The following is a 54,921-nucleotide window of genomic DNA, read 5'->3' as shown; positions in this document are numbered from 1 at the left end:
GATTTTGGCAAAGAGCACCGCTTCTCCTGTTCATTCTTCTCATCGCCTGGATCTGAACATGCCTGAAGACGTTGACCGCAACACGCCGCTGCAGACCGTCGAAGGCCTGCGCCTGCAAGGCAGCGACCGCGCGCAGTGGCGTGAATGGGGCCCCTATATCAGTGATCGCCAGTGGGGCACGGTGCGCGAGGATTACAGCGCCGATGGTGATGCGTGGAATTACTTTCCTCATGACCACGCCCGCAGCCGTGCTTACCGCTGGGGCGAAGATGGCCTCGCCGGGTTTTCCGACAAGGCTCAGCATTGGTGTCTGGGGTTGGCGCTGTGGAATGGTCGCGATCCGATCCTCAAGGAACGGTTGTTCGGTCTGAACAACGCCGAGGGTAATCACGGCGAAGACGTGAAGGAGCTGTACTTTCATGTCGACGGCCTGCCGAGCCATGCTTACATGCGCATGCTCTACAAATATCCACACGCCGCTTTTCCCTACGCCGACCTGGTCGCGGAAAACGCCCGCCGTGGTTTGAATGATCCCGAGTACGAAGTGCTCGACACCGGCGTGTTCAACGACAACCACTATTTCGATGTGAGCATCGAATACGCCAAGCACACCCCGGACGACATCTTCATGCGGGTGACGGTGATCAACCGTTCCGAGTGCAGCGCCAGCCTGCATGTGTTGCCACAGCTGTGGGCGCGAGATATCTGGAGTCCGTCTCCATCGATCGAGCGCCCTGCCCTGCTGCTGGAACAGGATCGCGTGCTGGCACGTCATCCGCTGCAAGCTGAACGTCAGGCGACAGCCTGGGGACAACTGCCGTGTGAATGGCTGTTCTGCGAGAACGCCAGCAACACGCCGAAGCTGTTCGGCAAGCCGGGTATCGGTCCGTACAAGGACGGCATCAACGACTGGCTGCTGACGGGTAACCTCGATGCCATTCGCCGCGATGCCGGCACCAAAGTCGCCGCGCACTTTTTCATGACCCTGGAAGGCGGCGCTTCGCAGACGGTGTACCTGCGCTTCGCGCCGGCCGGTTCGCCTCACGTCAACGCGCGTGCGTTGTTCGAGCAGCGCTGCGAAGAAGCCGATGACTATTACCGGGCGCTGCAGCACGGAATAAAAGACGCCGATGCGCGCAACGTCCAGCGCCAGGCACTGGCCGGGTTGCTGTGGTCCAAGCAACTTTATGACTTCGACGTGAAGACCTGGCTCAATGGCGATCCCGGCATGCCGCCGCCTCCCGCCGGGCGCGCGCATATCCGCAACAATCAGTGGCGGCACCTGTGCAACTTCGACATCGTCTCGATGCCGGACAAATGGGAGTACCCGTGGTACGCGTCCTGGGACCTGGCGTTTCAGGCGGTGGCGTTTGCCCTGATCGATATCGACTTCGCCAAGGACCAGCTGCTGCTGTTGGTCAAAGACCGTTTCATGCACCCCAACGGACAGTTGCCGGCTTATGAATGGCGCTTCGACGATGCCAATCCGCCGGTGCATGCCTGGGCGTCGTGGCGGGTCTATCAGATGGAAAAAGCCCAGACTGGCCAAGGTGACGCGGTTTTCCTGGAGCGGGTTTTCCACAAGCTCTTGCTGAATTTTTCATGGTGGGTGAACCGCAAGGATGCCGACGGCCGCAACATCTTCCAGGGCGGCTTCCTTGGCCTCGACAACATAGGTCTGTTCGACCGCTCGGCCGCCCTCTCCCCCGGCTACCGACTCGATCAGGCCGACGGCACGGCGTGGGTCGCCGGCTATGCGCTGGACCTGATGCGTATCGCTCTGGAGCTGGCGCAGCACAACGAGGTGTATGTCGACATCGCGGTGAAGTTCTTCGAGCACTTCCTTTATATTGCCGGCGCCATCAACGAAGTCGACAACGATGAAGTGGAAGGCTTGTGGAATGACCACGACGGTTTTTTCTACGACGTACTGCACCGCCCCGATGGCCTGCGCGAATCAGTGCGGCTCAGGTCGTTTGTCGGGCTGATCCCGTTATTCGCGGTGCGGGTCCTGGAGCAGCGAGAGCACGAAGGGCTCAAGGGCTTGCGCGAACGCCTGTTGGGCTTTCTGCATCACCGTCCGGACCTAGCGGCGCTGATCTCGCGCTGGACCGAACCGGGCAAAGGCAATCGCCTGTTGCTGGCGCTGTTGCGCGGCCAACGGACCAAAGACCTGATCAAGCGCATGCTCGACGAAAGCGAGTTTCTCTCCGACTTCGGCGTACGTTCGCTGTCGCGCTTTTACGGTGATCAGCCGTTCAGCATGCAGGTCGACGGTCATTGTCTGTCGGCGGATTACGAGCCGGCGGAATCGAGTTCACGGCTGTTCGGCGGCAACTCCAACTGGCGCGGGCCGGTGTGGATGCCGCTGAACTACATGCTGATCGAATCGCTGCGCGAGTTTCACCGCTACTACGGGGAAAACTTTTCCGTGGAATACCCCAGCGGCTCCGGTTACCTGGCTTCGCTGGAACAGGTCGCCGATGGCCTGAGCGAGCGCATCACCCGATTGTTTCTGCGTAACGAAGAAGGCTGCCGCCCTTCCATGGCCGGTTATCCACAACTGGAAATCGACCCGCAAAGCCGCGATCTTGTGCTGTTCCACGAATACTTTCACGGCGAGAATGGCCGCGGTCTGGGGGCTTCCCATCAGACCGGCTGGAGCGCGCTGGTGGCTCTGCTGCTGCAACCGAACGCGTAAGCTGCCCGGCCGATCCATCGGCCACCGCACCGAGGAGTTGTACCCGGATGTCGTTGTACAAATACAAGAGAGTGCTGGCGATACCACGGGTGTTGCCAGCGACCCTGTTCACCTTCGTTGCCGGCCTGCCGCTGACGATCATGAGCCTGACCCTCAGCCTGCATGTACTGAACGAGATGAGGCGTGGCTATTTTGAAGCCGGTCTGGTCGGTACCGCCCTCGCCTTGGGGTTTGCCGTCGGCTCGCCACTGCTGGGCCGGATGATCGACCGCCATGGCTTGCGTCCGGTCGTCGTGGTCAGCGGTGGTTTATCCACAATCGCCTGGGGCCTGTTGCCGCTGGTGGACTACCCGCTGTATCTCACCCTCGCCTTCCTGGCAGGTATTTTCACCGTGCCGACGGGCTCACTGGCGCGGCAATTCGTGGCCAGTCTGGTGCCGGAAGATCAGCGGCGCCCTGCTTATTCATTGAATGTGATGCTGATGGAGCTGTCCTTCGTGATCGGCCCGTCGGTAGGCATTCTGATCATCACCACCTGGTCGGCGACGGCTGCGCTGATCGGTATCGGCATCTGGCGCGCGGCTTCCTATGCGTTGCTCTGGCGGCTGAACTGGCCGACCCGCAGTGCTGAAGAGATGCGCAAGGAGCCCAGCGCGGTACGCCTGAAAATGCGCGACTGGATGAGCCGACGCCTGCTCTCGGTATTACTGGTCAGTGCGGGCGGCATCTTTGTGCTGATGGGCACCGAGCTGGCGCTGATCTCGGTCATGCGCGCCAACGGTGATCTGGCCTATACCGGCTATGTCATCGCGGCGATGTCGGTGGCATCCATTACCGGCGGCTTTATCCACGGTGCCGTTCATCGGTCATGGTCGCAGATGCGCCTTGCCCTGAGCATGGCGTTGTTGCTGGTGCCGGTGGCGCTGGTCAGTGGGCCGTGGTGGTGGCTGCTGCTGGCGTTGCTGCCGACCAACCTGCTGTGTACGCCGACCCTGGCGTCGAGTTCGGAAGCGGTCTCGAAACTTGCTCCGCCTTCAGTACGCGGTGAGGTCATGGGGCTGCATGATTCGGCCAATCGTCTCGGTCAGACGCTGTCTACGCCGGTGGTGGGGCTGGCAATCGACACCTTTACCCCGGCGTCCGGATTCGTCGCGGCAGCGCTGGGAGGGCTGGTGTTGTTCGGGATGGCGGCGCTTTGCAATCTGTGGATATCCACGTCGGCAAAGCAGGATCTGGAGGGGGATCGATCTTGAGCCGCGGGTGGCTCAAGACCGCTGTTCTGCGACTGAAAAAACGCTGTTCAGAAAAAACTTATGCACGTTTTCCGCTTGTTAATGAGCTTCCGAAATAAGTAATTAAATTAATAACTTACGGTGATTTGTCGAAAGCTTCACAGAATCCGTGCACAGGTTATCCACAATTCATGCGGGTGATTTTTCCGGGCTCGGCATCGGGATCGCCGGTGAGCCCAGCGCCTTCTGGGTTTCTTCGTTCCAGGCCGCTACGCGGTCGTTCAAGGCGGCAATGGCGCGAGGGCCTGTGCCTTCGGCATACATTGGCGCGCCGATCACCACGTCGATAGTGCCCGGCGTCTTGCCCCAGCCGTTTTTCGGCCAGAACTTGCCAGCGTTGTGGGCAACCGGCAGCACCGGCAATTCCGCATTCACCGCCATGGCCGAGCCGCTGCGGGAGAACTTGCCAATCTGGCCGTAAGGCACGCGGGTGCCTTCCGGGAAGATCAGTACCCAGACCTTGTCCTTGAGCAACTCGTCACCCTTGCTGGCGACAATCTTCAGCGCCGCTTTGGGGTTGTTACGGTCGATGGCGATCGGCCGCAGCATGGCCATGGCCCAGCCGAAAAACGGCACGTACAGCAACTCACGCTTGAGCACCTGGCTCAGTGGCTGGAAATGCGCCGAGAGAAAGAACGTCTCCCAGGTGCTCTGGTGGTTGGACACGATCACGCAGGGCGTGGCCGGCACATTTTCCTGGCCGGTGACGCGCACCTGAATATTCAGAATCGTCTTTGTCAGCCACACCGCGCAACGGCACCAGTACACGTTGATGAAGCGGTAGCGCACCGGAAATGGCATGAACGGCGCGACGAAGAAACTCAGCGAACACCACAACAAGGCCGTGGTGCCCAACAGCAGGTAAAAGATGAAGATCCTGATGGCCTGCACTATCGACATAACTGCCTTTACCGTACGGGCATTGCCCGGATTGAGCGTGCCGCTGGCGACCGGTCAGCCGTCCAGCGAAGCGCTGTTGTGGATAAGTTCTGCGGCAACCGCCGCCAGATCGTCAAAAATCAACGTGCCTGCGGGCAGTGGGTTGCTCCGCGTTTTCTGACCTTTGCCGGTCATGACCAGCACTGGCTGACAGTCGACGGCCACCGCCGCTTCCAGGTCACCCTTGCTGTCACCGACGAACCATACGCCGCGCAGATCCGCGGCGTAATGGCTGGCAATGGTCCTGAGCATGCCCGGCTTCGGCTTGCGGCAGTCGCAGCCGGCGTCCGGGCCATGCGGGCAGTACACAATCAGACCGACCTCGCCGCCCTGCTCCGCCACCAATGCGCGCAAACGAGCGTGCATGGCGTCCAGGGTGGCCAGATCGTAATAACCGCGAGCAATGCCCGACTGGTTGGTGGCGACTGCCACCGTCCAGCCGGCCTTGCTCAATTGCGCGATCGCCTCGATCGAGCCGGGAATCGGAATCCATTCCTGTACCGACTTGATGTAAGCATCGGAGTCTTCGTTGATCACTCCGTCCCGATCGAGAATCAGCAGCTTCAAATCATCTACTCCGGCATCAACCCAGCAGGGAAATGTCGGCAACGCCGAGGAACAGGTTACGCAGACGCGCCAGCAGCGCGTAACGGTTGGCCCGTACGCTGGCGTCTTCGGCGTTGACCATCACCGCTTCGAAGAACGCATCCACCGGCTCACGCAGTGCAGCCAGACGCGCCAGCGACTCGCTGTACTGACGGTTGGCAGCCATCGGCGTCACCGCCTGATCAGCCTGCTGGATCGCCGAGTACAGGGAGAACTCGTTGGCGTTGTCGAAATACTTCGGCTCCACGGTCTGGGCGATGTTGCCTTCGGCCTTGCTCAGCAGGTTCGACACGCGCTTGTTGACGGCGGCCAGTGCAGCGGCCTCCGGCAGTTTGCGGAATGCCTGAACCGCCTGCACACGCTGGTCGAAGTCCAGTGCCGAAGCCGGTTGCAGGGCACGCACCGACAGGTAGACAGAGGCGTCGACGCCTTCGTCTTCATAGCGCGCACGCAGACGGTCGAAGATGAACTCCAGCACCTGGTCGGCCAGACCGGCTGCCTTGACCTTGGCTCCGAACTGGGTGACAGCGAACTGCACGGTCTTGATCAGGTCGAGGTCGAGCTTCTTCTCGATCAGGATGCGCAGGATGCCCAGCGCTGCACGACGCAGTGCATAGGGGTCTTTGCTGCCGGTTGGCAGCATGCCGATACCGAAGATACCGACCAGGGTATCGAGCTTGTCGGCGATGGCGACAGCGGCACCGGTCAGGGTGCCAGGCAGTTCGGCGCCCGCACCACGCGGCATGTACTGCTCGTTCAGCGCCAGCGCGACGTCTTCTGGCTCACCGTCGGCGATGGCGTAGTAGTAACCGGCAACACCCTGCATTTCCGGGAATTCGCCGACCATCTCGGTGGCCAGGTCGCACTTGGACAGCAGACCGGCACGACCGGCGCGCTGAGCGTCGCCGCCGATGCGCGGGGCAATGAACGCGGCCAGTTTCGACACGCGCTCGGCCTTGTCGAACACGGTGCCCAGTTGAGCCTGGAACACCACGTTCTGCAGACGCTGGTTGAAGGTTTCCAGCTTCTGCTTCTTGTCCTGCTTGAAGAAGAACTCGGCGTCGGTCAGGCGCGGGCGCACGACTTTCTCGTTACCCAGCACGATCTGCGACGGATCCTTGCTCTCGACGTTGGCGACGGTGATGAAGCGCGGCAGCAGCTTGCCGTTGGCGTCCAGCAGGCAGAAGTATTTCTGGTTGTCCTGCATGGTGGTGATCAGGGCTTCCTGCGGCACTTCAAGGAAACGTTCCTCGAACGAGCACACCAGCGGCACCGGCCACTCGACCAGCGCGGTCACTTCGTCGAGCAGCGCCGGCGGCACGATGGCCGTACCTTCGTGTTGGGTCGCCAGTTCGTCGACGCGCTTGCTGATCAGCTGACGACGCTCGGCGAAGTTCGCCAGCACCTTGGCTTCACGCAGATCGCTGACGTAGCTGGCCGGCGAGGAGATGCGCACGTTTTCCGGGTGATGGAAACGGTGGCCACGGGATTCACGGCCGGCGCGCTGGGCGAGGATGGTGCAGTCGATCACTTGATCGCCGAACAGCATCACCAGCCACTGGGTCGGACGCACGAACTCTTCCTTGCGCGCGCCCCAGCGCATGCGCTTCGGAATCGGCAGGTCGTTGAGCGAATCCTCGACGATGGTCGGCAGCAGGCTGGTGGTTGGCTTGCCGGCAATGTTCTGGCTGTAACGCAGCTTCGGGCCGCTCTGATCGATTTCGCTCAGATCGACGCCGCATTTCTTGGCGAAGCCCAGGGCCGCCTGAGTCGGATTGCCGTCGGCGTCGAAGGCGGCCTGACGTGGCGGGCCATCGAGGTTGACGCTGCGGTCCGGCTGCTGGGTAGCCAGTTCGGAGATCAGCACGGCCAGACGACGCGGTGCGGCGTAGACCTGCTTGGCGCTGTAGGTCAGACCGGCAGCCTGCAGGCCTTTTTCGATGCCAGCCAGAAAGGCTTCGGCCAGGGTGTTCAGGGCTTTTGGCGGCAGTTCTTCGGTGCCCAGTTCAACCAGAAAATCTTGAGCACTCATTGTGCAGCCTCCAGCTTAGCCAACACTTCATCGCGAATATCAGGTGCGGCCATCGGGAAGCCAAGCTTGGCCCGGGCCATCAGGTACGCCTGCGCCACGGAACGCGCCAGGGTGCGCACGCGCAGGATGTATTGCTGACGCGCGGTCACGGAAATGGCGCGACGGGCGTCCAGCAGGTTGAACGTGTGGGAAGCCTTGAGGACCATCTCGTAGCTCGGCAGTGGCAGCTCGGCTTCGATCAGGCGCATGGCTTCGCTTTCGTAGAAATCGAACAGCTCGAACAGCTTGTCGACGTTGGCGTGTTCGAAGTTGTAGGTCGATTGCTCCACTTCGTTCTGGTGGAACACGTCGCCGTAGGTCACCTTGCCGAACGGGCCGTCGGTCCAGACCAGGTCGTAGACCGAGTCCACGCCCTGCAAGTACATCGCCAGACGCTCCAGGCCGTAGGTGATTTCACCGGTGACCGGGTAGCACTCGATGCCGCCTACTTGCTGGAAGTAGGTGAACTGCGAGACTTCCATGCCGTTGAGCCAGATTTCCCAGCCCAGGCCCCAGGCGCCCAGGGTCGGCGATTCCCAGTTGTCTTCGACGAAACGCACGTCGTGGACCAGCGGGTCGAGGCCGACATGCTTCAGCGAGCCCAGGTACAGTTCCTGGAAATTGTCCGGGTTTGGCTTCAGAACCACCTGGAACTGGTAGTAGTGCTGCAGACGGTTCGGGTTTTCGCCATAACGGCCATCGGTAGGACGACGGCTCGGTTGTACGTAGGCGGCGTTCCAGGTTTCCGGGCCTACGGCGCGCAGAAACGTGGCGGTGTGGAAAGTGCCGGCGCCCACTTCCATATCGTAGGGCTGAAGTACCACACAACCTTGCTCGGCCCAGTATTGCTGGAGGGCGAGGATCAAGTCTTGGAAGGTACGCACGGCTGGCGTAGGCTGGCTCACGAAATTCACCTGTACTGGGGGGCTGCGATTTAAAGAGCGGGAGTATACCCGATTCGGCAGCGCCTCCACCCTTGGGAGCCCTATGCCACGCTGCTTTTGGTGCAACGAAGATCCGCTTTACATGGACTACCACGATCAGGAGTGGGGCGTGCCGTTGCGCGACGCGCAGAAGCTGTTCGAGTTTCTTCTGCTCGAAGGGTTCCAGGCCGGCCTGTCGTGGATCACGATTCTCAAGAAGCGCCAGCGCTACCGCGAAGTGATGTTCGATTTCGACGTGCGCCGTGTCGCCGCCATGACCGATGCCGAGATAGAGGCGCTGATGCTGGAACCCGGCATCGTGCGTAACCGCCTCAAGCTCAACGCCGCACGCAAGAACGCCCAGGCCTGGTTGAAGCTGGAAGACCCGGTCGGCTTCGTCTGGTCGTTCGTCGGTGGTCAGCCGAAGATCAACCACTTCAAGGACCGCAGTGAAGTCCCGGCGATCACGCCGGAGGCCGAAGCCATGAGCAAGGCCTTGAAGAAGGCCGGGTTCACCTTCGTCGGCCCGACCATCTGCTACGCCTACATGCAGGCCACCGGCATGGTCATGGACCACACCACCGATTGCGATCGGTATGGGCAGCTGGCGGGGTGATCACGACGCACGACTGTAGGAGCCGGCTTGCTGGCGAAAGCGGTGTGTCAGCCGGCACATGTGTCACTGACATACCGCATTCGCCAGAAAGCCGGCTCCCACAGGTCCGCGTTGGTTACGGGGAATGGTTACAATGCACGCCTCATGCATTCAGGAGTGATCTGTGGATAAGTTCAAAGGCGCCATGATGGTCGGGGCGTTGCGTTTGTTTGCCCTGCTGCCGTGGCGGGCCGTGCAATGGGTGGGCGCCGGCATCGGCTGGTTGATGTGGAAACTGCCGAACCGGTCCCGTGAAGTGGCGCGGATCAACCTGTCCAAGTGCTTCCCGGAACTGAGCCCGAGCGAGCTTGAGGCGCTGGTCGGCCGCAGCCTGATGGACATCGGCAAGACCCTGACCGAAAGCGCCTGCGCGTGGATCTGGCCGGCGCAGAAGTCCATCGGTCTGGTGCGCGAAGTCGAAGGCCTGCAGATCCTCAAGGACGCGCTGGCCTCGGGCAAGGGCGTGGTCGGCATCACCAGCCACCTGGGTAACTGGGAAGTACTCAACCATTTCTACTGCAGCCAGTGCAAACCGATCATTTTCTACCGTCCGCCCAAACTTAAGGCGGTGGATGAACTGCTGCGCAAACAGCGCGTGCAGTTGGGCAACCGCGTGGCGGCGTCGACCAAGGAAGGCATCCTCAGTGTCATCAAGGAAGTACGCAAAGGTGGTCAGGTCGGCATTCCGGCAGACCCGGAGCCGGCGGAATCGGCCGGTATCTTCGTACCGTTCTGCGGCACCACGGCGCTGACCAGCAAATTCGTGCCGAACATGCTGGCCGGCGGCAAGGCGGTAGGTGTGTTCCTTCACGCCATGCGCCTGGAGGACGGTTCGGGTTACAAGGTAGTGCTGGAAGCGGCGCCGGAAGACATGTACAGCACCGACACCGAAACCTCGGCGGCTGCCATGAGCAGGGTGGTGGAAAAATACGTGCGGGCCTACCCGAGCCAGTACATGTGGACCATGAAGCGCTTCAAGAAACGGCCTGAAGGCGAGACGCGCTGGTATTGATCTTCAGGACATGTGCTGAACCTGTGGGAGCGAATTCATTCGCGAGAGGCCGGTGCAGGCGATACATATTCGTTGCCTGTCACATCGCATCGCGAATGAATTCGCTCCAACAGTGATCCGGGGCGCTCTCGAATTCGTCGAACGCTTCCGGTCGCGTTACTCGGCCTTGCGATCCAGCTTCTTCAGAAACACCGTCATTTCCTTCTCCGCCTGCTTGTCGCCATGGGCCACGGCCGCCTGAATCCCCTGCTCCCACGCCGCCCGCGCCTGTGCCGCATCCCCGGCTGCCAGCCACGCCTTGCCCAGCAGCTTCCACGCGGCTGAATACTTCGGGTCGAATTCGACGCAGCGCTGAAAGTGTTCGATGGCCCTGACGTGGTCGCCGGCATCCAGATAACCCTTGCCCAGACCGAAGCGCAGCAGGGCGTTGTCCATGCCCTTGGCGAGCATCTTTTCCAGTGATTCGAGCACGCCGATCCTCCTTTAGAAAAAGCTGAGCCCCACCTGAAACAGGCGCTCCACGTCGCGGATATGTTTTTTATCCACAAGGAACATGATCACGTGGTCGCCGGATTCGATCACCGTGCTGTCGTGAGCGATCAGCACCTGATCGTCACGAGTGATGGCGCCGATGGTCGCGCCCGGCGGCAGATTGATGTGCATGATCGCCTTGCCGATGACCTTGCTGGAACGGGCATCGCCGTGGGCGACGATTTCGATGGCTTCCGCCGCGCCCCGCCGCAGCGAATGCACGCTGACGATATCGCCACGGCGCACGTGGGCCAGCAGCGTGCCGATGGTTGCCAGCTGCGGGCTGACCGCGATATCGATCTCGCCGCCCTGGACCAGATCCACGTAGGCCGGGTTGTTGATGATGGTCATGACCTTTTTCGCGCCAAGGCGCTTGGCCAGCAGCGACGACATGATGTTGGCCTCGTCGTCGTTGGTCAGCGCCAGAAACAGGTCGGCGTTGTCGATGTTCTCTTCCATCAACAGATCGCGGTCCGATGCACTGCCCTGCAGGATCACCGTGCTGTCGAGGTTGTCGGACAGATACCGGCAGCGTGCCGGATTCATCTCGACGATCTTCACCTGATAGCGGCTTTCGATGGCCTCGGCCAGACGCTCGCCAATCTGCCCGCCACCGGCGATGACGATGCGTTTGTAGCTCTCGTCGAGGCGACGCATTTCGCCCATCACCGCACGAATGTCGGCCTTGGCGGCGATGAAGAACACTTCGTCGTCGGCTTCGATGGTGGTGTCGCCTTGCGGAATGATCGGCCGGTCACGGCGGAAAATCGCGGCCACCCGGGTATCGACATTCGGCATGTGGGTGCGCAGCTGGCGCAGCTGCTGGCCCACCAGCGGCCCACCGTAGTAGGCGCGCACCGCCACCAGTTGCACCTTGCCTTCGGCGAAGTCGATCACCTGCAGGGCGCTGGGATATTCGATCAGGCGCTTGAGGTAGTTGGTCACCACCTGTTCGGGGCTGATCAGCACGTCCACCGGAATCGCGTCGTTGTCGAACAGACCGGCGCGGGTCAGGTAGGCCGACTCGCGCACGCGGGCGATCTTGGTCGGGGTGTGGAACAGGGTGTAGGCGACCTGACAGGCGATCATGTTGGTTTCGTCGCTGCTGGTGACGGCGACCAGCATGTCGGCATCGTCGGCACCGGCTTGGCGCAGCACCGTCGGAAATGAGCCGCGACCCTGCACCGTGCGGATGTCCAGCCGGTCACCCAGCGCACGCAGGCGGTCCGGGTCGGTGTCGACCACGGTGATGTCGTTGGCTTCGCTGGCCAGATGCTCGGCCAGCGTACCGCCCACCTGCCCTGCGCCGAGAATGATGATCTTCAATCAGTCTCTCCTTGAAAATTTCCGCACCACCAATGCCTGTAGGAGTGAGCTTGCTCGCGATAGCGTCGTGTCAGACAAATGATCTGTCACTGATATATAGCAATCGCGAGCAAGCTCACTCCTACAGGGTCGATGTCAGGACTGTGCAGCGATCTTGATCAGTTTGGCGTAGTAAAACCCGTCATGGCCGCCTTCCTGCGCCAGAAGCTGCCGGCCATGGGGCTGTTTGATGCCCGGTGGCGGGTTGCCTTGCTGGCCGGCGATGTCGAGCTCGCGAGCGCCCGGCGTGCGGGCGAGGAACGCTTCGATCACGTCGGTGTTTTCAGTCGGCAGCGTCGAGCAAGTGGCGTACAGCAGAATCCCGCCGACCTGCAGCGTCGGCCACAGCGCGTCGAGCAGTTCGCCCTGCAACGTCGCCAGGGCCGGAATGTCGTCAGCCTGACGGGTCAGCTTGATGTCCGGGTGACGACGGATCACCCCGGTGGCCGAGCACGGTGCGTCGAGCAGAATGCGCTGGAACGGCTTGCCGTCCCACCACTCGCCGGTGGCGCGGGCGTCGGCAGCGATCAGTTCGGCGCTCAGGCCCAGACGATCAAGGTTCTCCTTGACCCGCACCATGCGTTTGGCTTCCAGATCCACCGCCACCACGTGCTCCAGTGCAGGCTGCACTTCCAACAGATGACAGGTCTTGCCACCCGGCGCGCAGCAGGCGTCCAGCACCCGTTGGCCCGGCGCCAGCTCCAGCAGCTCGGCAGACAGTTGCGCGGCTTCGTCCTGCACGCTGATCCAGCCTTCGGCAAAACCCGGCAGCGCGCGAACGTCGCCCGGCTCGACAAGGACGATACCGTCCTGGCTGAACGTGCTGGCACTGGCGGCGATACCGGCCTCGGTCAGCAATTGCAGATAGTGGTCACGGGTGTTGTGGCGACGGTTGACCCGCAGAATCATCGGTGGGTGGGCGTTGTTGGCGGCGCAAATCGCTTCCCAGTGTTCCGGCCACGCGGCCTTCAGCGCCTTTTGCAGCCAGCGCGGGTGCGAAGTGCGCACCACCGGGTCGTGTTCCAGCTCGGTCAGCAGCGCTTCGCCTTCCCGCTGCGCGCGGCGCAACACGGCGTTGAGCAGACCTTTGGCCCACGGCTTCTTCAATTTGTCGGCACAGCCCACGGTTTCGCCGATGGCGGCGTGGGTGGGAATGCGCGAATAGAACAGCTGATAAAGGCCGACCAACAACAGCGCCTGCACATCGGCGTCGGCTGCCTTGAATGGTTTCTGCAACAGTTTGGCCGCCAGCGCCGCCAGACGCGGCTCCCAGCGAGCCGTGCCGAATGCCAGATCCTGAGTCAGGCCGCGATCACGGTCATCGACCTTGTCCAGTTGCGCCGGCAGCGAACTGTTCAGCGATGCCTTGCCATTGAGCACGGCGGCCAGGGCCTTGGCGGCGGCCAGACGCGGGTTCATTGGGCTGGCTCTTGTTGGCCGAGCACGGTGCCGACGGCGAATTTCTCGCGGCGGCTGTTGAACAGGTCAGCGAAGCTCAGCGGTTTGCCCCCCGGCAATTGCAGGCGAGTCAGGCGCAGGGCAGCTTGTCCACAGGCGACGATCAGGCCGTCCTTGCTGGCGCCGAGAATGGTGCCCGGTTCGCCGTTGCCGTCGGCCACCTGCGCGGCCAGCACTTTCAATGCTTCGCCGTTCAGTGTGCTGTGGCAGATCGGCCACGGGTTGAAGGCGCGCACCAGACGCTCAAGCTCGTCCGCCGGGCGGGTCCAGTCGAGGCGTGCCTCGTCCTTGTTCAGCTTGTGCGCGTAGGTGGCGAGACTGTCATCCTGCACCTCGCCGACCAGCGTGGCTTCGGCCAGACCGGCGATGGCCTGCACCACGGCAGGTGGGCCCAGTTCGGCCAGGCGGTCATGCAGGGTGCCGCCGGTGTCTTCAGCGCTGATCGGCGTGCTGACCTTGAGCAACATCGGGCCGGTGTCCAGACCCGCCTCCATGCGCATCACGGTCACGCCGCTTTTCGCGTCGCCCGCCTGCACCGCGCGCTGGATCGGCGCGGCGCCGCGCCAGCGTGGCAGCAGCGAGGCATGGCTGTTGATGCAGCCCAGACGTGGGATATCCAGCACCACCTGCGGCAGGATCAGGCCGTAGGCGACCACCACCATCAGGTCCGGCTTGAGCGCGGCCAGTTCGGCCTGGGCTTCCGGCGCGCGCAGCGTCTGCGGTTGCAGCACCGGGATGTCGTGTTGCAGGGCGAGTTGCTTGACCGGGCTTGGCATCAGCTTCTGGCCACGGCCGGCGGGACGATCGGGCTGGGTGTAGACCGCGATCACCTGATAGGGGCTGGCGAGCAGGGCTTTGAGGTGTTCGGCGGCGAATTCCGGAGTGCCGGCGAAAACGATGCGCAGTGGCTCAGTCATGGGCTTCTCGTTTCAGTAAAAAAGAAAAGGCCTCCAGGAGGCCTTTTGGGTGAGGGATCAAGCGTTCTGCTTGTGCAGTTTTTCCAGCTTTTTCTTGATCCGGTCACGCTTGAGCGTAGACAGGTAGTCGACGAACAGCTTGCCGTTGAGGTGGTCGCATTCGTGCTGGATGCACACCGCGAGCAGGCCTTCGGCGATCAGTTCGTAAGGCTTGCCGTCACGGTCCAGGGCCTTGACCCGAACCTTTTGCGGGCGGTCGACGTTCTCGTAGAAGCCGGGCACCGACAGGCAGCCTTCCTGGTACTGATCCATATCGTCGGTCAGCGGTTCCAGCTCCGGGTTGATGAAAACCCGTGGCTCGCTGCGGTCTTCGGAAAGATCCATTACGACGACGCGCTTGTGTACGTTAACCTGCGTCGCCGCCAGACCGATGCCAGGCGCCTCGTACATGGTTTCAAACATGTCGTCGACCAGCTGGCGAATGCCGTCGTCTACCTCGACCACCGGTTTGGCGATGGTGCGAAGGCGCGCATCGGGAAATTCGAGAATGTTTAAAATGGCCATATACGTAAGCGCTGCACTTGTAGGGTAAAGTCAAAATCGGCTGCTAGGCTTGGGGACGTCACAAGCGGGCAACCCTTGGTAAAACCGAAGTCTCGCAAGACTCCACGTTTCACGCGAAGCCAACATGATAAAGGGATTCACCGCATGAGGAAATCACTACTCGCCCTGCTGCTGTTGGCCGCGAGCGGCCTTGTTCAGGCGCAAGTACAGCTCAAGGAAGGTCATCCACAGAGCTACACCGTCGTTTCCGGTGACACGCTCTGGGGCATTTCCGGCAAGTTTCTCGCCCAACCGTGGAAGTGGCCGCAGATCTGGCACGCCAACCCACAGATCCACGACCCGGACCTGATCTACCCTGGCGATACCCTGAACCTCATTTACGTCGACGGCCAGCCGCAGATCGTGCTCAATCGCGGTGAGTCGCGCGGCACCATCAAGCTGTCGCCGCGTATTCGCAGCACGCCGATTGCCGACGCCATTCCGACCATTCCGCTGGGTGCGATCAACGCGTTCCTGCTGAACAACCGGATCATGGACACCGCCGAACAGTTCGACGACGCGCCTTATATCGTGGCCGGCAACGGCGAGCGCGTGCTCAGCGGCGCCGGTGACCGCATCTACGCCCGAGGCAGTTTCAGCCCGGCGCACACCTCCTACGGCATCTTCCGCAAGGGCAAGACCTACTTCGACCCTGACACCGATGAACCGCTGGGCATCAACGCCGACGACATCGGCAGTGGCGAGCTGGTCGCCAATGAACGTGACGTCGGCACCTTGCAGATGCAGCGCTCGACCCAGGAAGTGCGCCTCGGCGACCGCCTGTTCGTCAGCGAAGAGCGTGCGATCAACTCCACCTTCGTGCCTAGCGAACCGACGCGGCCGGTCGACGGTGTGATCATCGACGTACCCCGTGGCGTGACCCAGATCGGCGAGTTCGACGTGGTCACGCTGGACCGTGGACGCCGTGACGGCCTGGCCGAAGGCAACGTGCTGGCGATCTACAAGAACGGCGAAACCGTGCGTGACCGCATCACCGGCGAAAACGTGAAGGTGCCGGACGAGCGCTCCGGCCTGTTGATGGTGTTCCGCACCTACGAACGCCTCAGCTACGCCATGGTTCTGCACGCCAGCCGTTCCTTGGCGGTGCAGGACAGGGTGCGCAATCCGTAATCCTATGTATCAGCTGTAAAACACTTTTTTCCACCGACCTGCTTCACTTGTCTAACTGTTGTCAACAGAGTTATCCACAGGTTTGCCCACTGCTTGCGGTGGGCATCGGGACAAGGAAGCGTTCATGCCGTTGTTCGAAACAGCCGGTCAATCGCCGGCTGAGCTGGAGGCGCGTCTGCGCCTTCACCGTCTGCCCGAGATAGGGCCCAAGCGTTTTCAGACCCTCATCAATGCCTTTGGCAGTGCCTCGGCGGCACTCAGCGCACCGGCGTCGGCGTGGCGTTCGCTGCGTCTGCCGGCGGCCAGTGCCGAAGCCCGTCGCAGCCCTGAAGTGCGCGATGGCGCCAGCGCTGCACTGGCCTGGCTTGAGCGTCCGGGCCAGCATTTACTGATGTGGGACGACCCCGACTACCCCGCGTTGCTGGCGGAAATTGCCGATCCGCCACCCCTGCTTTTCGTCGCCGGCAACCGTGATCTGCTCGACCGTCCGCAGCTGGGCATGGTCGGCAGCCGACGCGCTTCGCGACCTGCAATGGACACCGCCGCGGCGTTTGCCCGCAGCCTGGGCGGTGCCGGTTTTGTCATCACCAGCGGCCTGGCGTTGGGCATTGATGGTGCGGCGCATCAAGGCGCACTGGATGTCGGCGCGGGGACGATTGGTGTGCTCGGCACCGGAATCGAAAAACTTTATCCACAGGCACACCGCAAACTCGCGGCGACGATGCTGGCGCAAAACGGTGCGATTGTTTCCGAGTTGCCGCTGGACGCTCCGCCCACCGCCAGCAACTTTCCCAAGCGCAATCGCATCATCAGCGGCCTGTCGCTGGGCGTGCTGGTGGTGGAAGCCAGCGTCGCCAGCGGCTCGCTGATCACCGCCAGGCTGGCGGCTGAACAAGGCCGCGAAGTGTATGCAATTCCCGGCTCGATCCATCATCCCGGCGCCAAGGGGTGTCATCAGTTGATTCGTGAAGGCGCGGTGCTGGTGGAAACCGTCGACCATATCCTTGAGGCGCTGCAGGGCTGGAAGAACCTGGCGCCGCACGACGACAGCGCGCCGGCGCAACCGAAAATCGATCATCCGTTGTTGGCTTTGCTGCATGCCGCGCCACAAAGCAGCGAAGCGCTGGCGACGAACAGTGGCTGGCCGCTGCCCAAAGTGCTGGCGACGATGACCGAGCTTGAACTGGACGGCAGCGTCACCTGTGACGCCGGGCGATGGTTTGCCCGGGCGCCGTGAGGTTAAACTGCGGGCCAGCGTACATTCGGAGAACGAACGATGGTCAGCAGTTGGCGTGTGCAACAAGCCGCACGAGAGATCCGGGCCGGAGCGGTGATTGCCTATCCAACCGAAGCGGTGTGGGGACTGGGGTGTGATCCGTGGGATGCCGAGGCGGTGTTTCGCCTGCTGGCCATCAAGGCGCGTCCTGTGGAAAAGGGCCTGATCCTGATCGCCGACAACATTCGTCAGTTCGATTTTCTCTTCGAGGATTTCCCCGAGCTGTGGATCGACCGCATGTCCAGCACCTGGCCAGGGCCGAACACCTGGCTGGTGCCGCATCAGGGCCTGTTGCCCGAATGGATTACCGGCAAGCACGACACCGTGGCGTTGCGGGTCAGCGATCACCCGCAGGTGCGCGAACTGTGTGCCCTGACCGGCCCGCTGGTTTCTACGTCCGCCAATCCCGCCGGCCGCCCTGCTGCGCGCTCGCGCTTGCGGGTCGAGCAGTATTTCCACGATCAGGTCGATCTGGTACTGGGTGGCAGCCTGGGCGGACGCCGCAACCCGAGCGTGATTCGTGATCTGGTGACGGCGGAAGTGGTGCGCGCGGGCTAAGCCATTACCGTTACTGTTGCTTTTGTAGGAGTGAGCTTGCTCGCGATCGCCTTCTATCCGTCAGCATCTCAGTAATGGATATACCGCAATCGCGAGCAAGCTCACTCCTACAAAGGCCGTGACCAGCATGTTTGCCTGGCTCCAGTCCGTAGGAGCCGGCTTGCTGGCGAACCGTGTTTTGCCCGCCATACCCATATGACGAGTAAGCCGCATTCGCCAGCAAGCCGGCTCCCACAAGGTAATGCGGTGAGCCAATAGCGGCGGTTTACGGCAGCAGAATCATCGAGCCGGTGGTGCGCCGTGCCGACAGTTCGGTCTGCGCCTTGGCCGCGTCTTTCAACGCGTACTTCTGCAAATCGTCGACCTTGACCTTGCCGCTGGCGACCATGGCGAAGACTTCATCGGCCATCGCCTGCAGGGCTTCCGGGCTGTTGGCGTAGGAACCCAGAGTCGGACGGGTCACGTACAGCGAGCCCTTCTGCGCCAGAATCCCCAGGTTTACCCCGGACACCGGGCCGGACGCATTGCCGAAGCTGACCAGCAAGCCGCGCAGCTCCAGGCAGTTCAGCGAGGTTTCCCAGGTGTCCTTGCCGACGCCGTCGTACACCACCGGCACTTTTTTGCCGTCGGTGAGTTCCAGCACGCGTTTTGCCACGTCTTCCTTGCTGTAATCGATCACTTCCCAAGCGCCGTTGGCCTTGGCATGAGCGGCTTTCTCCGCCGAACTGACGGTACCGATCAGCTTGACCCCCAGCGCCTTGGCCCATTGGCAGGCGATGGAACCGACACCGCCGGCGGCAGCGTGGAACAGAATGGTTTCTTCAGGACGGATTTCGTAGGTCTGGCGGAACAGGTACTGCACGGTCAGACCCTTGAGCATCACGGCCGCGCCCTGTTCGAAGCTGATCGCGTCAGGCAGTTTGGCGATGTTCGCCGCCGGCGTGACATGCAGTTCGGCGTAACTGCCCAGCGGGCCGGTGCCGTACACCACGCGGTCGCCGACCTTGACGTGGGTCACTTCGCTGCCGACTGCTTCGACGATGCCCGCGCCTTCGTTGCCCAGTCCGGACGGCAGGGAGGGCGCCGGATACAGGCCGGTGCGGAAATAGGTTTCGATGAAATTGACGCCAATCGCTTTGTTGCGCACGAGCACTTCTTTCGGACCCGGAGCGGCCGGTTCGAAATCAACGTACTCGAGAACTTCCGGGCCGCCGTAGGTGCGGAACTGGATACGCTTTGCCATTTGCTTTCTCCGTCATGGATCGAAACAAGAACTGCGAAAGGTCTCTATCGGACTCCTTCGCCTGATCTACGTCAACTGCGGCGCGCCGCGAGCCGGTGATATGCTGTGCGGCACATTTTGCTGACCCTGTTTTGGGTTGCACGGGTTTCAGTTTCTTCAAGGTACTGCCATGTCCTTTCGCACCGACGTCGTCAAAGCCTACCTGCTCGATCTGCAAGACCGGATCTGCGCCGCCCTCGAACACGAGGACGGCAGCGGCCGTTTCGTCGAAGACGCCTGGGAGCGGCCGGCCGGTGGCGGTGGCAGAACACGGGTGATCGAGAACGGCGACGTCATCGAAAAAGGCGGCGTGAACTTCTCCCACGTCTTCGGTGCCGGCCTGCCGCCTTCGGCCAGCGCCCACCGTCCCGAGCTGGCCGGCCGTGGCTTCGAGGCCCTCGGCGTGTCGCTGGTCATGCACCCGCACAACCCACATGTTCCGACCTCCCACGCCAACGTGCGTTTCTTCATCGCCGAAAAAGAAGGTGAGGAACCGGTCTGGTGGTTCGGTGGCGGCTTCGACCTGACGCCCTATTACGGCGTCGAGGAAGACTGCATTCACTGGCATCGCGTTGCCGAGCAGGCCTGCGCGCCGTTCGGGGCCGATGTCTATCCGCGCTACAAGGCCTGGTGCGACAAGTACTTTCATATCAAGCACCGCGACGAGCCACGGGGTGTCGGCGGCCTGTTCTTTGATGACCTGAACGAATGGGATTTCGACACCAGCTTCGCCTTCCTGCGCGCCATCGGTGATGCTTTCATCGACGCCTACCTGCCCATCGTCCAGCGCCGCAAGGCGACGCCGTACACGCCGCAGCAGCGTGAGTTCCAGGAGTTCCGCCGTGGCCGCTACGTCGAGTTCAACCTGGTCTATGACCGCGGCACCCTGTTCGGCCTGCAGTCCGGTGGTCGTACCGAATCGATCCTGATGTCGCTGCCGCCGCACGTGCGTTGGGGTTACGACTGGAAAGCCGCGCCGGGCAGTGAAGAAGCGCGTTTGACCGAGTATTTCCTGCAGGACCGCGACTGGCTGGCAGAGGGCAAGCAGTGATGACCGATCACTACGTCGTTTTTGGCAACCCTATCGCCCACAGCAAATCGCCGCTGATTCACCGCCTGTTTGCCGAGCAGACCGGGCAGTCCCTCGACTACCAGACCGCGCTGGCGCCGCTGGAGGGCTTCACGGCGTTCGCCAAAGCGTTCTTCGAGAACGGGCTGGGCGCCAACGTCACCGTGCCGTTCAAGGAAGAAGCCTATCGGCTGGCCGATCAACTGACCGATCGTGGTCGTCGCGCTGGTGCGGTGAACACCCTCGCCCGTCAGGCCGATGGCAGCCTGCTTGGCGACAACACTGACGGTGCCGGGCTGGTGCGGGACTTGAAGGTCAACCACGGTGTGACCCTGAAGGACAAACGCATCCTGCTGCTGGGTGCGGGTGGTGCGGTGCGCGGTGCGCTGGCGCCGTTGCTGGCCGAGGAACCGTATGTGCTGGTGGTCGCCAACCGCACGGTGGAAAAAGCCGAGCAACTGGCGAAGGAGTTCGCTGAGCTGGGGCCGGTATTGCCGGCAGGCTACGACTGGCTGGAAGAGCCGGTGGACATCATCATCAATGCCACTTCGGCGAGTCTGTCGGGCGAGTTGCCACCGATTGCGCCAAGCCTGATCCAGGCCGGTGAAACCTTCTGCTACGACATGATGTACGCCAAGGAGCCGACCGCATTCTGCCGCTGGGCCACGGAACACAAGGCCGGGCAGGCGGTGGATGGTCTGGGGATGCTGGTGGAACAGGCCGCCGAAGCGTTTTACCTGTGGCGCGGCGTGCGCCCGGATTCGGCGCCGGTGCTGGCGGAATTGCGGCGGTTGATGGCAGAGGCCTGATCGCCGCCGCCAAGCCTGTAGGAGCCGGCTTGCTGGCGAACCCGACGACGCGGTGCAACAGGTACACCGCATCATCGTTCTTCGCCGGCAAGCCGGCTCCCACGGCCTTCGGCCAGAAGCAGGCACAGGTTCAGCGGCTTACAACTTCGCTTTCACCGCCGGCAACGCGTCCTTGTCGTCGATGGTTTTCACGCCGCTCAGCCACTTCTCCAGCACCGCCGGGTTGGCCTTGATCCACGCTTTCACCGCGTCGGCGTTGCTGATCTTCTGATCCACCACGTTTTTCATGATGGTGTTTTCCATGTCCTGGGTGAACGTCAGGTTGGAGAACAGCTTGGCCACGTTCGGGCAGGCGTCGGCGTAGCCCTTGCGGGTCACGGTGTAGACGCTGCCGGTGTCACCGAAGTATTTCTCGCCGCCCTTCAGATAGTGCATGCCCTTGATCTGCACGTTCATCGGGTGCGGTGTCCAGCCGAGGAACACCACGAAGTCCTTCTTCTTCACGTTACGCTGCACTTCGGCGAGCATCGCCTGCTCGCTGGACTCCACCAGCTTCCAGTCGCCCAGGTCGAATTCGTTCTTCTTGATGATCTCCTGAATCGACGCGTTGGCCGGAGCCCCCGAGCCGATGCCGTAGATCTTCTTGTGGAACTTGTCGGCGTACTTGTTCAGGTCGGCGAAGTTATGCACGCCCGCGTCATAGACATAGTCCGGGACCGCGAGGGTGAATTCGGTGCCTTCCAGGTTCTTCGCGTGTTGGGTGACATCGCCGGTGGCGATGAACTTGTCATAGAAACCCTGCTGCGCCGGCATCCAGTTGCCCAGAAAAACGTCCATTTGACCGTCTTTGAGACCACCATAGGCAATCGGCACTGCCAGCGTATCGACCTTGGTCTTGTACCCCATGCCATCGAGCAGGAAGCTCGCCGTGGCATTGGTGGCGGCGATGTCGCTCCAACCTGGATCGGCCATCTTCACCGTACCGCAGCTTGCGTCAGCGGCGTATGCAACGACGCTGCTCAAGCTCATGACCCCTACCGCCAGCGTTGTGAACAACTTCTTCATGGTGTGCCCCTTTTTGGTTTTCTAGGTGTGGCAGGGTTCAAGGTTGTGGATAACGGGCCTTGCGCTCCAGATCGTCGAGATCGATATGGTTGCGCATGTATTGCTGACTGGCGTCGACCAGCGGCTGGTGATCCCAACTCTTCAGCTTGCCGAGTGTCAGCGCCTGGGCGACGAAGCGCCGGCGACGCTGGCTGGCGAGCACCTGGTGGTGTATCGCCGGGATGTTCCATTTGGCCCGTGCTTCGGCCAGGAACGTGTCGAACAGGTCGCGATGGGCCTCTGACTGGCTCAGCTCTTCCTGTTCCTTCGGATCGTTATACACGTCGTACAGCAGACATGGGTCCTGTTCCGAATAGATGAATTTGTAGTGGCCGCGACGGATCATCATCAGCGGGCTGGTGGTGCCTTCGGCCATGTATTCGCCGAACACTTCGTCATGTCCTGCCCCGCCTTGCAGATGCGGTAGCAACGAGCGGCCGTCGAGTGGCAGACCGTCTTCCAGTTCGCCTTCGGCCAATGCCACGAAGGTCGGCAGCAGATCGGCGGTCGATACCGACGCCTTGACCCGCGCGGCCTTGAACTGACCCGGTGCATAGACCAGCAGCGGCACCCGGGCGGACATCTCGAACCAGTGCATCTTGTACCAGAGGCCACGCTCGCCAAGCATGTCGCCGTGGTCGCCGGAGAAGACGATGATGGTGTCGTCGGCCAGGCCGGTTTCTTCCAGGGTCTGCAGCAATTTGCCGATGTTGTCGTCGATGTAGCTGCAGGCACCGAAGTAGGCACGACGGGCGTCGCGGATCTTGTGCTCCGGCAGCGGCTTGTCCCACAGGTCGTAGACCTTGAGCAGGCGCTGGGAGTGCGGGTCCTGATCGGCCTGGGCCGAAGGCGCCGGTGGCAGCGGGATTTCTTCGTCGTTGTACAGGTCCCAGAATTTCTTCGGAATGGTGTACGGGTCGTGGGGGTGGGTCATCGACACGGTCAGGCAGAACGGCTGGTTGCCGTCTTCGCGCACATGGTCGAACAGGTATTGCTGGGCCTTGAACACCACCTCCTCGTCGAAGTCGAGCTGGTTGGTGCGCACGCACGGGCCGGCCTGCAGCACCGACGACATGTTGTGGTACCAGGTCGGGCGCACGTCCGGCTCGTCCCAGTTCACCGCCCAGCCGTAGTCGGCCGGGTAGATGTCGCTGGTCAGGCGTTCTTCGTAGCCGTGCAACTGGTCCGGGCCGCAGAAGTGCATCTTGCCCGACAGCGCAGTGCGGTAGCCGAGGCGGCGCAGGTAATGGGCGTAAGTCGGAACGTCGGCAGGGAAATCGGCGGCGTTGTCATAGGCGCCGATCTGGCTCGGCAGCTGGCCGCTGACCAGGGTGAAACGTGATGGCGCACACAGCGGGCTGTTGCAGTAAGCGGAGTCAAACACCACGCCATCGGCGGCGAGGCGGCTCAAATTCGGCATCTTGATGGGCGATGAGGCGTAAATCGGCAAGATCGGCGCGGCCATCTGATCGGCCATGATGAAAAGAATGTTCTTGCGCTTCATGTCTTCGCGGCATTCCATAGTGAATATTTATGCGAAATTGCTGTTTCAGAGAATGAGATCCATGGAACCTGCGGTAAAGCCCATAAAACGCAATGCCTAGGATAAGCCACCGTTATGTTTGATGCCCTCGGCGACCTGTCACTCGATCTGCTGCGCGGCTTTGAAGCCGCCGCCCGTTTGCGCAGCTTTACTGCAGCGGCGGTCGAACTCGGCACCACCCAGCCGGCCATTAGCCAGCAAATCAAAAGGTTAGAAGAACAACTGGCGACGCGCCTGTTCGATCGCATCTACCGTGGCATCGAATTGACCGACGCCGGCGAGATTCTGTTGAACCATGTGCAGGCCGGATTGCAGTCGATGGATGCCGGTCTTGCCGCCATCACCGAGCAGCATCAGCACGAGGTATTGCAGGTGGCGACCGACTTCGCTTTCGCCGCCTATTGGCTGATGCCGCGTCTGCACCGCTTTCACAAGGACAACCCCGACGTTGATGTCAGCCTGGTCACCAGCGAGCGCAGCCACAGCATGCTACGCGCCGATATCGACGTCGCCGTGCTGTTCGGCGACGGGCGTTTTCGTCAGGGCGAAAGCCACTGGCTGTTCAGTGAAGAAGTGTTTCCGGTGTGCAGCCCGCAACTGCTGAAAGGGCGTGGGCTTCCAATGCCGGTCGAGGCGCTGAAAGAGTTTCCGTTGCTGCACCTGCGCGGTGAGGCCAGCAGCAGCTGGTTCGACTGGGCCGGCGTGTTCCGCGCCCTCGACATCGCCCAGGCGCCGGCGCCGGGGCAGTTGCGTTTCGACAACTACACCCTGCTGATTCAGGCGGCGATTGGTGGCCAAGGCGTGGCGATCGGCTGGCGACATCTGGTCGATGACCTGCTGGAGCAAGGGCTGCTGTGCCGCCCGATCGATGCCACGGCGATTTCGCAGTTCGGCTATTACATCGTTCTGCCGCAACGCAAACGGCGGGTGCAGATCGTTCAGCGTTTCGTCGACTGGCTGAAAAGTGAACAGGCCTTGAGTGGTGATTCCCTGGTGGGCAAGCCGTTGCCGTCGATTGCGGTGTAGGGGGATGCATGATCCTGTGTGGGAGGGAGCCCTGCTCGCGAAAGCGTCATTCCCGTCGACGCTATGTTGACTGTTCCATGGTCTTCGCGAGCAGGGTTCCCTCCCACAGGTTCTGCATCATGTTTGAAATTTGAACAAATCCTCACATGTGCAGAACGCAGCTCCTTCACACCACAAAATTCACATACTGGCGCACATGCAGGTTGAGCCTCATCTCCTCGGCAATACCGTTAGCCACTCGCTCCAGCACGGCCTGCGAGACCACCTGCGTGTGCCCGGTCGGGCTGTAATGCAGGATGCCCACACCCGCGATACCTTCCGGTGCGCTGACCAGCGTCCATTCGGCAGCGCTCTTGCGCAGCGCATCGACGATCAACGCCGAGGCCTGAAACTGATCGAGGTCAGGGTCTTGGTAATCCGGCAGGGGCTGACCGTGCAGAAGATGGATGTCGGCGACCAGAATCAGTCGTTTCAGATGCGTGCGGTCCATGCAGGTCAACAGCGTATGGGTGGCAATCAGTTGCGCCTCGGGGGTAAGGCCGACCAGTGCGGCAGGCGTCGCTTTGGGCTCAAGCAGGCAGATCACCACTGAACAACCGGCGATGCCTTCGCAGACGCGTTCGGTGTCGAACAGGTTGCCGCGTTTGATCCGCAGCCTGCGACGCGGCTTGAGGGTGTCAGGATCGTCGACGATGGCGATCACTTCATGCTGGCGCCGCAACAACTCGGCCATCAGCGCACTGCCAAAGCTGCTGAGGGCACCAAACAACGCCACCTTGATCGCCGGAGTTTCAGCATTTTTCATGGCAATGCGTCCGGCACTGTGGATAACTCTTACCTGATTGAGATTAGCAGGGCTTCCACCTGTTCCACATTTGCCGAGGACCGGACATGTCACCTGTCGAGGGCTATCACACCCATGTTTACTTCGATGCGCAGACCATCGATCAGGCCCGCGCGCTGTGTGAAAGCGCAGCGGCCACTTTCGGTATTCGCATGGGGCGCATGCACGAACGCCCGGTCGGCCCGCACCCGGACTGGAGTTGCCAGCTGGCGTTCAGTCACGAGCAGTTTGCCGATGTGATGTTCTATCTGGCGCTGAACCGCAACGGGCTGGTGGTGTTCACTCATCCGCAGACCGGCGATGACCTGGCGGATCACACCGACCATGCGATCTGGATGGGGGCCGTGCGACCGTTGAATGTGGAGATGTTCAGGCGTTGATGCGGACGTGGAAATGCGCCTGATCACCGTCCTGTAGGAGCTGGCTTGTCCTGCGACCTGCCGGGAACCGGCGGCAAGCCCGACGAATGCGGTGTGTCAGGATTGCAAGTTCGCCAGATTTTACGGCGGGTTCCCCGCCGGTCGCAGGGCAAGCCAGCTCCTACAGTGAGGTGGTTGGATCAGTTCAAAACACCGTCCAGAATCTCGTAAACGATCCCGCTACCCACGGCGATCAGCACGATGTCCGGACCCAGGCGGCGCCATTCGTAACCTTCGTAACGCGGCAGGTATTGCAGCGAGCGGTCGTCCAGACGGCGGCCGTAACCCCGAGGCAGCGGATGGCCTTTGACGATGTGGACACCAGGCGGCAGAGGTTGACCGCGACCGATGACCTCGCGGTGTTCCTGAATGGTGCGGCGCACATCGCCGAAGTCGGCCGGTGGGCGCCCGCCGCGATGGTCGTTGCCACGGTTGTCATTGCGGTGATCGTCACCCCGCGGCCCTTGCTGCCCGTGGTCCTGATGCTGACCGGGTCCGTGGTCATCGTAGCCGCCACGCTGATCCGGCGGTGCCGCCTGGACCAGCGCGCTGGCGCTGAGCATCAACACGCCCAACCCGGCGATCAAACGATTCGAGACTTTCATGTACCGCGCTCCTGAGCAGAAAAATGTCAGCAAAGAGGGGCTCAGAACCTGGTCCTGAACCCCTGTGCTGTATTGCTTAGTCTGCTAATGACGCTGCAGATTCCTCTGTATCAGGAACTTTACCTTCAGGATACAGAGCGTTTACCTGGTAGATAGGCCTTGCTGCACCTGTCGTCCAATAGCTGCCTGTATGTGGGAAGCCATGGACGTCAGGTCGTGCGAGTGCATCCTGGCGAATTGGCCGTAAACAAAGTTTTTAATTTTGCAGCCTAAGTTCTGCTTTGGCTGCAGTAATCCTGTTATCAAACTCAGCCAGTAACTTAGTCATATCCGCGACCTTTTTTTCCACAACCTTAAGTAGATAGTCTTTGTTAACAGGTTGTCCGGGTCCGGGAACGCTATGCTTTCCGAACATATTACCAAAGACGTTGGCGGCTTTGGCGTACTCCTTACCAGGTATTCCCAAGACAGCCCAAAGACCCCTGCGGTGAGAGAGTTTAACGCGGCCGTTCTTCATGCGAAGATATAAAGGATTTGTTTCTTTATTTGCCATTTGGTTATAGACGCATATTGTTTCGATTCGAAGAGAAAAAGTCTTATCGTGTTCTTCTTCCAGCTTGTTTAAATCGCGTTTTATTATGCTCAGCGTGCGATATTTTTCTTCTGGTTTTGTACTTGTACTTTGGAGGGGGTACGACGTTTTGGAACGGACGAGGCTGATTAGATCATCATGCTGGGATTGTGAACGCTCAGCTGTGGGTGTCTTGAAGTCGGAAGTGATGAGTGCTCGACATTTTTTGGCGGCATCTGTCCAGTTGCGTTTTGCAATACGCGCTTCTCGATTGATATCCGAAAGAGATTTTTCGGCACCGCTAGAAGCCTTGATCAATAACTTACGAAGTTCGATGACGCGGATTGCCTGGCCTGCTTTTATTTGCTCACCACCTGTTAAGTTTGCGTTAATCGCATCCAGCTCTTTGTTTGGGTAACGTTTGAAAGGGTCTTTACTTTTTGAAAAATGGATATATTTATCGCGTCGATCTACGTAGACAGATTCATTATCTCGATCGAGATGGTTCAATTGTCCAATGGTTTTATCGATAAGATCACAGTGTTGACGCGCTAGCTCTTGCTTGGCGTTTAGGTGGCCGAGTACGTTACGAGCCACAAGGAGATCAGTTTCAAGCCGAGGGCCAACGCGTTTTATGGCGCCCAGATACAAGCTTGATTGCTGAGGAGGTAAATAAGCTAATGAAGGTGCTGATACGTTGCTCATGAGTATTCCTTGGCGAATAAAAGCAGGAACAGTGCAGCATTCTCTCAATAATAACTTTCAAGAACCGCGCACGCGGACAGTGAGTTTGAATAGTCGATTTCACTGCCCGGTTTGCCGATCTCTCTGAGAGTCCATTTTCTGCCTAAACTGTCGGCGCGTTGCCAAGCAGGCAGTGATGGAGATAGCTCTGCGATACGGCTAGATCTTTATGACGTGTGACCGACTACCACTTTTCTCAACCAGGTCGGCAATTTCGGGAATGCAAAGGGCTTGCTGGGTTTCTGATCCTCAGGCGGCAGAGCTTGTTGAATTTCTGGCAATATTCTTTCTTGAAGAGCCTTGGGGGAGGATATTTCTTTCAGTCTGGAAGCACCAGTGGCGGCTTCTTCACGGTAGTGACGTTGTGCAAGATCCAAGGCGTCATCCAGCAGGTTGGGATCGATATAGCCTCTGGCTGCAAGGGTATACTTACTGCCATTGGCTTCATAGCTTATATAGATACGACCTGCTGTATTACTTGCGAGAGCTCTTACCTGGATGAGCTGATTTCGGAGGTCAATGATATTTGCGCGACGCTTTATATGCTCGCTTACTTTTTTGGCGAGATATGATATTTCTACTGCTTCTGGATTTTTGGTTGTTATGAGCGTTTCAGCGATGATGGGGGAGTCAGTGGGATCCTCATATTCCCACAATGAAATATAGAAATGAGATGCACTGGTAGGCAGAGACAGGTTGGGCATGGGATTACCTCAAAAAATGAAGCCGGCTTAATGCCATCTGCGCGTAACCAAAGCTTTCAAGGACCGCCCATAAAAAAGGCGAAGCCGATATACGGCTTCGCCTTTTCAATCAACCCGCCGAAGATCAGCCGCGAGCAGCGCGAACGCCTTCGGACAGTTGTGCGCACAGTTCCAGCACGCCGCTCACCGCTTTTTCCGGCGATTCGGCGTTGGCGATGCGGTCGATCAGGGCCGAGCCCACGACCACGCCGTCGGCTTCACGGGCGATAGCGGCGGCTTGTTCCGGGGTGCGGATGCCGAAGCCGACGCTGATCGGCAGATCGGTGTGGCGACGCAGGCGGGAAACCGCTTCCTTGACCTGATCTACGGTGGCTGAGCCGGCACCGGTCACGCCCGCGACGGAGACGTAGTAGACGAAGCCCGAGCTGCCGTTGAGCACGGTAGGCAGGCGTTTGTCGTCGGTGGTCGGGGTGGTCAGGCGGATGAAATCCAGACCGGCGTCCTGAGCCGGGTCGCACAATTCGGCGTTGTGCTCCGGTGGCAAATCGACCACGATCAGGCCGTCGACGCCGGATTCATGGGCTTCGGCGATGAATTTCTCTACGCCGTAGTTGTGGATCGGGTTGTAGTAACCCATCAGCACCAACGGTGTATGGCTGTCTTCAACGCGGAACTCGCGCACCATCTGCAGGGTTTTCGCCAGGTTCTGCTTGGCGCCCAGCGCACGGATGTTGGCCAGCTGGATCGCCGGGCCGTCGGCCATCGGGTCGGTGAACGGCATGCCCAGTTCGATCACGTCGGCACCGGCTTTCGGCAGGCCCTTGAGGATCGCCAGCGAGGTGTCGTAACCGGGGTCGCCGGCGGTGATGAAGGTCACCAGGGCGGCGCGGTTTTGTTGCTTCAGCTCGGCAAAACGGGTTTGCAGGCGGCTCATCAGTGTTTCTCCTGCTGGGACAGATCCAGGTGGTGCATGACGGTTTGCATGTCCTTGTCGCCACGACCGGACAGGTTGACCACCATCAGGTGATCCTTGGGCAGCGTCGGTGCGCGCTTGAACACTTCGGACAGCGCGTGGGCGCTTTCCAGAGCCGGGATGATGCCTTCCAGGCGGCAGCACTGGTGGAATGCGGCCAGGGCTTCGTCGTCGGTCACCGAGGTGTATTCGACGCGGCCGATGTCATGCAACCAGGCGTGTTCAGGGCCGATGCCCGGGTAGTCCAGACCGGCGGAAATCGAGTGGGCGTCGATGATCTGGCCGTCGTCGTCCTGCAGCAGGAACGTACGGTTGCCGTGCAGCACGCCCGGTACGCCGCCGTTGAGGCTGGCCGCATGTTTGCCGGTTTCGATGCCGTGGCCGGCCGCTTCGACGCCGATGATGCGCACACTGGTGTCATCGAGGAACGGGTGGAACAGGCCCATGGCGTTGGAGCCGCCGCCGATGCAGGCAACCAGGCTGTCGGGCAGGCGGCCTTCCTGTGCTTGCAGCTGTTCGCGGGTTTCCTTGCCGATCACGGCCTGGAAGTCGCGGACCATCGCCGGATACGGGTGCGGGCCGGCCACGGTGCCAATCAGGTAGAAGGTGGTGTCGACGTTGGTCACCCAGTCACGCAACGCTTCGTTCATCGCGTCTTTCAGGGTGCCGGTGCCGGCGACCACTGGAATCACGGTGGCGCCCAGCAGCTTCATGCGGAACACGTTGGCCTGCTGGCGCTCGATGTCGGTGGTGCCCATGTAGATCACGCATTCCAGACCGAAACGGGCGGCCACGGTGGCCGTCGCCACGCCGTGCATGCCGGCGCCGGTCTCGGCGATGATGCGTTTCTTACCCATGCGCCGCGCCAGCAGGATCTGGCCGATGCAGTTGTTGATCTTGTGCGCGCCGGTGTGGTTCAGCTCTTCGCGCTTGAGGTAGATCTTCGCGCCGCCGCAGTGCTCGGTCAGACGCTCGGCGAAATACAGCGGGCTTGGACGGCCGACGTAATCGCGCTGGAAGTAGGCCAGTTCCTTGATGAATTCAGGGTCGGTCTTAGCCGCTTCGTATTCGCGGTTCAGGTCGAGAATCAGGGGCATCAGGGTTTCGGCGACGTAACGACCGCCGAAGGCGCCGAACATGCCGCGATCATCCGGGCCGTTGCGGTATTGAGCTTGGGTCATCGGGAGACCTCCGAGGGAGAAAGGGGGAGCCACTTGGGCAGTGAACACACTTTAACCAGCGCCACGGGCGATGAAAACCGATAAGATCGCCGCAACCTGTCAGAAAAACTCACAGATGCCATGAGCCGAGAACTGCCCCCGCTGAACGCCTTGCGCGCCTTCGAAGCCACTGCCCGTCTGAACAGCGTCAGTCAGGCTGCCGAACAGCTGCACGTTACCCACGGCGCGGTCAGCCGCCAGTTGAAGGTGCTGGAAGAGCACTTGGGTGTGAGCCTGTTCGCGAAAGACGGTCGCGGCCTGAAACTCACAGATGCCGGTATTCGTCTGCGCGACGCCAGCGGCGAAGCCTTCGACCGTCTGCGCAGCGTTTGTGCGGAATTGAGCCAAGGCAGCGCCGATGCGCCGTTCGTGCTGGGGTGCTCCGGCAGCCTGCTGGCGCGCTGGTTCATTCCCCGCCTGGGACGGCTGAATGCCGATCTGCCAGACCTGCGCCTGCATTTGTCGGCCGGCGAAGGCGACCTCGATCCACGGCGTCCGGGGCTGGATGCATTGCTGGTGTTCGCCGAGCCACCGTGGCCGGCGGACATGCAAGTGTTCGAGCTGGCGAGCGAGCGTATCGGCCCGGTTATGAGCCCGCACTTTGCCCGCTTCGAAGCGCTGCGCAAGGCACCTGCGAAGGCGTTGCTGGAAGAGTCGCTGTTGCAGACCGGCTCGCGACCGCAGGCCTGGCCGAGTTGGGCGAAACATCACGGCATCGCCGCCGACGCGCTGCGCTACGGCCAGCGTTTCGAGCACCTGTATTACTTGCTGGAGGCAGCGGTGGCCGGGCTTGGGATTGCCATCGCACCGGAACCGTTGGTGGCCGACGACCTCAAGGCCGGGCGCCTGGTTGCGCCGTGGGGCTTCAGTGAAACCCCGGCGCAACTGGCGCTATGGGTGCCGCGGCGTGGTGCCGACGGGCGTGCCCAGCAACTGGCCCAATGGCTCAGGCAAGAGCTGGAGCGCTCCGGTCAGGCGTGATCAGTTGCCGCGCTTGAACAGCAGGTAAGCGGCCAACAGGCCAATGGCACCGACAGCGACACCGGCGGTCGTCCATGGGTGTTCCTGCGCGTAGTCACGGGTGGCGACACCGGTTTCACGGGTCTTCACCTTGACGTCTTCATAGACATCGCTGAGCAGGCTGCGCGAGTGGCTCAGCGCGTTCTCAGCGTTGGCCTTGAGGCTTTTCAGGGTTTTGCGCGACTCGTCAGAAGCATCCGATTTCAGGCTCTCAAGCGACTTGAGCAGACTTTCGATCTCGGCTTCCATGCTTTGCAAAGACGCTTTACGGGATGACGTGAATGCCATGGTTGACTCTCCTGCATTGATGAGTGGCGTGTGTCTGATTCCGACTACAGGGCTTTGAGAAAGTGCAGTGCGGATTGCAGCGAGCGTTTTTTCTGAACTTTCCACTGGCCGTTCGCGCCAGACGAAGGACGCAGATTTCACTGCTACGCTGCAATCGAAGACCACTTGAGGAGTTCTGCCATGTCTGATCACCACACCTACAAGATGCTCGAACTGGTCGGCTCGTCGACCACCAGTACCGATGAAGCGATCCAGAACGCCATCGCCCAGGCCGGCAAGAGTGTGAAATTCATGGAATGGTTCGAGGTGCTGGAAACCCGCGGCCACATCCGCGACGGCAAGGTCGCGCATTTTCAGGTGACCCTCAAGGTGGGTTTCCGCATCGACAACAGCTGAACTTTTAAACTGGCTGAGTGCCACAACCTTCGCTATACATACCGCGCTGTTCGTGAATTCGGACGCGTGTTTCATGTATCGGGCCGCCGCTTTCAGGCGGCCTCTTTCGCTTGAAAAGCGCCTGACGAGGGAGTGTGACCGATGAAGAAGTTTCTTTTGGCGGTAGGGCTGTTGAGTATTGCGGGCACGACCCTGGCGGCAGGTAAATCCTGTGACGAAGTCATCGCCGGGATCGATGCGAAGATCAAGGCCAAGGGCGTGACGTCCTTCACGCTGGAAGCCGTGGACAAAGGTGCAGGCGGCGGCAAGGTCGTCGGCAGCTGCGATGGAGGCAGCAAGGACATCATCTACAAACGCGGCTGATCGAGCCGGTTGTACAAAAAAACCGACGCATGAGGCGTCGGTTTTTTATTGGGCGACCGATGATCCTGTGGGAGCGAATTCATTCGCGATGCGCCGGTACATTCGATATCCGTCTACCAGATGTACACGGTCCATGTGGGAGGGAGCCCTGCTCGCGAAGGCGTTCTTTCAGACACAGAGACAGCGCCTGACCCAGCGCTTTCGCGAGCAGGGCTCCCTCCCACGGAAATTCGGATCGATCAGCCCCTCGCGATCTGCGCCAGAATCTCGTACGAACGCAGCCGGTCGGCGTGCTCATACATGTCGCAGGTGAAGATCAGCTCATCGGCATCGGTCTGCTCCAGCAGCACATCCAGCTTGGCGCGGATCTTCTCCGGGCCGCCGACCATCGCCAGCCCGAGGAAATCCATCACCGCTTCCCGTTCGTGCGGCAGCCACAGGCCGTTCATGCTTTCCACCGGCGGCTTCTGTTTCAGGCTCTGTCCGCGCATCAGGTTGAGGATGCGCTGGTACACCGAGGTCACCAGGTAGTTGGCCTGCTCGTCGGTATCGGCAGCGGCCAGCGGCACACCGAGCATCACGTAAGGCTTGTCGAGTACGGCGGACGGCTGGAAGTGGTCGCGGTAGACGCGAATGGCTTCGTGCATCAGGCGCGGCGCGAAGTGCGAGGCGAAGGCGTACGGCAAACCGCGCTGGCCGGCCAGTTGTGCGCTGAACAGGCTCGAACCCAGCAGCCAGATCGGCACGTTGGTGTCGGTGCCCGGCACGGCGATCACCCGCTGATGCGGCTGGCGCGGGCCGAGGTAGGCCATCAGTTCGGCGACGTCATCCGGGAAATCATCCGCGCTGCCGGAGCGCTCGCGGCGCAGGGCGCGGGCGGTTAACTGATCGGAGCCCGGCGCACGGCCCAGACCCAGGTCGATCCGGCCCGGATACAGGCTGGCGAGGGTGCCGAACTGCTCGGCGATCACCAGTGGCGCGTGGTTGGGCAGCATGATCCCGCCGGAACCGACGCGAATGGTCGAAGTGCCGCCCGCCAGATAGGCCAGCAACACTGACGTGGCCGAGCTGGCGATGCCGTCCATGTTGTGGTGTTCGGCCACCCAGAAGCGGTTGTAGCCCCATTTTTCGGCATGCTGCGCCAGATCCAGCGAATTGCGCAGCGACACCGCGGGGCCTTTGTCTTCGCGAACGGGCACCAGATCGAGGGCGGAAATCTTCACATCAGTCAGTCGTTTCATGGGCTGCTGTCGTTCCTCTTGGGGGCTTGGTCAGGCACGGTGGCGGACAACACACAAAAGCCACGCCTGCTAAAGCCTAAAAAATTGCGTTAAGGCCCCTAGGATAAGCCTGTAATTTTTCGTTGCAATGGCCGTCGGGTAAATTCCTACTGATTTGGTCGGATTATTTCCGATGCACCCAAACGAAAAAGCACGCATGTCATAACCGTTGAACTAACTCCCGCCTACACTCCTCCCACCTTTGGTTCGCGTGCGAGCTTTTCGCACGTTCATTCAGCAAGGAGACACCATGAGCATCGTCAAGAAAGCATCCGCACACTGGGAAGGCGACCTGAAGTCCGGTATTGGTCATATCTCCACCGAAACCGGCGTGCTGCGTGAAGCGCCGTACGGCTTCAAGGCCCGTTTCGAAGGCGGCAAGGGCACCAACCCGGAAGAGCTGATCGGCGCTGCCCATGCCGGCTGCTTCTCGATGGCCCTGTCGATGATCCTCGGCGGTGAAAACCTCAAGGCCGACAGCATCGACACCAGCGCCGACGTGACCCTGGACCAGGTTGACGGCGGTTTCTCTATCACCGCCGTACACCTGACCCTGAAAGCCAAGGTGCCGGGCGCGACTCAAGAGCAGTTCGACCGCCTGACCAAAATGGCCAAGGAAGGTTGCCCGGTGTCCAAGGTGCTGAATGCCAAGATCACTCTGGACGCGACTCTGGTGAGCTGATTGCTCTCACGTTCGCTACCGATGGCCCGCTTTTGCGGGTCATTTTCATTGCGCAGCGTGTAGAACCCGTTCGGGGTGTTGAAGGTCAGATGCAGTGCCGCTGCATTGGAGCGGCAGCAAGGAGTCGAGCATGAAACGCATTGTGTTATCCCTGATCGCCAGCGCACTGATCGTCCAGACGGCAGGTGTCTTCGCCGCACCCAAGCCGTGCGAAGAACTCAAGGCGGAAATCGAAGCCAAGATCCAGGCGCAGAATGTCAGTTCCTACACCCTGGAGATTGTCCGCAATGACGAAGTTCACGATCAGAACATGGTCGTGGGTTCGTGTGAAAACGGCACGAAAAAGATCATTTATCAGAAGAATGATCGGTAGGGCATGGCCTGCTTCTGCCAACGGCGTGGGAGCCGGCTTGCTGGCGAATACAGTGTGTCATTCAACGCTGCAACGTCTGACCTGACGCATTCGCCAGCAAGCCGGCTCCCACGGCCTTTGGCCAGAATCAAAAGCCGGACCGCGCAAGCCCGACGTTCAAGTCATCACTGAATACAGAAAATCTCGCCCTCTTCCGCCAGCACCTTGCGCTGTTCGTCACGCAGCTGCGCATCGATGCTGTTGGCGATGTGGCGCACGTCCAGGCGGTAGCGGTGGCCGGCCTCGAAGTGGTCGTAGTTGATGGTGACGTAGCAGGTCAGTTCGCTGTAGATGTCCATCGACAGGCCGATGCCGCCGGAGGCGTATTCATAGTCGTAGCGCACTTCCAGCTTGTGCTTGCCCGGCGTCACCTGAAAATAGCGGCCGTCTTCGGTGCGCTTGCCGTCGAGTTTGTCGGCCATCAGCGTCTTGCCGGTGAAGGTGTGCAGGTCGACCCAGGCTTGTTGCGGATCGACCGCCGGCAACGGTCCGGCGCATCCGGCCAGCAGGCTCAGGGCTATGATCGACAGGGGCAGGCGCATGACAGACTCCGCATTCGGACAGGGGTGGTTGCGTCAGGGGCCGGCTCTGCGGCATAACGCTGGGGCTTTATACCCTTCATGTATTTCGACGTTAAGGCCGCTGCATGATTCGATTGACGATGTGGTGGTTCCAGCGTGCCGCGCCGATGCTGGCCATTTTACTCCTCGGCGGATGCTCCAGTCTTACCTATTACACGCAACTGGCTGACGGGCAGTTGGCGCTGCTGCGTGCCCGCGAGCCGGTGGACAAGGTGATCGCCGACCCGTCCCGCGATGGGAAGCTGCGCGAACATTTGCGCAAGGCTCAGGCAGCCCGCGAGTTTGCCAGCCAACATCTGCACCTGCCGGATAACCAGAGTTATCGCCTGTTCGCCGACATTCACCGGCCTTACGTGGTATGGAACGTGTTCGCCACTGGCGAATTTTCCCTCGACCCGGTGACCCACTGCTTCCCCATCGCCGGCTGCGTGGCTTATCGCGGCTATTACAACCAGAACGCGGCGCGGGGCGAGGCGGCGCTCCAGAAGCTCGACGGCAAGGACGTGTACGTCAGCGGCGTGGAGGCTTACTCGACCCTGGGCTGGTTCAATGACCCGATCATCAGTTCGATGATGAACTGGGGCGATGAGCGTCTGGCGACGCTGATCTTCCACGAACTGGCGCACCAGCGCTTTTATGTGAAGGACGACAGCGAGTTCAACGAGTCCTACGCCACCTTCGTCGAGCAGGAAGGCACCCGGCAATGGCGCGAGGCCCGTGGCTTGCCGGCGGAAGGCGTGACCTCGGAAACGCAACGCCGCGACCAGTTGACCGGGCTGGTGCTCGCCACCCGTGGGCGCCTGAAAACCTTGTACGCCGAACCGCTGAGCGCCGAGGTCATGCGCCAGCGCAAGGCCGCCGAGTTCGATCGTCTGCGGCGTGATTACCAGCAGATGCGCGACAGCCAGTGGGGTGGCGACAAGCGCTTCGATGCTTGGGTGTACGCGCCGATGAACAACGCGCGGTTGTTGCCGATCGGTTTGTACGACCAATGGACGCCAGCGTTTGCGGCGTTGTTCAAGCAGGTGAACGGCGATTGGCCGGCGTTTTTTACCGCCGTCGAAAAGCTCGGCAAATTGCCGAAGGATCAGCGCAAGGTTGCGTTGGAGCGGTTGAACACGTACCAAGAATTGTAGGAGTGAGCTTGCTCGCGATTGCGTCGTGTCGGACGCATTTGCAGCGCCTGGAAAAACGAATCGCGAGCAAGCTCACTCCTACAGGGGATGGTGGGGTCATTGTGGGAGTGGATTTACCCGCGAAGGGACCCGGATCTCAAAAACGCCTGATGCAATTCCTTCACAGTATCGAAGTGATACGTCGGCGCCTCCGCTTCCAGCTCTTCCCGACTGCCAAAGCCATAGCCCACCGCCACTGTGTCCAGCCCGTTGCGCTTGCCGCCGATCAGGTCGTGTTTGCGGTCGCCGATCATCAGGGTCTGTTTCGGATCGAGCTTTTCCTCGTCCAGCAGATGACGGATCAGCTCAACCTTGTCGGTACGGGTGCCGTCCAGTTCGCTGCCGTAGATCAGCTTGAAGTGCCGGGCAAAGTCGAAATGCCGGGCGATTTCATGGGCGAACACCCAAGGCTTGGACGTGGCGATGAACAGCGTACGGCCTTGATCCGACAGCAAATCCAGCAATTCGAAAACGCCGTCGAACACCAGGTTCTCGTAGAGGCCGGTGACCTTGAAGCGCTCGCGGTAGAAGCCCACCGCTTCCCAGGCTTTGGCTTCGTCGAAGTCGTAGGCGCGCATGAACTGCTGCAACAGCGGCGGGCCGATGAAGTGCTCCAGGCGGGTGATGTCCGGTTCGTCGATACCCAGTTTGCTCAGGGCGAACTGAATGGAGCGGGTGATGCCTTCGCGCGGGTCGGTCAGGGTGCCGTCCAGGTCGAAGAGGATGTTCTGGTAATGCATGTTTTTCAGCCGAATTGAGTGGGAATCGGATGACCTGTGGGAGCGAATTCATTCGCGATGCTGAGGTGCAGCCGATAGAGATGTGTCGGATGTACCGTCCTCTCGCGAATGAATTCGCTCCCACAAGTGCTGGTCAGGCACAAATAGTCGTGTTCAGCAGGGTTTGTCGAAACCTTCGGCCAGATGCTGGTCCTTGAGCTTCACGTAATTGCTCGCGCTGTAAGGGAAGAAGGCGATTTCCTTCTCGGTCAGCGGGCGCACCTGTTTCACCGGCCGGCCAACGTAGAGAAAGCCGCTCTCCAGGCGTTTGCCCGGGGGAACGAGGCTGCCGGCGCCGATGATCACTTCGTCTTCGACCACGGCGCCGTCCATGATCGTGCTGCCCATGCCGATCAGGATGCGGCTGCCGATGGTGCAACCGTGCAGCATGACTTTATGGCCGATGGTCACTTCGTCGCCGATCAGCAGCGGAAAACCGTCCGGGTTGAAAGGGCCGGCGTGGGTGATGTGCAACACGCTGCCATCCTGCACGCTGGTGCGCGCGCCGATGCGGATGCGGTGCATGTCGCCGCGAATCACCGTCAGCGGCCACACCGAACTGTCGGCGCCGATCTCGACATCGCCGATAACCACCGCCGAATGGTCGACAAAGGCCCGCTCGCCGAGGGCGGGGGTGTGATTCTGGAACGTGCGAATAGCCACAATAGGCTCCTTCTCTGGTGCTGATAGCTGCGGTCAGCGCCGATTGTAATTAAGATGCTCAGGTGTTTCTTCCAGCCAAGGTGCCAAACCGTGAGCGCGAACAACCCTCTTTTGCAATCCTACGACCTGCCACCTTTCTCGGCGATCCGCGCCGAGCACGTAAAACCTGCCATTGACCAGATTCTTGCCGACAACCGCGCCGCGATTGCCGACATCCTCGCCAAGCAAGGTTCGCAGCCCACCTGGGCCGGCCTGGTGCTGGCGATGGACGAGCTGAACGACCGCCTGGGCGCTGCCTGGAGCCCGGTCAGCCACCTCAACGCCGTGTGCAACAGCGCCGAGCTGCGCGAAGCCTATGAGTCGTGCCTGCCGGGCCTGAGCGCCTACTCCACGGAAATGGGCCAGAACCGCGAGCTGTTCCAGGCCTATGAAGCCCTGGCCAACAGCCCGGAAGCCACCGGTTTCGACGTGGCGCAGAAAACCATTCTGGAACACGCCCTGCGTGACTTCCGTCTGTCGGGCATCGACCTGCCGCCAGAGCAGCAAAAGCGTTACGCCGAGGTGCAGAGCAAACTGTCCGAGCTGGGCAGCCAGTTCTCCAACCAGTTGCTCGACGCCACGCAAGCCTGGACCAAGCACGTCACCGACGAAGCCGCCCTCGCCGGCCTGACCGATTCGGCCAAGGCGCAAATGGCTGCCGCCGCCCAGGCCAAAGACCTGGACGGCTACCTGATCACCCTGGAATTCCCGAGCTACTACGCGGTGATGACCTACGCCCAGGACCGTGCGCTGCGTGAAGAAGTCTACGCCGCCTACTGCACCCGCGCCTCGGACCAAGGCCCGAACGCCGGCAAGAACGACAACGGCCCGGTGATGGAGCAGATCCTCGATCTGCGTCAGGAACTGGCGAAACTGTTGGGCTTTGCCAGCTTCTCCGAGCTGAGCCTGGCGACCAAGATGGCCGAGTCCAGCGACCAGGTGCTGAGCTTCCTGCGCGACCTGGCCAAGCGCAGCAAGCCGTTTGCCACCCAGGATCTGCAACAGCTCAAGGCCTACGCCGCCGAACAGGGCTGCCCGGACCTGCAGAGCTGGGACAGCGGTTTCTACGGCGAGAAGCTGCGCGAACAGCGCTACAGCGTGTCGCAGGAAGCCCTGCGCGCGTACTTCCCGATCGACAAAGTGTTGAGCGGCCTGTTTGCCATTGTGCAAAAACTGTACGGCATTGAAATCGCCGAGCAGAAAGGCTTCGACACTTGGCACCCGGATGTCCGCCTGTTCGAAATCAAGGAAAACGGCGAGCACGTCGGCCGTTTCTTCTTCGACCTCTATGCCCGCGCCAACAAGCGTGGCGGTGCGTGGATGGACGGCGCCCGCGACCGTCGCCGCACCTCGGCCGGTTCGCTGCAAAGCCCGGTGGCCAATCTGGTGTGCAACTTCACCCCGGCGGTCGGCGGCAAGCCTGCCCTGCTGACCCACGATGAAGTGACCACCCTGTTCCACGAGTTCGGCCATGGCCTGCACCACCTGCTGACCCGCGTCGAACATGCCGGTGCCTCGGGCATCAACGGCGTGGCGTGGGACGCGGTCGAGCTGCCGAGCCAGTTCATGGAAAACTGGTGCTGGGAGCCGGAAGGTCTGGCGCTGATTTCCGGCCATTATGAAACCGGCGAGCCACTGCCACAGGATCTGCTGGAGAAAATGCTGGCGGCGAAAAACTTCCAGTCCGGCCTGATGATGGTCCGTCAGCTGGAGTTCTCGCTGTTCGACTTCGAACTGCACGCCACCCACGGCGACGGCCGTACCACCCTGCAAGTGCTCGAAGGCGTGCGCGACGAGGTGTCGGTCATGCGTCCTCCGGCGTACAACCGCTTCCCCAACAGCTTTGCGCACATCTTCGCCGGCGGTTACGCGGCGGGTTATTACAGCTACAAATGGGCGGAAGTGCTGTCGGCTGACGCCTTCTCGCGTTTTGAGGAAGACGGCGTGCTCAATGCCGAAACCGGCCGCGCCTTCCGTGAAGCGATTCTGGCCCGTGGCGGTTCGCAGGCGCCGATGGTGCTGTTCGTCGACTTCCGCGGACGCGAGCCTTCGATTGACGCACTCTTGCGCCATTCCGGCCTGAGCGAGGAAGCGGCAGCATGACCGATACACCGCACGTGATCACCAAGAAACGCTTTATCGCCGGGGCGGTCTGCCCGGCGTGCAGCGAGCCCGACAAGTTGATGATGTGGAGCGAAGACGACGTGCCGCACCGCGAGTGCGTGCACTGCGGCTACGTGGACACGCTCAATGCCCAGGGTCAGTCGGTTCCGAAAGAACTGGGCACGCGGGTCAACCAGGAAAAAGCCAAGCCGGCCAATCCGAAGGTGCAGGGGGTGCAGTTCTTCCCCAATCCGAAATTGAAGAAGCCGGTGGATCCGCAGTAATTTGATCCCCAACCCTGTAGGAGTGAGCTTGCTCGCGATTGCAATTTGTCAGACACACATGTGATGTCTGGACGAATGAATCGCGAGCAAGCTCACTCCTACAAGGGATCGCATTCAAATACCCAATCGCGGGCAAGCGCGCTCTTACAGGTCTCTGCGCATCAAAGCCGCCACAAAATCGTCGGCACCCCCACCACATCGGTTTTCTGAAACCAGCCCTTTAGCGAGCACGCCGCGAATTTGCTGGTGCTGCACGCGCCACTGTCCAATGCCGCTTTCAGCGCGGCGACATCGGCCTTCTCGATGTAGTCGATGCCGTGCTTGAGGTTGTCCTGGTCGCCGAAGCCGCCGTGCTCCATCTCATCCAGCGCCGCCTCCTTGCTCCAGCCCTGCACGACGATCCGGTACATCGCCGAGACCAGCCCGGTGCGGTCCAGGCCGTGCTTGCAGTGGATCAACACCGGCCCGTTCGCCTGGGCCGCCTGAATCGCCCGCAGGCTTTGCAGCATGTCGGCATCGTCGACGTGGACGGTCTGCAGCGGAATCTGCACCTGCACCACGGACGGGTCGCTCAGCCATTTGCTGTCGCTCTCCTTGATGAAATTCACCACCGTGTGTACGCCCAGTTGCTGCAACAGCGGTTGCGCGCTGGCGTCCGGCTGACGGCTGCGGTACAGCGTCGGGGTGATGCGGTACAGGTTGTAATGCGGGTCGACCGGCTGCGCCCATTGCGCTGGCCGGGATGGCGTCGCGGCGAGTGAGTCGTCGGCGTGGGACAACGTGGGAACGGCCAGCAGCATGGCCAGCAACGGAGCGTACAGGCGAAGGCGCATCGGACTTACCGTAGGGGGCGGGTTTGACGGAAGCGGCGAGTCTCGGCTGGGCGGGGTCAAGGCGATGTCAGGCCAATGTCAAAACTTCGTTGAATGCCATTGATCGGCCCTCGAAGGCTTTTTCCATGACGGGCGTAGAGGTCTTGCAGGTTTCGCGATACTGTATGAATGAACAGTAATCGAGAGGCGCGCATGTCCACTTCCCTGCCCCCGCGCGGCCGCGGCACCGCGACCAACCCGCACAATCGCTTCGCCCCGCACCGTTCGGTGGTCGAGGACGACGGCTGGTATCAGGAAGTGCCGCTGACCCAGGGCACCACGGTCACCCTGGAAACCGCCAAGAGCATCATTGCGCGCAATTCATCGCCGGACATTCCCTTCGACCGCTCGATCAATCCCTATCGCGGCTGCGAACATGGCTGCATCTATTGCTACGCAAGGCCCAGCCACGCCTATTGGGATATGTCGCCGGGGCTGGATTTCGAAACCAAGCTGATTGCCAAGACCAACGCTGCCGCGCTGCTCGAACAGCAACTGTCGAAACCCGGCTACACCGTCGCGCCGATCACCCTGGGCGCCAACACCGATCCCTATCAACCCATCGAGCGCGAGCACAAGCTGACCCGCGCCACGCTGGAGGTGCTGCTGCGTTATCGCCATCCGGTGACCATCATCACCAAGGGCTCGCTGATCCTGCGGGATTTGGACCTGCTGGCCGAACTGGCGAAGCAGCGGCTGGTGTCGGTGTTCATCAGCCTGACCTCGCTGGACGACGAACTCAAGCGCATCCTTGAACCCCGGGCGGCAGCACCGAAAGCCCGGCTGCGAGCGATCCGGGTGCTACGCGATGCCGGCGTACCGGTGGGCGTGCTGCTGGCGCCGATCATTCCGATGATCAACGACATGGAGCTGGAAAAACTCATGGCCGAAGCCAAGGCCGCCGGTGCTCTGAGCGCCAGCTACGTGATGTTGCGCCTGCCATTGGAAGTGGCGCCGCTGTTCGAGGAGTGGTTGCAGGCGCACTATCCGCAGCGCGCCGAGCATGTGATGAGCCTGGTGCGGCAGAGCCGTGGTGGTCAGGTGTACGACAGCCGTTTTGGTTCGAGGATGCGCGGTGAAGGTGTATTCGCCGAGTTGCTGGCACAGCGCTACAGTATTGCGGTGAGGAAACTGGGACTGAACCGGCGGGACAGCCTGCAACTCGATTGCACGGCGTTCTGCCCGCCTGGCGGGCAGATGTCGCTGTTGTGACTCGGGTGCCGTCTTAACATGCAGGAATTGGCTGACGCGGACCTGTAGGAGCGTGGCTTGTCCCGCGACCGGCTGCGCAGCAGTCGTAAATTCTGTATGCACGGTTTATCAGATAAATCGCGTTCACCGGTTTTACGACGGGTTCCCCGTCGGTCGCAGGACGAGCCAGCTCCTACAAGAGATTGCGTTTGGGCTTGAGATTAAGATTTTCTTAAGCCAGACCCCCGAGCTAGAGCGATGCATTCAGTTTCAATTAAGTTTTCGCCGTTAGGGTACTTACCAAGTGACCGGCTGGTCGCGTACAGATGGAATTGTCCGTCATGCCAGAAAAAAGTGGGTCGTCCACGGCAATCACTGGAAAATCCACTTCAATCCGTCAAAGAGGATGAGACATGAGCAACAGGGATAAACAACCTCGGGCAACGACGACAGAGGCTTCCACCGGAAACGAAGCGGCCGACGTGGCGCTGCAGCACATCGTCGATGGCTTCAAGCACTTCCGTCATGACGTTTTCCCGGAACAGGAAGAACTGTTCAAGAAACTCGCCACCGCGCAGCACCCGCGGGCGATGTTCATTACCTGCGCGGACTCCCGCATCGTCCCGGAACTCATTACTCAAAGTTCACCGGGCGACCTGTTCGTCACCCGTAACGTCGGCAACGTGGTGCCACCTTATGGCCCGATGAACGGCGGCGTCTCCACCGCCATCGAATACGCGGTCATGGCGCTGGGCGTTCACCACATCATCGTCTGCGGTCACTCCGACTGCGGCGCGATGCGTGCCGTACTCAACCCGCACACCCTGGAAAAGATGCCGACGGTTAAGGCCTGGCTGCGTCATGCCGAAGTGGCGCGGACCGTGGTACAGGACAACTGCAGCTGCAGCGGCGAACACGAAACCATGCACGTGCTCACCGAAGAGAACGTCATCGCCCAGTTGCAACACCTGCGCACTCACCCGTCGGTGGCCTCGAAGCTAGCGGCCGGTCAACTGTTCATCCATGGCTGGGTCTACAACATCGAGACCAGCGAAATTCGCGCTTACGACGCCGAGCAGGACCGTTTCCTGCCGCTGGACGGCGATCACCCTATCCCGATGGCAACCCTGCCTCGCGCGCGTTACTGACCGCCGATTGAACGCAGGCTCACACGCTTGAGCCTGCGTCGGCACTGACGCTTCCAACCCCATTCAAGCACCTGGCGGCCGCGTTTTGCGCGGGTCGTCGGGCGTTGTCACGTCTGAAGAATTTGCGGAGAGTCGTCATGGCTGTTTCAGATCTTAAAGCTGTATTACCACGGGAGCTGCTGGCTTCCGTGGTGGTGTTTCTGGTGGCGCTGCCGCTGTGCATGGGGATTGCCATCGCCTCCGGCATGCCGCCGGCCAAGGGCCTGATCACCGGGATCGTTGGCGGCATCGTGGTCGGCTGGCTGGCCGGTTCGCCGCTGCAGGTCAGCGGCCCCGCGGCGGGGCTGGCGGTATTGGTGTTCGAGCTGGTGCGCGAACACGGCATGGCCATGCTCGGGCCGATTCTGTTGCTCGCCGGTGCTCTGCAATTGCTGGCCGGGCGCCTCAAGCTGGGTTGCTGGTTCCGCGTGACGGCACCGGCAGTGGTCTACGGCATGCTCGCCGGTATCGGCGTGCTGATCGTGCTGTCCCAGGCCCATGTGATGTTCGACAGCGGACCGAAACCGTCCGGGCTGGATAACCTGATCGCCTTCCCGGAAACCCTGTTCGGCGCCGTCGGCCCGGGTAGCGGCATGCAGGCCGGCCTGCTCGGGCTGGGCACCATCGCGGTGATGTGGCTGTGGGAAAAACGCCGGCCACAGGCGCTGCGTTTCGTGCCAGGGGCGTTGTTGGGCGTGGGGATCGCCACGGCGGTGAGCCTGTTCATGAACCTCGACGTCAATCGGGTCGAGGTGCCGGCGAACCTTGCCGAGGCCATCGACTGGCTGCGCCCTGCCGACCTGATGAATCTGGCCAATCCGGCGATTCTGATCGCGGCCATTGCGGTGGCTTTCATTGCCAGCGCCGAAACCCTGCTGTCGGCAGCGGCGGTGGACCGCATGCATGACGGCCAGCGGTCGGATTTCGACAAGGAACTGAGTGCTCAAGGCGTCGGCAACATGCTCTGTGGCGTGCTTGGCGCGCTGCCGATGACCGGCGTGATCGTGCGCAGCTCGGCCAACGTGCAGGCCGGTGCCAAGACCCGAATGTCTTCGATCTTCCATGGCCTGTGGCTGCTGGCGTTCGTGCTGTTGCTGTCCAGCGTGCTGCAAAGCATTCCGGTGGCGAGTCTGGCAGGCGTGCTGGTGTATACCGGCGTCAAGCTGGTGGACCTCAAGGCGCTGCGCGGCCTGGGCCGTTATGGGCGCATGCCGATGTTCATCTACGCCGCGACGGCGGGGGCGATCATCTTCACCGACCTGCTGACTGGCGTACTGATCGGTTTCGGCCTGACCCTGGTGAAACTGGCGCTGAACGCTTCGCGGCTGAAGATCAACCTGGTCGACCTGCCTGCCGAGGGCGAGATGGAACTGCGGCTGACCGGTGCGGCAACCTTCCTCAAGGTGCCGGCCCTGACCCAGGCGCTGGCCAACGTGCCGCCAGGCACGACCTTGCATGTGCCGCTGAGCAACCTCAGCTACATCGACCATTCCTGTCTGGAACTGCTGGAAGAATGGGGCCGAGCCAATGCGGCGCAGGGTTCACGGCTGATCGTTGAGCAAAGATTGCTCAAACGCAGGGTCGAAGGACGGATTCGCACCTCGATTGGTGGGGCGGCGATGCATTGAAATGCACATAACCCTGTAGGAGTGAGCTTGCTCGCGATAGGTTCTTCCTGTCACCGCCAAGGTGTCTGAAGAAACCAATCGCGAGCAAGCTCACTCCTACAAATGGTGGCGTCCGTGAGACAGTAATCGCGGGCAAGCGCGCTCCTACAGAGGGTGCGTGGCAAGCCATGGCAAGGGTGCGAATATCAGTCTCTCGGGCATTCCATCTCAAGCCCCACGCCCAGCTGGCGCGACAGGCTTGGCCAGCGTTTCCACGCGGCTTCGGTTTCGGCGCTGGCGAGTTTCTCGCGGTAGGCTTCCACCGACTCCAGCGAGAAGCTGTCTTCGTCCAGCAGCTCGTCGATGGCGTGGTGCACCACTTCATCGAGCTGGTTGGCGAAATCTTCGCCAATCAGTTGGTGAGCGATCACGCTGGCGACGGTGGTGTTCACCGGAATCAGCGGCTGGCCGAAGTGCTTGATGTACAAGTCGTTCACTTCTTCCACCAGACGATGGGCCAGATAGGCCTCGTCCAGCAGGCTGTCCAGGCCCTCGTGGCCTTCCATGATGGCCGGTGGCGCGCTGAAGAACTGCTCGGCGATTTTCAGCACCGGCTGGATCTGGTTTTCGATACCGGCCTGCTGTGCCACTTCATGAGCGGCGTCCAACAAATCCGGGACCTGATCGATGTAGGCCGTGACGAAACGTGCCAGCACGCCTCGGGCGTCGACATCGGGCAGGTGAATGGCAGGGTGCAGATGGGGAAGTTGCAACTCGAGTTGACGCAGTAGCTGGCCGGTCTTTGTCTCGTGTTCCTGTGCCTGGGTAATCTGCTCGCGCAATGCGGCGGTGTTCATGAATGCTCCATGGGGCAATAAAACCTGGCTGTCATTATAGGGGAAGTCATACGTTAGCTTGCTTGGCAAAGGCGCTAAGACGTAATTGTCATAACAACTTCATGGTTATGTGCATCGGCTATTAAAAGGCCGGTTTTCCCCTTCACACGTCGATTTTTCTCAGTAACCGCGCGTGCGTATAGCTAATTTTTGGCGTTTCTCCACCGCGTTGCGGACCGTTTGGCCGTGTCTATACTCGGCTTTGTGTGAAGTAGGCTGATGAATGTCTCCACTGGAAGTGCAGGCCTGGCCCCGGTCCCCGAGCTGATTGTCGACCGCTCCCTCGCCCGCAAGTGACTGCTGGCAATAAGAAGAACAAGAGGGGAACCCGCAATGATGCGACATCCACACGTCTGGATGGGCCTCCTGTTGTCGTCGATATTCGGTCAGGCACACGCTGCCTGGACCACGAATATGGCACCTGGAGCGACCGAGGTAAGTCACGAAGTCTTCGACCTGCACATGACCATCTTCTGGATCTGTGTGGTGATCGGGATCATCGTGTTCGGTGTGATGTTCTGGTCGATGATCATTCATCGCCGCTCGACCGGGCAGGTTGCCGCCAAATTCCACGAAAGCACCACGGTCGAGATCCTCTGGACGGTCGTGCCGCTGGTGATTCTGGTGGTCATGGCGATCCCCGCTACGAAAACCCTGATCCGCATGTATGACAGCACCGAGTCGGGGCTGGACATTCAGGTGACCGGGTATCAGTGGAAGTGGAATTACAAATACCTGGGCCAGGACGTCGAGTTCTTCAGCAACCTGGCCACCCCCGCCGATCAGATCCATAACAAGGAAGCCAAGGGCGAACACTACCTGCTGGAAGTGGATCAGCCGCTGGTGGTGCCGGTGGGCGTGAAAATCCGCTTTCTGGTGACCTCCGCTGACGTCATCCACTCCTGGTGGGTGCCGGCGTTCGCGGTCAAGCGCGACGCCATCCCCGGTTTCGTCAACGAAGCGTGGACGCGCATCGAGAAGCCCGGCATCTATCGCGGCCAGTGCGCCGAACTGTGCGGCAAGGACCACGGCTTCATGCCGATCGTGGTCGAGGCCAAGACCCAGGCCGACTACGACACCTGGCTGACGGCGCGCAAGCAGGAAGCGGCCAAGCTCAAGGAGCTGACCAGCAAGGACTGGACGCTTGAGGAACTGGTGGCCCAGGGCGACAAGGTCTACCACACCACCTGTGCGGCCTGTCACCAGGCCGAAGGTCAGGGTCTGCCGCCGATGTTCCCGGCGCTCAAGGGCTCGAAAACCGTGCTCGGGCCGAAAGAAGAACACCTCTCCACCGTCTATCACGGCCGCCCCGGCACGGCCATGGCCGCCTTCGGCAAGCAACTGTCGGAAGTCGACATCGCCGCCGTCGTCACCTACGAACGCAACGCGTGGGGCAACAACAAGGGCGACATGGTCACGCCCAAAGACGTGCTGGCGATCAAACAGGCGGAAAGCAAATGAGCCAGATCGTCGAAATCCGGTCGCCTTTATGTGGGAGTGAATTCATTCGCGAAGCGGTGGCACGGGCGATAGAAATGCGCTGGATGTACCGGCCTATCGCGAATGAATTCGCTCCCACAGGGGCAAGCGGCGTGGTGACAAATGAATTCGCTCCCACAGGGATAGGCCGCGCGGCAGCAAATGAATTCAACGACGTGGCAACAGCGGTGAATACCCGTCAGTGTTTCGCAGGAGACAGGACATGAGTGCAGTGATTGACGACCATGGCCACGAAGGCCATGCCCACGGCCCGGCCAAGGGCCTGATGCGCTGGGTGCTGACCACCAACCACAAGGACATCGGCACGCTGTACCTGTGGTTCAGCTTCTGCATGTTCCTGCTCGGCGGCTCCTTCGCCATGGTGATCCGCGCCGAGCTGTTCCAGCCGGGGCTGCAGATTGTCGAGCCGGCGTTCTTCAACCAGATGACCACCATGCACGGGCTGGTGATGGTGTTCGGTGCGGTGATGCCGGCCTTCGTCGGCCTGGCCAACTGGATGATTCCGCTGATGGTCGGCGCGCCGGACATGGCCCTGCCACGGATGAACAACTTCAGTTTCTGGTTGCTGCCAGCGGCCTTTCTACTGCTGGTGTCGACGCTGTTCATGCCCGGCGGCGGCCCCAACTTCGGCTGGACCTTCTACGCGCCACTGTCGACCACCTTCGCCCCGGAAAGCGTGACCTTCTTCATCTTTGCCATTCACCTGATGGGCATCAGCTCGATCATGGGCGCGATCAACGTGATCGCCACCATCCTCAACCTGCGCGCCCCCGGCATGACCCTGATGAAAATGCCGCTGTTCGTCTGGACCTGGCTGATCACCGCCTTCCTGCTGATCGCGGTGATGCCGGTGCTGGCAGGCTGCGTGACCATGATGCTGATGGACATCCACTTCCACACCAGCTTCTTCAGCGCGGCCGGTGGCGGTGACCCGGTGTTGTTCCAGCATGTGTTCTGGTTCTTCGGCCACCCCGAGGTGTATATCATGATCCTGCCGGCGTTCGGCGCGGTCAGTTCGATCATCCCGGCGTTCTCGCGCAAGCCGCTGTTCGGCTACACCTCGATGGTCTACGCCACGGCGAGCATCGCCTTCCTGTCGTTCATCGTCTGGGCGCACCACATGTTCGTGGTCGGCATCCCGCTGGTGGGCGAACTGTTCTTCATGTACGCGACCATGCTCATTGCCGTGCCGACCGGGGTGAAGGTGTTCAACTGGGTCAGCACCATGTGGCAGGGCGAACTGACCTTCGAGACGCCGATGCTGTTTGCCGTGGCCTTCGTCATCCTGTTCACCATCGGCGGCTTCTCCGGGTTGATGCTGGCCATCGCGCCCGCCGACTTCCAGTACCAGGACACCTATTTTGTGGTGGCGCACTTCCACTACGTGCTGGTGCCGGGGGCGATTTTCGGCATCTTCGCCTCGGCCTATTACTGGCTGCCCAAATGGACCGGCCACATGTACGACGAAACCTTGGGCAAGCTGCATTTCTGGCTGTCCTTCATCGGCATGAACATGGCCTTTTTCCCGATGCACTTCGTTGGGCTGGCCGGCATGCCGCGCCGGGTGCCGGACTACAACCTGCAGTTCGCCGACTTCAACATGGTGTCGTCGATCGGCGCCTTTACCTTCGGCGCCACGCAGATCTTCTTCCTCTTTATCGTGATCAAGACCATTCGCGGCGGCCCGCCTGCTCCGGCCAAACCCTGGGACGGTGCTGATGGTCTGGAGTGGACCGTGCCTTCGCCGGCGCCGTATCACACCTTCGTGACACCACCGGAAGTGAAATGACATGAGCGACGCGCTGCGCCCCACCCGGCGTCTGGTGATCCGCCTGCTGTTTATGGTGGCGGTGATGTTCGCCTTCGGTTTTGCCCTGGTGCCGCTGTACGACGTGATGTGCAAGGCGCTGGGCATCAACGGCAAGACCGGCGGGCAATATACCCAGACCCAGCAGGTCGACGACAGCCGCGAGGTGCGCGTGCAGTTCCTCTCCACCAACGCATCGGACATGGTCTGGGGCTTCTATCCCAAGGCGCAGGAGCTGAACGTTCATCCCGGCGCGGTCAACGAAATGCTGTTCGTGGCGCAGAACCCGACCAACAAGCCGATGACCGCCCAGGCGATTCCCAGCATCTCGCCGAGCACCGCTGCGGTGTATTTCCACAAGACCGAATGCTTCTGCTTCACCCAGCAAATGCTGCAACCGGGGGAGCGTATCGAAATGCCGGTGCGCTTCATTGTCGACCGCGATCTGCCCAGGGACGTGAAACACCTGACGCTCGCTTACACGCTGTTTGATATCACCGCTCGCATGCCGCCCGTGGCGCACGCTGTCGCGCCCGACGCTTCCAAAAATGGTGGCGGCTAGGGACGAAGGCTGAAAGGCCGAGGAGATTCACAAGATGGCAACGCATGAGCATTACTACGTTCCGGCGCAGAGCAAGTGGCCGATCATTGCCACCCTCGGCATGTTCGTCACCATGTATGGCCTGGGCACCTGGCTGGTGGCCCTGAAAGCCGGGCGCGACTCCCATGGCCCATGGATCTTCTGCGTGGGCGCGCTGATGGTCGCCTACATGATGTTCGGCTGGTTCGGCACGGTCGTCAGGGAAGGCCGCGCGGGTTTGTACAGCCCGCAGATGGACCGTTCGTTCCGCTGGGGCATGAGCTGGTTCATCTTCTCGGAAGTGATGTTCTTCGTCGCTTTCTTCGGCGCGCTGTTCTATGTCCGCCACATCACCCTGCCGGCGCTGGGCGGTGAAGGCAGCAAGGGCGTCGCGCACATGCTCTGGCCGAACTTCCAGAACGTCTGGCCGTTGCTGCACACGCCCGATCCCAAGCTGTTCCCGCCGCCGAAGGAAGTGATCGACCCGTGGCACCTGCCGCTGATCAACACCATTTTTCTGGTCAGCTCCAGCGTGACCGTGACCATCGCCCACCACGCCCTGAAAAAAGGTCATCGTGGCGCGCTGAAACTGTGGCTGGCGCTGACCATCCTGCTGGGCCTCGCCTTCCTGACCCTGCAAGCCATCGAGTACCACGAGGCCTACACCGAACTGGGCCTGACCCTGGGCTCGGGCATCTACGGTGCGACCTTCTTCATGCTCACGGGCTTCCACGGCGCCCACGTGACCATCGGCACGATCATCCTGTTCGTCATGTTGATGCGCATCCTGCGCGGGCACTTCAACGCCGAACAGCAATTCGGTTTCGAGGCGGCCAGTTGGTATTGGCACTTCGTGGACGTGGTGTGGGTGGGGTTGTTTGTTTTTGTGTACGTGCTTTGAAGGAATGAACACCCTTTGTCACGCATACGCATCTTTGTAGGAGTGAGCTTGCTCGCGATTGCAGAGTGTCAGTCGCCACATGGGGCACAGACATACCGCCATCGCGAGCAAGCTCACTCCTACAAAGGTTGTTGGCAGGGGCTTACCAAGGCGTGTGATACACCAACTGCCCGCTGAAATAGCCATAGGCAATCAACGCCAGGGTGATGGCGGCGAAGGTCACGCGCAGGGTCAGGGCCTTGAGCAGGCGGGTCGATGAGGCGTCGTCCTTGACCAGAAAGAACAGGCCGCTGAACAGACTCACGATCGTGGCGATGAGCATTACAACAATGGCCGCTTTGAGCATGGAGTCTCTCCGGGAGCAAACGCGATGCAAGCCAGTATAGGTGCGGCAGGTCGGCAGGAGCGCGGAGCGTGAACAGACGTTTCCGGCCCGGCATCGTGCCGACGCTGGTGGTGCTGGCGTTGTTGCCGGTGCTGGTATCGCTGGGCTTCTGGCAACTGGGCCGGGGCGAAGAGAAGCGCGTCATGCTCGCTACCTGGGCCGAGCGCCGTGCTGCGCCGCCAATGTCTGCCGAACTGCTGCCGAGTACGGTCGACCCGGCGTATCGCCGCGTGCAGTTGCGCGGCAGTTTCGATGCAGAGCACAGCCTGCTGCTGGACAACAGCACCCGCGAAGGCAAGGTTGGCGTCGAACTGATCCAGCCCTTTCATGATCAGGCCAGCGGCCTGTGGCTGCTGATCAACCGTGGCTGGCTGCCATGGCCGGACCGGCGCACGCCACCGGTGTTCGACACGCCTGCGCAGCCGCTGAATCTGGACGCCTGGGTCTACGTCGCCCCCGGCGCCACCTTCCAGTTGCACCCCGACGCGCAGAGCGGCACCTGGCCGAAGCTGGTCACGGCGGTCGATCCGGTCAAGGTCTGGCCCGAATTGAACCGCGAGGGTTTCGCCCACGAACTGCGGCTGGAACCCGGCCCCGCTGCCTATGGCACCGACTGGCCGGTGGTCGCCATGGGCCCGGAAAAACACCTCGGCTACGCCGTGCAGTGGTTCGCCATGGCAACGGCGCTGGTCGGGCTTTACCTGTACCTGGGATGGACGAACGCCAAGAACAATAAAAAGAAGGAGAAACCGCATGGGAACAGCCATGAATCCAGCCAGCATGTCTGAGGACAGGCCTGTCCGCAGCCGGCGCCGCGGGCGGATGCAGTTGTTGCTGGTGCTGCTGGTGTCGGTCGGGCCGATGGTACTCGCCACGGCGATGTACAAGCTCAACTTCTGGGTGCCGGACAGCCGCAGCTATCACGGCGAAATGATCGCCACCGGCGAAACCCGCACCGAGCTGGGCGTGGACACCGACGACAGCCGCTGGCAGTTGCTGGTCACCGCGCCGCAAGGCTGCGAGGCCGATTGCCGGCAGCTGGTGTACCTGGCCCGACAGATCCAGATCGGCCTGGGCCGCGATGCCTCCCGCGCCAGCCATGCGCTGAGCGCCGTGCTGCCGCTGAACCCCGATTACGACGCTCGTCTGGCCCGCGAATACCCGCAACTGCAACGTTATCCACTGGACCTCAAGCGCTATCGGCGTACCGCGCCAGGGGTCGAGTTGCCGCAACTGTGGATCGTCGATCCCCACGGCAATCTGGTGCTGCGCTACGGCGCCGAGGTCAATGGCAAGGACTTGCTCAACGACCTGCGGCAACTGCTGAAACTGTCGAACATCGGTTGAGGGAGGTCATGATGACCCAGCCCGGATTTCGTCTCGCATTGCTTGCAACCCTGCTGGCGCTGGTGGTGGTGCTGCTCGGCGCCTACACCCGCCTGACCCACGCCGGCCTTGGCTGCCCGGACTGGCCCGGCTGCTACGGCTTCATCAGCGTGCCCAAGACCGAAGCGCAACTGGCCCACGCCGAGCTTCACTTTCCCTATTCGCCGGTGGAAGAGCACAAGGGCCGTAACGAGATGGTCCATCGCTACTTTGCCGGTGGCCTGGCGCTGCTGATCATGATGCTCGGCGTTCAGGCCTGGCACCGTCGCCATATCAATGGCCAACCGCTCGGCCTGCCGCTGGCGCTAGTCGGGGTGGTTGCTGCACAGGCCGCGTTCGGCATGTGGACGGTGACGCTCAAATTGTGGCCGCAGGTGGTCACCGCGCATTTGCTGGGTGGCATCACCACCTTGAGCCTGCTGTTTTTGCTGACGGCGCGGCTGAGCGGGGTGTTCGCGCCGCTGCCGACGATTCCTTCGCGCTTGCGCCGACTGGCAGCGGCCGGGCTGGTGCTGGTGGGCTTGCAGATCGCGCTGGGTGGCTGGGTCAGCTCCAACTACGCGGCCATGGCCTGTATCGATCTGCCGACATGCCATGGCGAGTGGTGGCCGGACACTGATTTTGCCAATGGCTTCCACCTGACCCAGCACATCGGCCCCAATTATCTGGGCGGGCAACTGGACAGCGATGCGCGCACGGCGATTCACCTGACCCACCGCATTGGCGCGCTGCTGGTGACCTTCTCGTTGCTGGCGCTGGCCTGGCAACTGCGCCGTGCCGGGCTCAAGGGCATGGCCGGTCTGCTGGTGCTGGCGCTGGGCGTGCAGATTGGCCTGGGCATCAGCAACGTGGTGTTTCACCTGCCGCTGGCGGTGGCTGTCGCGCACAACGCGGGTGGCGCTGCGCTGATGCTGAGCATGGTGCTCATCAACTACCGCGTCCGCCCGGTCTTCGCCGTGGCCCGTCGCCGAGCGCCGAGCTTCTGGCAGCATGCGCATGTGCTGCTGCATCTGGGGCCGCATCGTTAGTGTTCTGTACACCGCTAAACCCTGTAGGAGCTGGCTTGTCCTGCGACCGGCGGGGAATCCGTCGTAAACCCTGCAAATGCGGTCTGTCTGTCACACCGTGTTTGCTGAATTTACGACGACTGCGTCGCCGGTCGCAGGGCAAGCCAGCTCCTACAGGTGGGGGCGCAGGGCAGGCAAGTTCCTGCATGAATTTTCAGAGGGGGTTCACATGACAACCACCACCGGCGAACGGAGTCGCCAGGCGCTGTGGCGGGACTATCTGGAGCTGACCAAGCCCCGCGTGCTGGTGCTGATGCTGATCACCTCGCTGGTCGGCATGTTCCTCGCCACCCGTGCGGGTGTGCCGTGGACGGTGCTGCTGTTCGGCAATCTGGGCATCACCCTGTGTGCCGGCGGCGCGGCGGTGGTGAATCATGTGGTCGACCGTCGCATCGATGCGCTGATGGCGCGCACCCACAAACGCCCGATTGCCGAAGGCCGGCTCACGCCGGTCGCTGCGCTGAGTTTCGCCGCCTTGCTGGCGCTGAGCGGCCAGGCCCTGCTGCTGATCTTCACCAACGCCCTC

The 54,921-nt window shown here is 61.2% G+C and carries 57 protein-coding genes (1 of these 57 running past the window's edge); 31 read left to right on the top strand and 26 right to left on the bottom strand.

The features are described from left to right. Positions 1–58 precede the first annotated feature (58 nt). A complete protein-coding gene (locus ACIPL0_RS25925; protein WP_400600809.1) occupies positions 59–2,701 on the top strand; it encodes an MGH1-like glycoside hydrolase domain-containing protein in 2,643 nt (880 codons plus the stop codon). Positions 2,702–2,748: 47 nt separating this feature from the next. Next, the gene (locus ACIPL0_RS25920) at positions 2,749–3,954 is read left to right on the top strand and encodes an MFS transporter (RefSeq protein WP_400600810.1); all 1,206 of its coding nucleotides are present in this window, start codon (positions 2,749–2,751) and stop codon (positions 3,952–3,954) included. 168 nt (positions 3,955–4,122) lie between these two features. On the opposite strand, the gene ACIPL0_RS25915 is transcribed toward ACIPL0_RS25920, so the two are convergent. Genes ACIPL0_RS25915 through glyQ form a run of 4 tightly spaced genes read right to left on the bottom strand, consistent with a single transcriptional unit; the run spans position 4,123 to position 8,514 of the window. Beyond that, positions 4,123–4,893 carry a lysophospholipid acyltransferase family protein gene (locus ACIPL0_RS25915; protein ID WP_400600812.1) on the bottom strand — a complete coding sequence of 257 codons (771 nt, stop codon included), beginning with the start codon at positions 4,891–4,893 and terminating at the stop codon, positions 4,123–4,125. A 54-nt stretch (positions 4,894–4,947) separates the two neighbouring features. Next, positions 4,948–5,499 carry a D-glycero-beta-D-manno-heptose 1,7-bisphosphate 7-phosphatase gene (gene gmhB, locus ACIPL0_RS25910; protein ID WP_400600814.1) on the bottom strand — a complete coding sequence of 184 codons (552 nt, stop codon included), beginning with the start codon at positions 5,497–5,499 and terminating at the stop codon, positions 4,948–4,950. Positions 5,500–5,515: 16 nt separating this feature from the next. Then, positions 5,516–7,570: a glycine--tRNA ligase subunit beta gene (gene glyS / locus ACIPL0_RS25905; protein ID WP_400600815.1), complete on the bottom strand. Its 2,055-nt coding sequence runs from the start codon at positions 7,568–7,570 to the stop codon at positions 5,516–5,518. Next, complete coding sequence (glyQ, locus tag ACIPL0_RS25900; RefSeq protein WP_166593916.1) at positions 7,567–8,514, bottom strand: glycine--tRNA ligase subunit alpha; 948 nt, start codon at positions 8,512–8,514, stop codon at positions 7,567–7,569. Before glyQ ends, glyS begins: the two co-directional genes overlap by 4 nt. An 82-nt stretch (positions 8,515–8,596) precedes the next feature. Between glyQ and ACIPL0_RS25895 the strand changes: the two genes are divergently transcribed. Together ACIPL0_RS25895 and ACIPL0_RS25890 are read left to right on the top strand one after the other, a co-directional pair. Next, complete coding sequence (locus ACIPL0_RS25895) at positions 8,597–9,148, top strand: DNA-3-methyladenine glycosylase I (protein ID WP_400600817.1); 552 nt, start codon at positions 8,597–8,599, stop codon at positions 9,146–9,148. 163 nt (positions 9,149–9,311) lie between these two features. Continuing rightward, positions 9,312–10,199, top strand: a complete 888-nt coding sequence (locus ACIPL0_RS25890) for a lysophospholipid acyltransferase (protein ID WP_400600819.1) — start codon at positions 9,312–9,314, stop codon at positions 10,197–10,199. A gap of 156 nt (positions 10,200–10,355) precedes the next feature. Here ACIPL0_RS25890 and ACIPL0_RS25885 read toward each other — a convergent pair whose 3' ends face one another. From ACIPL0_RS25885 to def, 5 genes are all read right to left on the bottom strand, one after another. Next, on the bottom strand, positions 10,356–10,649 hold the full coding sequence (locus ACIPL0_RS25885; protein WP_400600995.1) for a tetratricopeptide repeat protein: 294 nt from the start codon (positions 10,647–10,649) through the stop codon (positions 10,356–10,358). Positions 10,650–10,682: 33 nt separating this feature from the next. Then, complete coding sequence (trkA, locus tag ACIPL0_RS25880; protein ID WP_400600821.1) at positions 10,683–12,056, bottom strand: Trk system potassium transporter TrkA; 1,374 nt, start codon at positions 12,054–12,056, stop codon at positions 10,683–10,685. Positions 12,057–12,191: 135 nt separating this feature from the next. Beyond that, complete coding sequence (gene rsmB, locus ACIPL0_RS25875) at positions 12,192–13,514, bottom strand: 16S rRNA (cytosine(967)-C(5))-methyltransferase RsmB (protein ID WP_400600823.1); 1,323 nt, start codon at positions 13,512–13,514, stop codon at positions 12,192–12,194. Then, entirely contained in the window at positions 13,511–14,470 is a 960-nt protein-coding gene (gene fmt / locus ACIPL0_RS25870) for a methionyl-tRNA formyltransferase (RefSeq protein WP_400600824.1), read from the bottom strand. Before fmt ends, rsmB begins: the two co-directional genes overlap by 4 nt. Before the next feature lie 57 nt (positions 14,471–14,527). Then, entirely contained in the window at positions 14,528–15,034 is a 507-nt protein-coding gene (gene def, locus ACIPL0_RS25865; RefSeq protein WP_400600826.1) for a peptide deformylase, read from the bottom strand. Between the two features lie 144 nt (positions 15,035–15,178). On the opposite strand from def, the gene ACIPL0_RS25860 reads away from it, so the two are divergent. The 3 genes from ACIPL0_RS25860 (at position 15,179) to ACIPL0_RS25850 (ending at position 18,038) form a co-directional block, all read left to right on the top strand. Beyond that, a complete protein-coding gene (locus ACIPL0_RS25860; protein WP_400600828.1) occupies positions 15,179–16,204 on the top strand; it encodes a LysM peptidoglycan-binding domain-containing protein in 1,026 nt (341 codons plus the stop codon). A gap of 124 nt (positions 16,205–16,328) precedes the next feature. Then, positions 16,329–17,441: a DNA-processing protein DprA gene (dprA, locus tag ACIPL0_RS25855; RefSeq protein ID WP_400600830.1), complete on the top strand. Its 1,113-nt coding sequence runs from the start codon at positions 16,329–16,331 to the stop codon at positions 17,439–17,441. Between the two features lie 39 nt (positions 17,442–17,480). After that, positions 17,481–18,038, top strand: a complete 558-nt coding sequence (locus tag ACIPL0_RS25850) for an L-threonylcarbamoyladenylate synthase (protein WP_400600832.1) — start codon at positions 17,481–17,483, stop codon at positions 18,036–18,038. A gap of 265 nt (positions 18,039–18,303) precedes the next feature. On the opposite strand, the gene ACIPL0_RS25845 is transcribed toward ACIPL0_RS25850, so the two are convergent. Continuing rightward, on the bottom strand, positions 18,304–19,281 hold the full coding sequence (locus ACIPL0_RS25845; protein WP_400600834.1) for an NADPH:quinone reductase: 978 nt from the start codon (positions 19,279–19,281) through the stop codon (positions 18,304–18,306). 169 nt (positions 19,282–19,450) lie between these two features. Here ACIPL0_RS25845 and hemF point away from each other — a divergent pair, with 169 nt between their 5' ends. Continuing rightward, positions 19,451–20,371: an oxygen-dependent coproporphyrinogen oxidase gene (gene hemF, locus ACIPL0_RS25840; RefSeq protein WP_400600836.1), complete on the top strand. Its 921-nt coding sequence runs from the start codon at positions 19,451–19,453 to the stop codon at positions 20,369–20,371. Further along, complete coding sequence (gene aroE, locus ACIPL0_RS25835; RefSeq protein ID WP_400600838.1) at positions 20,371–21,198, top strand: shikimate dehydrogenase; 828 nt, start codon at positions 20,371–20,373, stop codon at positions 21,196–21,198. The genes hemF and aroE overlap by 1 nt, the downstream gene beginning before the upstream one ends. A 138-nt stretch (positions 21,199–21,336) precedes the next feature. Here aroE and choX read toward each other — a convergent pair whose 3' ends face one another. After that, positions 21,337–22,263 carry a choline ABC transporter substrate-binding protein gene (gene choX / locus ACIPL0_RS25830; protein WP_400600840.1) on the bottom strand — a complete coding sequence of 309 codons (927 nt, stop codon included), beginning with the start codon at positions 22,261–22,263 and terminating at the stop codon, positions 21,337–21,339. A gap of 37 nt (positions 22,264–22,300) precedes the next feature. Then, entirely contained in the window at positions 22,301–23,806 is a 1,506-nt protein-coding gene (gene betC / locus ACIPL0_RS25825) for a choline-sulfatase (RefSeq protein WP_400600842.1), read from the bottom strand. Positions 23,807–23,920: 114 nt separating this feature from the next. On the opposite strand from betC, the gene ACIPL0_RS25820 reads away from it, so the two are divergent. Continuing rightward, the gene (locus ACIPL0_RS25820) at positions 23,921–24,871 is read left to right on the top strand and encodes a choline sulfate utilization transcriptional regulator (RefSeq protein ID WP_400600843.1); all 951 of its coding nucleotides are present in this window, start codon (positions 23,921–23,923) and stop codon (positions 24,869–24,871) included. Positions 24,872–25,037: 166 nt separating this feature from the next. Here the strand turns inward: ACIPL0_RS25820 and ACIPL0_RS25815 are convergent, their stop codons facing one another. Continuing rightward, positions 25,038–25,676 (bottom strand): NAD(P)-dependent oxidoreductase, encoded by a 639-nt coding sequence (locus ACIPL0_RS25815; RefSeq protein WP_400600845.1) that lies wholly within the window; start codon positions 25,674–25,676, stop codon positions 25,038–25,040. An 86-nt stretch (positions 25,677–25,762) separates the two neighbouring features. Here ACIPL0_RS25815 and ACIPL0_RS25810 point away from each other — a divergent pair, with 86 nt between their 5' ends. Continuing rightward, a complete protein-coding gene (locus ACIPL0_RS25810) occupies positions 25,763–26,095 on the top strand; it encodes a DOPA 4,5-dioxygenase family protein (protein WP_400600847.1) in 333 nt (110 codons plus the stop codon). Between the two features lie 179 nt (positions 26,096–26,274). Here ACIPL0_RS25810 and ACIPL0_RS25805 read toward each other — a convergent pair whose 3' ends face one another. The 5 genes from ACIPL0_RS25805 to trpB all read right to left on the bottom strand — a co-directional run bounded on the left by ACIPL0_RS25805 (position 26,275) and on the right by trpB (position 30,912). After that, positions 26,275–26,739 (bottom strand): anti-virulence regulator CigR family protein, encoded by a 465-nt coding sequence (locus ACIPL0_RS25805; protein ID WP_400600849.1) that lies wholly within the window; start codon positions 26,737–26,739, stop codon positions 26,275–26,277. Between the two features lie 256 nt (positions 26,740–26,995). Next, entirely contained in the window at positions 26,996–28,015 is a 1,020-nt protein-coding gene (locus tag ACIPL0_RS25800; RefSeq protein ID WP_400600851.1) for a hypothetical protein, read from the bottom strand. Positions 28,016–28,221: 206 nt separating this feature from the next. Beyond that, positions 28,222–28,758 carry a hypothetical protein gene (locus tag ACIPL0_RS25795; RefSeq protein WP_400600853.1) on the bottom strand — a complete coding sequence of 179 codons (537 nt, stop codon included), beginning with the start codon at positions 28,756–28,758 and terminating at the stop codon, positions 28,222–28,224. Between the two features lie 124 nt (positions 28,759–28,882). Then, positions 28,883–29,692, bottom strand: a complete 810-nt coding sequence (trpA, locus tag ACIPL0_RS25790) for a tryptophan synthase subunit alpha (protein ID WP_400600854.1) — start codon at positions 29,690–29,692, stop codon at positions 28,883–28,885. Then, positions 29,692–30,912 carry a tryptophan synthase subunit beta gene (trpB, locus tag ACIPL0_RS25785; RefSeq protein WP_400600856.1) on the bottom strand — a complete coding sequence of 407 codons (1,221 nt, stop codon included), beginning with the start codon at positions 30,910–30,912 and terminating at the stop codon, positions 29,692–29,694. Before trpB ends, trpA begins: the two co-directional genes overlap by 1 nt. 120 nt (positions 30,913–31,032) lie before the next feature. Between trpB and ACIPL0_RS25780 the strand changes: the two genes are divergently transcribed. Then, positions 31,033–31,932 carry a LysR family transcriptional regulator gene (locus ACIPL0_RS25780; protein WP_400600858.1) on the top strand — a complete coding sequence of 300 codons (900 nt, stop codon included), beginning with the start codon at positions 31,033–31,035 and terminating at the stop codon, positions 31,930–31,932. Here the strand turns inward: ACIPL0_RS25780 and ACIPL0_RS25775 are convergent, their stop codons facing one another. Beyond that, entirely contained in the window at positions 31,933–32,259 is a 327-nt protein-coding gene (locus ACIPL0_RS25775) for a YqjD family protein (protein WP_400600860.1), read from the bottom strand. A gap of 180 nt (positions 32,260–32,439) precedes the next feature. Between ACIPL0_RS25775 and ACIPL0_RS25770 the strand changes: the two genes are divergently transcribed. After that, positions 32,440–32,655, top strand: coding sequence for a dodecin (locus ACIPL0_RS25770; protein WP_400600862.1), 216 nt, complete (start codon positions 32,440–32,442; stop codon positions 32,653–32,655). A gap of 141 nt (positions 32,656–32,796) precedes the next feature. Continuing rightward, a complete protein-coding gene (locus tag ACIPL0_RS25765) occupies positions 32,797–33,018 on the top strand; it encodes a DUF1161 domain-containing protein (RefSeq protein WP_400600864.1) in 222 nt (73 codons plus the stop codon). A 239-nt stretch (positions 33,019–33,257) separates the two neighbouring features. On the opposite strand, the gene ACIPL0_RS25760 is transcribed toward ACIPL0_RS25765, so the two are convergent. Further along, positions 33,258–34,259 (bottom strand): LLM class flavin-dependent oxidoreductase, encoded by a 1,002-nt coding sequence (locus ACIPL0_RS25760; protein ID WP_400731622.1) that lies wholly within the window; start codon positions 34,257–34,259, stop codon positions 33,258–33,260. 289 nt (positions 34,260–34,548) lie between these two features. On the opposite strand from ACIPL0_RS25760, the gene ACIPL0_RS25755 reads away from it, so the two are divergent. Continuing rightward, positions 34,549–34,980, top strand: coding sequence for an OsmC family protein (locus ACIPL0_RS25755; protein WP_400600868.1), 432 nt, complete (start codon positions 34,549–34,551; stop codon positions 34,978–34,980). A 130-nt stretch (positions 34,981–35,110) separates the two neighbouring features. Then, positions 35,111–35,353 (top strand): DUF1161 domain-containing protein, encoded by a 243-nt coding sequence (locus tag ACIPL0_RS25750; protein WP_400731621.1) that lies wholly within the window; start codon positions 35,111–35,113, stop codon positions 35,351–35,353. A gap of 164 nt (positions 35,354–35,517) precedes the next feature. Here ACIPL0_RS25750 and ACIPL0_RS25745 read toward each other — a convergent pair whose 3' ends face one another. Further along, a complete protein-coding gene (locus tag ACIPL0_RS25745; RefSeq protein ID WP_400600871.1) occupies positions 35,518–35,934 on the bottom strand; it encodes a hypothetical protein in 417 nt (138 codons plus the stop codon). 104 nt (positions 35,935–36,038) lie between these two features. Between ACIPL0_RS25745 and ACIPL0_RS25740 the strand changes: the two genes are divergently transcribed. Continuing rightward, positions 36,039–37,109 carry an aminopeptidase gene (locus tag ACIPL0_RS25740; RefSeq protein WP_400600873.1) on the top strand — a complete coding sequence of 357 codons (1,071 nt, stop codon included), beginning with the start codon at positions 36,039–36,041 and terminating at the stop codon, positions 37,107–37,109. 113 nt (positions 37,110–37,222) lie between these two features. On the opposite strand, the gene ACIPL0_RS25735 is transcribed toward ACIPL0_RS25740, so the two are convergent. Next, positions 37,223–37,888 carry an HAD family hydrolase gene (locus tag ACIPL0_RS25735; protein WP_400600875.1) on the bottom strand — a complete coding sequence of 222 codons (666 nt, stop codon included), beginning with the start codon at positions 37,886–37,888 and terminating at the stop codon, positions 37,223–37,225. Between the two features lie 153 nt (positions 37,889–38,041). Next, on the bottom strand, positions 38,042–38,590 hold the full coding sequence (locus ACIPL0_RS25730) for a gamma carbonic anhydrase family protein (protein WP_400600877.1): 549 nt from the start codon (positions 38,588–38,590) through the stop codon (positions 38,042–38,044). A 90-nt stretch (positions 38,591–38,680) separates the two neighbouring features. Here ACIPL0_RS25730 and prlC point away from each other — a divergent pair, with 90 nt between their 5' ends. Both prlC and ACIPL0_RS25720 read left to right on the top strand, forming a co-directional pair. Further along, entirely contained in the window at positions 38,681–40,732 is a 2,052-nt protein-coding gene (gene prlC, locus ACIPL0_RS25725) for an oligopeptidase A (protein WP_400731620.1), read from the top strand. Beyond that, on the top strand, positions 40,729–41,016 hold the full coding sequence (locus ACIPL0_RS25720) for a YheV family putative zinc ribbon protein (protein ID WP_400600881.1): 288 nt from the start codon (positions 40,729–40,731) through the stop codon (positions 41,014–41,016). Before prlC ends, ACIPL0_RS25720 begins: the two co-directional genes overlap by 4 nt. 161 nt (positions 41,017–41,177) lie before the next feature. Here the strand turns inward: ACIPL0_RS25720 and ACIPL0_RS25715 are convergent, their stop codons facing one another. Further along, the gene (locus ACIPL0_RS25715; RefSeq protein WP_400600883.1) at positions 41,178–41,849 is read right to left on the bottom strand and encodes a dual specificity protein phosphatase family protein; all 672 of its coding nucleotides are present in this window, start codon (positions 41,847–41,849) and stop codon (positions 41,178–41,180) included. Between the two features lie 192 nt (positions 41,850–42,041). On the opposite strand from ACIPL0_RS25715, the gene ACIPL0_RS25710 reads away from it, so the two are divergent. The 3 genes from ACIPL0_RS25710 (at position 42,042) to ACIPL0_RS25700 (ending at position 45,894) form a co-directional block, all read left to right on the top strand. After that, complete coding sequence (locus tag ACIPL0_RS25710; RefSeq protein ID WP_400600885.1) at positions 42,042–43,100, top strand: PA0069 family radical SAM protein; 1,059 nt, start codon at positions 42,042–42,044, stop codon at positions 43,098–43,100. 392 nt (positions 43,101–43,492) lie between these two features. After that, a complete protein-coding gene (locus ACIPL0_RS25705; RefSeq protein ID WP_400600887.1) occupies positions 43,493–44,227 on the top strand; it encodes a carbonic anhydrase in 735 nt (244 codons plus the stop codon). Between the two features lie 137 nt (positions 44,228–44,364). After that, entirely contained in the window at positions 44,365–45,894 is a 1,530-nt protein-coding gene (locus tag ACIPL0_RS25700; RefSeq protein WP_400600889.1) for a SulP family inorganic anion transporter, read from the top strand. 185 nt (positions 45,895–46,079) lie between these two features. Here the strand turns inward: ACIPL0_RS25700 and ACIPL0_RS25695 are convergent, their stop codons facing one another. Beyond that, the gene (locus tag ACIPL0_RS25695; RefSeq protein ID WP_400600891.1) at positions 46,080–46,730 is read right to left on the bottom strand and encodes a hypothetical protein; all 651 of its coding nucleotides are present in this window, start codon (positions 46,728–46,730) and stop codon (positions 46,080–46,082) included. A gap of 372 nt (positions 46,731–47,102) precedes the next feature. Between ACIPL0_RS25695 and coxB the strand changes: the two genes are divergently transcribed. Genes coxB through ACIPL0_RS25670 form a run of 5 tightly spaced genes read left to right on the top strand, consistent with a single transcriptional unit; the run spans position 47,103 to position 51,557 of the window. Continuing rightward, positions 47,103–48,230 carry a cytochrome c oxidase subunit II gene (gene coxB, locus ACIPL0_RS25690; protein WP_400600893.1) on the top strand — a complete coding sequence of 376 codons (1,128 nt, stop codon included), beginning with the start codon at positions 47,103–47,105 and terminating at the stop codon, positions 48,228–48,230. Then, the gene (locus tag ACIPL0_RS25685) at positions 48,227–48,475 is read left to right on the top strand and encodes a hypothetical protein (protein WP_400600895.1); all 249 of its coding nucleotides are present in this window, start codon (positions 48,227–48,229) and stop codon (positions 48,473–48,475) included. Before coxB ends, ACIPL0_RS25685 begins: the two co-directional genes overlap by 4 nt. Continuing rightward, positions 48,472–50,058 (top strand): cytochrome c oxidase subunit I, encoded by a 1,587-nt coding sequence (ctaD, locus tag ACIPL0_RS25680; RefSeq protein WP_400600897.1) that lies wholly within the window; start codon positions 48,472–48,474, stop codon positions 50,056–50,058. The genes ACIPL0_RS25685 and ctaD overlap by 4 nt, the downstream gene beginning before the upstream one ends. 1 nt (position 50,059) lies before the next feature. After that, positions 50,060–50,638 (top strand): cytochrome c oxidase assembly protein, encoded by a 579-nt coding sequence (locus ACIPL0_RS25675; protein ID WP_400600899.1) that lies wholly within the window; start codon positions 50,060–50,062, stop codon positions 50,636–50,638. Between the two features lie 34 nt (positions 50,639–50,672). Beyond that, positions 50,673–51,557 carry a cytochrome c oxidase subunit 3 gene (locus ACIPL0_RS25670; protein ID WP_400600901.1) on the top strand — a complete coding sequence of 295 codons (885 nt, stop codon included), beginning with the start codon at positions 50,673–50,675 and terminating at the stop codon, positions 51,555–51,557. Positions 51,558–51,699: 142 nt separating this feature from the next. On the opposite strand, the gene ACIPL0_RS25665 is transcribed toward ACIPL0_RS25670, so the two are convergent. After that, complete coding sequence (locus ACIPL0_RS25665; protein WP_400600903.1) at positions 51,700–51,903, bottom strand: twin transmembrane helix small protein; 204 nt, start codon at positions 51,901–51,903, stop codon at positions 51,700–51,702. Positions 51,904–51,971: 68 nt separating this feature from the next. Here ACIPL0_RS25665 and ACIPL0_RS25660 point away from each other — a divergent pair, with 68 nt between their 5' ends. From ACIPL0_RS25660 to cyoE, 4 genes are all read left to right on the top strand, one after another. After that, on the top strand, positions 51,972–52,730 hold the full coding sequence (locus ACIPL0_RS25660) for an SURF1 family protein (protein ID WP_400600905.1): 759 nt from the start codon (positions 51,972–51,974) through the stop codon (positions 52,728–52,730). Continuing rightward, positions 52,696–53,289: a hypothetical protein gene (locus ACIPL0_RS25655; protein ID WP_400600907.1), complete on the top strand. Its 594-nt coding sequence runs from the start codon at positions 52,696–52,698 to the stop codon at positions 53,287–53,289. The genes ACIPL0_RS25660 and ACIPL0_RS25655 overlap by 35 nt, the downstream gene beginning before the upstream one ends. A gap of 11 nt (positions 53,290–53,300) precedes the next feature. Beyond that, on the top strand, positions 53,301–54,356 hold the full coding sequence (locus ACIPL0_RS25650; RefSeq protein WP_400600909.1) for a heme A synthase: 1,056 nt from the start codon (positions 53,301–53,303) through the stop codon (positions 54,354–54,356). Between the two features lie 208 nt (positions 54,357–54,564). Next, positions 54,565–54,921, top strand: the 5' portion of a protein-coding gene (cyoE, locus tag ACIPL0_RS25645; protein WP_400600910.1) for a heme o synthase. It continues 543 nt past the right edge of the window; the window shows 357 of its 900 coding nt (coding positions 1–357); it begins with the start codon at positions 54,565–54,567; the stop codon falls past the right edge of the window.

The organism is Pseudomonas sp. NPDC090208, from assembly GCF_044746785.1.
Lineage (GTDB): Bacteria > Pseudomonadota > Gammaproteobacteria > Pseudomonadales > Pseudomonadaceae > Aquipseudomonas.
Note: the sequence above shows the minus strand (reverse complement) of the source record. Positions and strands in the feature narration are given on the sequence as shown.

Bases quoted from the DNA above. Each gene is read 5' to 3' on its own strand.
- ACIPL0_RS25925 (WP_400600809.1), top strand. From the start codon at position 59: ATGCCTGAAGACGTTGACCGCAACACGCCGCTGCAGACCGTCGAAGGC.
- ACIPL0_RS25920 (WP_400600810.1), top strand. From the start codon at position 2,749: ATGTCGTTGTACAAATACAAGAGAGTGCTGGCGATACCACGGGTGTTG.
- ACIPL0_RS25915 (WP_400600812.1), bottom strand. From the start codon at position 4,893: ATGTCGATAGTGCAGGCCATCAGGATCTTCATCTTTTACCTGCTGTTG.
- glyS (WP_400600815.1), bottom strand. From the start codon at position 7,570: ATGAGTGCTCAAGATTTTCTGGTTGAACTGGGCACCGAAGAACTGCCG.
- ACIPL0_RS25895 (WP_400600817.1), top strand. From the start codon at position 8,597: ATGCCACGCTGCTTTTGGTGCAACGAAGATCCGCTTTACATGGACTAC.
- ACIPL0_RS25885 (WP_400600995.1), bottom strand. From the start codon at position 10,649: ATGCTCGCCAAGGGCATGGACAACGCCCTGCTGCGCTTCGGTCTGGGC.
- rsmB (WP_400600823.1), bottom strand. From the start codon at position 13,514: ATGAACCCGCGTCTGGCCGCCGCCAAGGCCCTGGCCGCCGTGCTCAAT.
- fmt (WP_400600824.1), bottom strand. From the start codon at position 14,470: ATGACTGAGCCACTGCGCATCGTTTTCGCCGGCACTCCGGAATTCGCC.
- def (WP_400600826.1), bottom strand. From the start codon at position 15,034: ATGGCCATTTTAAACATTCTCGAATTTCCCGATGCGCGCCTTCGCACC.
- ACIPL0_RS25860 (WP_400600828.1), top strand. From the start codon at position 15,179: ATGAGGAAATCACTACTCGCCCTGCTGCTGTTGGCCGCGAGCGGCCTT.
- dprA (WP_400600830.1), top strand. From the start codon at position 16,329: ATGCCGTTGTTCGAAACAGCCGGTCAATCGCCGGCTGAGCTGGAGGCG.
- ACIPL0_RS25850 (WP_400600832.1), top strand. From the start codon at position 17,481: ATGGTCAGCAGTTGGCGTGTGCAACAAGCCGCACGAGAGATCCGGGCC.
- ACIPL0_RS25845 (WP_400600834.1), bottom strand. From the start codon at position 19,281: ATGGCAAAGCGTATCCAGTTCCGCACCTACGGCGGCCCGGAAGTTCTC.
- hemF (WP_400600836.1), top strand. From the start codon at position 19,451: ATGTCCTTTCGCACCGACGTCGTCAAAGCCTACCTGCTCGATCTGCAA.
- aroE (WP_400600838.1), top strand. From the start codon at position 20,371: ATGACCGATCACTACGTCGTTTTTGGCAACCCTATCGCCCACAGCAAA.
- choX (WP_400600840.1), bottom strand. From the start codon at position 22,263: ATGAAGAAGTTGTTCACAACGCTGGCGGTAGGGGTCATGAGCTTGAGC.
- betC (WP_400600842.1), bottom strand. From the start codon at position 23,806: ATGAAGCGCAAGAACATTCTTTTCATCATGGCCGATCAGATGGCCGCG.
- ACIPL0_RS25820 (WP_400600843.1), top strand. From the start codon at position 23,921: ATGTTTGATGCCCTCGGCGACCTGTCACTCGATCTGCTGCGCGGCTTT.
- ACIPL0_RS25815 (WP_400600845.1), bottom strand. From the start codon at position 25,676: ATGAAAAATGCTGAAACTCCGGCGATCAAGGTGGCGTTGTTTGGTGCC.
- ACIPL0_RS25810 (WP_400600847.1), top strand. From the start codon at position 25,763: ATGTCACCTGTCGAGGGCTATCACACCCATGTTTACTTCGATGCGCAG.
- ACIPL0_RS25805 (WP_400600849.1), bottom strand. From the start codon at position 26,739: ATGAAAGTCTCGAATCGTTTGATCGCCGGGTTGGGCGTGTTGATGCTC.
- ACIPL0_RS25800 (WP_400600851.1), bottom strand. From the start codon at position 28,015: ATGAGCAACGTATCAGCACCTTCATTAGCTTATTTACCTCCTCAGCAA.
- ACIPL0_RS25795 (WP_400600853.1), bottom strand. From the start codon at position 28,758: ATGCCCAACCTGTCTCTGCCTACCAGTGCATCTCATTTCTATATTTCA.
- trpA (WP_400600854.1), bottom strand. From the start codon at position 29,692: ATGAGCCGCCTGCAAACCCGTTTTGCCGAGCTGAAGCAACAAAACCGC.
- trpB (WP_400600856.1), bottom strand. From the start codon at position 30,912: ATGACCCAAGCTCAATACCGCAACGGCCCGGATGATCGCGGCATGTTC.
- ACIPL0_RS25780 (WP_400600858.1), top strand. From the start codon at position 31,033: ATGAGCCGAGAACTGCCCCCGCTGAACGCCTTGCGCGCCTTCGAAGCC.
- ACIPL0_RS25775 (WP_400600860.1), bottom strand. From the start codon at position 32,259: ATGGCATTCACGTCATCCCGTAAAGCGTCTTTGCAAAGCATGGAAGCC.
- ACIPL0_RS25770 (WP_400600862.1), top strand. From the start codon at position 32,440: ATGTCTGATCACCACACCTACAAGATGCTCGAACTGGTCGGCTCGTCG.
- ACIPL0_RS25765 (WP_400600864.1), top strand. From the start codon at position 32,797: ATGAAGAAGTTTCTTTTGGCGGTAGGGCTGTTGAGTATTGCGGGCACG.
- ACIPL0_RS25760 (WP_400731622.1), bottom strand. From the start codon at position 34,259: ATGAAACGACTGACTGATGTGAAGATTTCCGCCCTCGATCTGGTGCCC.
- ACIPL0_RS25755 (WP_400600868.1), top strand. From the start codon at position 34,549: ATGAGCATCGTCAAGAAAGCATCCGCACACTGGGAAGGCGACCTGAAG.
- ACIPL0_RS25750 (WP_400731621.1), top strand. From the start codon at position 35,111: ATGAAACGCATTGTGTTATCCCTGATCGCCAGCGCACTGATCGTCCAG.
- ACIPL0_RS25745 (WP_400600871.1), bottom strand. From the start codon at position 35,934: ATGCGCCTGCCCCTGTCGATCATAGCCCTGAGCCTGCTGGCCGGATGC.
- ACIPL0_RS25740 (WP_400600873.1), top strand. From the start codon at position 36,039: ATGATTCGATTGACGATGTGGTGGTTCCAGCGTGCCGCGCCGATGCTG.
- ACIPL0_RS25735 (WP_400600875.1), bottom strand. From the start codon at position 37,888: ATGCATTACCAGAACATCCTCTTCGACCTGGACGGCACCCTGACCGAC.
- ACIPL0_RS25720 (WP_400600881.1), top strand. From the start codon at position 40,729: ATGACCGATACACCGCACGTGATCACCAAGAAACGCTTTATCGCCGGG.
- ACIPL0_RS25715 (WP_400600883.1), bottom strand. From the start codon at position 41,849: ATGCGCCTTCGCCTGTACGCTCCGTTGCTGGCCATGCTGCTGGCCGTT.
- ACIPL0_RS25710 (WP_400600885.1), top strand. From the start codon at position 42,042: ATGTCCACTTCCCTGCCCCCGCGCGGCCGCGGCACCGCGACCAACCCG.
- ACIPL0_RS25705 (WP_400600887.1), top strand. From the start codon at position 43,493: ATGAGCAACAGGGATAAACAACCTCGGGCAACGACGACAGAGGCTTCC.
- ACIPL0_RS25700 (WP_400600889.1), top strand. From the start codon at position 44,365: ATGGCTGTTTCAGATCTTAAAGCTGTATTACCACGGGAGCTGCTGGCT.
- ACIPL0_RS25695 (WP_400600891.1), bottom strand. From the start codon at position 46,730: ATGAACACCGCCGCATTGCGCGAGCAGATTACCCAGGCACAGGAACAC.
- coxB (WP_400600893.1), top strand. From the start codon at position 47,103: ATGATGCGACATCCACACGTCTGGATGGGCCTCCTGTTGTCGTCGATA.
- ACIPL0_RS25685 (WP_400600895.1), top strand. From the start codon at position 48,227: ATGAGCCAGATCGTCGAAATCCGGTCGCCTTTATGTGGGAGTGAATTC.
- ctaD (WP_400600897.1), top strand. From the start codon at position 48,472: ATGAGTGCAGTGATTGACGACCATGGCCACGAAGGCCATGCCCACGGC.
- ACIPL0_RS25675 (WP_400600899.1), top strand. From the start codon at position 50,060: ATGAGCGACGCGCTGCGCCCCACCCGGCGTCTGGTGATCCGCCTGCTG.
- ACIPL0_RS25670 (WP_400600901.1), top strand. From the start codon at position 50,673: ATGGCAACGCATGAGCATTACTACGTTCCGGCGCAGAGCAAGTGGCCG.
- ACIPL0_RS25665 (WP_400600903.1), bottom strand. From the start codon at position 51,903: ATGCTCAAAGCGGCCATTGTTGTAATGCTCATCGCCACGATCGTGAGT.
- ACIPL0_RS25655 (WP_400600907.1), top strand. From the start codon at position 52,696: ATGGGAACAGCCATGAATCCAGCCAGCATGTCTGAGGACAGGCCTGTC.
- ACIPL0_RS25650 (WP_400600909.1), top strand. From the start codon at position 53,301: ATGACCCAGCCCGGATTTCGTCTCGCATTGCTTGCAACCCTGCTGGCG.